The sequence below is a fragment of the Arthrobacter sp. 05T420 genome, assembly GCF_056396305.1.
On sequence record NZ_JBFTLG010000015.1, the window covers coordinates 114699 to 155702 of the forward strand.

Below are 41004 nucleotides of genomic sequence, written 5' to 3' on the forward strand. Positions count from 1 at the left end.
GCTTGCAACCTGCCTGTGTTGAACTGTTCCAGCCAGAATGAAGCTGTTTGCCACAACCGGCGCCGGCCAGCGGTTATTCGCGTTGCATCGTGGGGGCCGGTTTGTAGCAGGGGCCGCCTAAGGTAGGACAGGTCACGGTTGAAGCGCCATGGGAAAACGGAAGGGCCGGATTTCCAGTATTCCGCTGCTGTGGAGGCCCTGGAGCTCAATGTGAGGGCATTGAGAAGCGCCTCGATCTTGACCTTGTCCCATCCGACATCTGTCGTAAGTTTCTCTCGGATGTCTGCCCGGTTGACCGTGAAAACGTCTTTGAAGCCGTCATTGTCTCCAAGGGAGATGATTTGGCCGCAGGCTTCTGCCAGATCCGTGAAGGAGAAACCGAATTCAAGCTCAGCCAGGGCATCCGCATCCGGCAGGGAGTAGAGGTCCTCATCGTCTACATCTTTTAGGTGAGTGGCGAGGGCAGCCTCAAACGTCAGCTGTGCCCGGGTGTCGCCAAATTGGGTGAGTGCGCGGTGGTACTTGTCTTCGTCCCGTGAGATGCCCAGTCGTCCGGAGCCAAGTATCGACACCTCGGCGTCGGAAATGTTGTGCCGGATGGCGTCGGACAGCATGCCCTTGTTGATGATCTCGCTCCCGAGGGCGAGCATGTGGTCGTACGTCTCGTTGGTGAGCGGAAGGCTTCCTGTGGGCCCTACCGCTGTGACGTATTCAATGAGGAAACGGCTCGCCAACGATGAGGCGACGGCTTTAGTTTGTTGGTCTTGAAGCTTCAGAACCTGGTTGTCGCTTGCTCCGAAGCACGCCAAGCGCGCACGCAGTTGCGCAGGCTCCCGTGCGGTTTCGGAGCTAAGGGCCTCGTCCAGGGTGATCAGCTTTTCCAGGACCCCCTGCCTGCTCAGGGCGCTGACTGTTTCGTGGAGCTGATCCATCAGCCACCGGGTGACCTGGTCGTTGAGGAAGCTAGTCCGTTGATCTTTGCCGACCGGGCCCGGCAAGAGGCCTTGCTGCTCTGTAAGAAAGTCGCCCAGGGCGTCCAAAACTTTGGCGACAGGAGCAGGCTGGAGCCGGCGTGCCTCGGGGAGGTTGCCGGGATATTCGGCTACTAGGTTCCCGCCATCGTAGACATGAATCATCTGCTTGTGGCCGGGAGGAGCCACCCGATCCAGCAGGACGTTCATAACTGGACTTGCAGGCTCGTCCGAAGCCAAAGTATCAAGCAGTGTCGATACCAGATCACGGTCGAGGTAGTTGGGCGGATCGTCGACCGCAGGCGGGGGAGGAGCGCTGAAGCTCAGCGTTATACGCCCGGACTCGGTCATCTGCGCCGAAATCCACCGCCGTTCGTCTTCGCGGCCGGCGGGCGATCCCGTCCCGGATGGACGCGTGGTGAGGTCGACTTCGAGAATGCTGTTGTCATCATTGGGTGTCAGCAACAAAGGGTGCACTGTCATCAGTTGCCAAAACCAGTAGGCCACCGCCTGTCCGAGATCATACGAAGATGTCGCGGTTCCACCGGGGTCCTTCCCCAGACGTACCCATAGAGTGCTGTCGCCAGCTTCGACGATAGTTGATGCCTCCGAACGCCCAAGGACCAGGTAGATCGGTGCTGAATCGCGGCCATGAATGGCGTACGCCTCTGACAGGACCCTCGCTGTGGGGTCGACTACCCAATGGCGGTCGATTCTCCGGTAGTTGTCAACCCTCAGCTGTTGTCCGTAGCCCACTTCAAAACTGATCATGGTAGGCCGGGATTCGTCGCCCATGTAAAAGCTGTCGTGGTGATCCCGGTAGAAGGAAAATACGTCGACAGCAGAAAACGCCAAGACCCGCACGTCCCGTTCAAGGCGTTCTCGGGCAAGGGCGAAGTACCAGAGGGTCGTCGTATCGGTGCCCGGAGATTGGAGGATTGTTTCCAGATCATCGATTGAAAGGAACAGGGTAGGCGTAGAGCTTTCCGTGTTCGGGATCCCGAACGCCATGTCCCTGCCGACCCCTTGATGGGCAACGATCCGAAGCGTCTTTTCCGGCAGTGTGTCGGATGCTGAGAATATTTCGTGAATGCGTTCAGAAAGCTCAGGTGCCCGCCAGGGCTGAAAAATTGCCGAAGGGTTGTAGTCGGTCAGGTCATCCACCAGGCAAATGACGTCAAGTGTCTTGTCCTGGTCGAACGCCGTGATGCTGCGGAGGTACCCGTCTCCGGACTCGGTGAACTCCAGCGGTTCGTCCGGTATTGACTGAAGAAGCTTGCGGGCCTCGTGTGCGGTGACGTCACGCAGAGCGTCAGCCAGGGCAGCAGAGCATCCCCACTCGTAGCTTTCGCGGATGATGTGGTGACGGAGGCACGCCAGCAAGTGTCCGGGAGATGCCAGCGTGAGTACGGATCCGGACCTGATCAGCGGCTTGAGGATGATCCCGTCGTCGATGAAATCGCCCTGGCGCCAATCAGGAATTTCGGCTCCGTTTTGAACGAGTTTGTCTTCTAGGTACTCCCGCACGTAATCCGGCAGGCCAGCCCAGAGCCGCGTTGAATGGAACTGGACGTAAGCGGACAGATCAGCAAGTCGCTCGGCGCTTGGAACAGACACCGACTGGTCCCGATGCAGGTTCACGAAACCGCGCTCAAGCCCTGCGTTGCTGGTGACGCTGTCACTGAGGTCCAGCAGGCACGCCGCAAGCGCTTTGACGCGTACGACATATCCGGCAGGGAACGTATCCTCAGCGGAACCGATCACTCCTGCCAACAACGACGAGGCGGTGCGGGCGCCTCCTCCTTCCGAGATCCCTTCCAGAACGCGCCGTGCGCCGCCGGTGTAAGGCACCTCGGTAACGTAGATCCCTTCATAGGCATCTTCTTGCCGACGAACGTCGGCCCCGGAAACGAAGGGATCCGCCAACAGCTTCTTTACTGTCGAGGAGGAGAGGCGCCGGGCTTGGGGCCGGGCAGGAAGGCGTGCTGCTGCCGCTGCCAACCTCTGGAGTCGGGTTAGGAAATGCACGTTGGCCGCAATGAGCTGCAAAGAGCTGGCTGCTGCTAGTAGCGCAGGGCCGTCCACTTCGTCCCAGGTTCCGCCTTGCGGAGTGATGTTCGGAACCCGTGCTTGCACCAAGTGCTCAGCCCATTCCATGCCATCAGCATCGGCCATAGAGTCTTGCAAGTGATCCCCCTTATTTCGCAGTTTCAGCATTTCACAGTGCATCAACGGTCTCTGGGCGACACGAGGTGGGGAGTAAAACTGGTAGGGCGAGGCCCGGTCAGGCTCGTTGGAAGGTAACGAAGTACATAGGGCGCCGGGATCGCTGCTTGGATATGTAATGCGCTCGAGCTGCTCCACATCTCAACTACCGCCATCAAGAGCTCACTCGTTCACGACTAACCGGCAGAAGTAGGGCCGCTGCTCGCGAAGCCCTAGGGCGTCTCATTTTCGCGGTGACCCCGTACGTCCCGCTGCCTTACATCGTGGTCATGTTGCTGTTCTTGGTTTTTCGTCGAGGAGTACGCCGGCATCCACTGCTGGCTGGACGGGCCCGTGCGGTACGCGGTCGTCCATTCCCCGGGACGTCGCGGGACTGCTGAAGGTTTGATTGACACTTTGACCTGTGGGGATTTGATCCTTGCGGGTGAAAGGATGTTCACCATGCCTTCCCCGAAGGGCTCCGCCGCGATGCCGTCGCGGTTGCCCGCAAGGGCGAAGCGCTCATGACCCAGATCACCAAGTACTTCGACGCCTCACCGGTTGCCCTGCACAGGTGGATGAAGATCGCCGAAAAAGAAGACGGGGTGAAGTCCGGAGCGGTGTCCGATGACGCTGCGAAGCTGCGGGAGGCTAACAAGCGCATCCGGCTCCTGGAACAGGCGCGGTGCCTGGCGGCTGGTCCAATCCACGGTCAACCGGGGTAGGGGTATCGACACAGGTGCCGAATCGCAGATCCGCGCACGGTCCACCCACCCTTGTCGGAACCATGTGGTGGAATTGCGTACGTGACTGCGACGACGACCCCGCCCGATGACATTTTGGAGCGCATTTGCCGTGAGAACCTCGCTGTGTACCGTGAGTCACAGGGCCGGCTCCAGGAGGACGTCAGCCAAGAGGCGCAAGTCGCCCATGACTATCGCGGGCGTCTCGTGTACGAACTCCTTCAAAATGCGGATGACGCACTGGTGGGCGTTGCGAGGACCGAGGACAGGGCCTTGTTTCGACTCACCGATGAGGAGCTGTGGGTTGCCAACACGGGGCGCCCCTTCACCGAGGCCGATATTCGGGGACTGTGCGGCCTTGGAGCCAGTTCCAAGGCCCAGTCAGACGGTCCTAAGCGTGCCAGCATCGGTCATAAGGGGTTGGGCTTCAAGTCGGTCCTCGAAATCACTGACAGCCCCGAGGCCTACTCAGAGACGGTGAGTTTCCGACTGGGACGGGAGCAAGCGGAAGCGCAGGTGTCTCTGCTCTGGAAGGAGTATGACCGCGGCAAGGTCCGCGGGGTGCCGGCGATGCGGTTCCCGTGGGCGATCGCCGAGGTGCACAAAACTTGGGACGAGCTCCGTGCAGCCGGCTATCACAGCGCCTTTCGATTCCCGTTCCACGAACGCGTCAGCTCCGAACAGAAGGCAGCACTCGCGCATCAATTATTGAACCTTCCGATGACCAGCGTGCTCTTTCTCAAGCACCTTGAAGAAGTGGTCATTGAGGTTGCGACCTCCAGCGAGAAGTCAGACCGTCAGTGGCTCTTGGAGAGGCACCGAGTGACCTCCGCTGGCGTCGAGCAGTGCGCCGGCCTGACGGAGTCGGGCCTCTTTAGAGTCGACTTGGTCAACCGGGAAGGTGCGGGTGACCGCTACTGGGTCGCTCACGACGGCAACGTGCGAATCGGCGACCACCGCGATGGCTTGACCGGGCCCGCATGGGAAGGCGTGGACGTCACCGAGGTGTCAGTCGCAGTCCGGGATGCCGAGGACCCCCAGATCAAGACGGAAGACCGCCGGTTTCACGTCTTCCTGCCTACACAGGAGCCTTTATCCTGCTCGCTACTGGTCAACGGCGCCTTCACGACCGATCTTTCCCGCCAGCGCGTTAAAGTTACGCACACCGCGTCGAACTACAACGGGTATCTCGTACGCCGCGCAGCCGAGACATTCGTGCAGACGCTCATGCCTCACCTCCTTGCCGAGGGTGGCCCACGTTACGTCCTGCGAGTTCTGGATCGAGACGAAAGCGACGCCGGGTCGGCCGGCGGGCTCCTCGCCGAGGCCATTGCTAGCGCAATGACAGGTGCCCGCTTCCTGCCATCAGGACCGAATGAACTCGCCCTCAATGAGGCGGTTTTTCCATCGCCCGTTCTCGACGCGGCGGGGTCCGACTTCGCTGACCTGCTCAAGGCGGACTGCGTTGTGAACGGCAGACAATTCCCTGATCCCGAGTTCTGTGAAGGATCGCTTGCCAGGGTGTGTGCGGCCTACGGGTCAGTGGCACTCAGCCCGATTGACTCACTACGCGCCCTCGCGCACAACCTCGACACAGGGAAGGCAGCGTTAAGACCAGGCCCCGACTCTCGTTATCGGGTTGACCCTGTACTTGATCTCTGCGCGCTCCTCTGGGAACGATCTGGCGCGGCGGATCGACAGGCCTTGGAGAAAAGCGCCCGGCTGGAACCGGTCTTCCCTGTCGGCGAGAACGACGATGGCACCGTCAGGCGGATAACCCTGGAAAGTGAAAGTGCGTTTTACCCGCCGCGCTCTTCCGCAGAGAAACTTCCCCTTCGTAAGTTGCAGTTCCTCGCACATGCGGTCTGCTGGGGCACCCTCGGCAGGACCGAACAGAGGTCGGTGCTGGAGCGCCAGATGAAGGCCTGGGACGCGCTCTTCGACATCAAAGAGTTCCGCTTCGAGGAGGTCATGCGCGCCGCAGTCCTCCCAGGTCTCACGCGCACCGCCGCGGCCGATGCCGAGTTGCGGGAGTCAAACCGCACCATCGAAGCACTCGCCACGATCTGTCGGTTGGCCGGAAAAACCACCAAACCCGACCAGCCCCTCCCCATGGGCCGACTGGGTTCGGACCGAGCGTTCTTCAATCTCAGCCGCCTTGACGTTCCGTGTCGAGCCGATGCCACCGGCGAGCTGACCTGGGCACCGGCCCATCAGGTCTACTTCGGAAGCGACTGGGTTGGAGATGACTCGGTCGAGGCGATCGTTGAAGCGATGGCCGCTGCGGGCGAGGTCATGCAAGTCCGATTCCTTGCATCGCCCGACGTGTTCGCCGAGTTCTCGTCCACCATCGGGGTCAACGAGGAAGACGACGCGAGTCCAGCGGCAATCGATCCCGACGAGGGAGAAGTCGACCTCGATGACGACACCGACGAAGCACTTGAGACGACCGTCGATGATCGGTGGCGCAACTTTTTCGCTTGGCTCGGAGTCAGCCGCGGTTTGAGACTGATCCACTTTCACGACGTTGACGACACCGGGACCGGGTGGACAAACACGAAGGGTCTAGGTCTCCCTGGTGGTTGGGCATTCTCAGGCCTGGACAAGGTCTGGTCCGAATACCAAGCGGATCTCGTCGGGGCACTCTCGTCCGATCCACGGTGGGAGCAGACGGATCACTATCTCTACCAGGTTCACAATCTTGATCGGCTCGATGAGATCGCCAGGGTCGCCCTCCGCAGGGACAACGACGTGGCCGAGAAACTGCTCGACCACCTCGTTCGCAACTGGAACACCTACGCCCGCCACACCCAAGCCCAGTTGGCATTCGTCGGAGCCGGCAAATGGCCGTCGTCGCGCACGGCTCCACCGCGAGCAACGTCGGAAGAACTCGTCAATGCTGGCCCAGATCTATGGCTCTACCGACTTCGTCACCACGCGATTTGCCCCACGAGCCATGGCCCGCGGCGTCCAAACCAAAGTTGGCGTCGATCCGAGGAGCTCGTTCGTCGTCTGGGCCGCAGTGGGCGCGACGCCGACGACTACCTTCCTGTCCTCAAACAACCGACGGGGGTGCCGACGTCGACACTCCGCGCTTGCCTCGACGAACTACAAGTCCGCGGCGAGCTCACTCCGGCCGCGTTCACTGTCGAGGATGCACACGATCTCTGCGTACGCATCTCGCACATCTACCCGTCGGGTATCACCGACCAGGCACTGCGCTCGGAACTGCGGCCGATCTACCGCCAGATGTTCGAACTCCTGGTCGGCAGCACGGTGAACAAAGGGGTGCCACTCAGTGGCACCCCGCTCGCCGCGCGCACGGCGAGCGGGTGCGAGTTCCTCGCCGCCCGAGACGTCGTGTACGCGTCGGTGTCAGGCAGCCGAGAACGGAGCGGTGTGCAGGACAAGGTGCCGTTGTTCGTTCTTGAGGCCGAGCCGGGAGCACTTCGTCCGCTCCGCGAGCTCTTCGGAACCCCACTCCTTGAGAGCGCGTTGGAGTGGTCGGCGATGCCGGGCGAGACTGCTCTTGAAGCATCCGGCCTCGGCAGTTTCCACCAAGGACTCCGAGACCTGATCCCACCGCTACTCGCCCGCCTCAGTGCCGATCGAGCTGACCGGAGTAGGGCCGACCAACGGGCCTTGACTGAATTCGCTGAGAAGTTGGAACCCGTGGAGTCGCTCAGTCTGAGCTGTTCATTCCGCGGGCAGAACCTCGGTCAGATTCCGCAGCGGACGTACCATGTGCGGCGCTCCGAGGACTCGGGATTCCAAGGCTTCGCCGTGTGGGCCGGCCCTGCATGGCCGCCGATAGCGGAGGACGCTCATACCTTGGCTATGGCACTCGCAGAGACCTTGGAGGTCAACACTGTCGAGACCTTCTTGTCGTTCATCAACGCGAACCCCGCGCAGCGACAGCAACTTCTCGATCTGGCCGGCGCCGCGGAGAAGTTGGAGGAGGTGCAGCAAGACCTTGCCGATCTCGGAGGTGACGCTTATCAGGCCGAACAACTGGCAAACCGCACAGAAGGCAACGAGCTCGACACGACAGACGGCGAGTCAACAGAAGCGGCCACCGGGCACGCAGACCGGACCCCTCCCGCTGCGACCCGTGCCGCTCCGCGTATCCCGCTGCACCGCTATGAGGACCTCCTGATAGACGGAGAAGTCATCCGCATCGAGGGATCAGGTCCCCAACACGAGACCACAGGAAGCAACGGTCAACCTGGAGCCGCAGGTGACGGACATGGTGACCAAGCGGGTGATTCTTATGGCGCGCCAAGGGCAGCCGCCGGCACCGACCTGAATGAACTTGACCGACTTGGCATGCGTGTAACCTTCGCATTTGAGGAGCGACGATTCGTCGGGCAGAAGACCGTCGTACTCCCAGGAGAGACGCCCTCTGAGAATGCGGACGTGCTAATTGTCGACGTCAGCTCGCCGGAGATGATCGTAGCCGCTATCGAACAGTCCACCGTGGTCGAGCAAGTGTTTGACCAGCTCGCTGAGCTGGGCATCAGCGAGCTCTACCCCGGCTTCGACGTCCTGACCATTAAGGGTGGTTCAATCGATCGAATGATTGAACTGAAGTCGTCCGGAGTTGACGCGCAAGTTCAAGCCATGAGTTGGAATGAGTGGAAGACGGCCGGGGGCGAACTAAGAAGTCACTTCTGGCTCTACCTCGTCGGCAATCTTCGCGCGGATCTCGAAAACGCCCCACCCTTCGTGAGAGCCGTTCAAGACCCATTCGGGACACTTGCCTCCTCAAAGTCGGAAGACGTCATACGCAAGCGGACCGTTCAACTCCGAGTACGCGAGTTCGCCGCTGCCGATCAACTCACCCTGGAGCTGCGATACGAGGAAGAGGCGCCAGCCTAGGAAGACACCTGAGCAGGATGGCCAAGTCCACCGTTGCCTCGCTCCTCGACCCCTGCAAAGAATCTCATTGACCGAGGGGGCCGGGGTGGCTTCATCTGCTCCTCGTTAAAGGCGCCGAACCTGCCACTTACATGCACGGAGAGACAGCATCGGCAGCCAATGATGACGCTCTGTTTCACCGGCAGGTACTCGAAGCGTGGCGTCGGCTGTGCGGTTCACAACAGCGATATGATCGCGGAATATCAAAACGGCTTGCCCAGCCATGGCTGGTCGACGTTGGGGGTTCGTCGGAAGGGAAAAGCGTGGGTGGGTTCGTCGCCGAGCAAGGATGCCGTGTGCCATGGCGCACCTCGGGTCTCGTTGATTCGATAAATGCCATCGGCTGCAGTCTTGTGCCCGCCATGCCTAAGAAACTGCCAGCCGGATCCATCGCGGTCGCGGTCGGCGACAGGTAGGGGGACGCATGGGTTTTTGGCATACCGGATACATGGAGTTTCATGAGCCGACAGGAGAAGGAACTGGCCATCTCGTTAGTGTGTTGCCGGACCTGTTTCCCTGCCTGACATGTGGTGTGGAATTCTCCACCGAACCTGACCTGCGGGTGCATACCTTTGAGGGACATCGCATACAGCGGCCCGTTTTGGTGTTGAAGGGACGGGAATGTGGCAGGAGCCGCCTGACCATTACCGGCGAGACTGCGGCTGAAGATTGGGCGATTCGCAGCGCTGAAACGATCACCCTAAACGGCGCTCGTACATCCGTTGCCAGCGCTGCCAAGGTTTTGTCGTCGACGCGAAGTGGCGTTGTCGATGTGACGCTAGCGAACCGAGACGTGGTTCAGTCCTTCCAATTCGAGTTCACCCTCGCTGATGAGGACGATCTCAATGGCGTGGATGCTGCCTTGGCACGGTTGATCGACGGAGGTGAGTTGAGTGTTCGCGCCATCGACGACTTTATTATGCGCTCGAAACGATACCCGACGTCCGGCAGGTATCTTTCCGGCCTGGCGAATTATTTATACGGCGTCTTGGCCCGCGAAGGTGTCACCGCGTTAGGAGTCCGCGACGAATCGCATGATGGCGGTGGTTATCAGGGCAAATACGACCAGGCTGTGGGACTCCTGGGAAGTTTTGATCGTCCGCCAGCTGAGGCTATTTGCGGCATAGTTGCCTTCCACTACAACCAGTTTGAACGCGCCATGACCAAGACTAAGAGTCAACGCGTCGCCGAAGTTTCGCTCCGCTTTCAGGCGCTTGTAAAGGGGGAAATTTGGATGCCCGGCGATCTGTCACAGTCGTCGCATACAAGCTTGGACACGGCGCTCAGCGACTCAGTGATCGAACAAGTCCTGGGGTGGAGCGCTCTGCCGCTTGACGGCACCGCAGTAGGCGATATTGCTGACCTGACGGCCAACATAGGTGCACAGCGACCAAACGACGCTTTCAAGCTGCACATAATCGCTGCAGAGCATGCATATGCTGCAGGCGACATCGCCTCAGCCAAGCACTATGCAGAACACCTTCGCCACAGTCGTCTCACCGAGGGCTGGTACGCAGGCTTTCGAGAACGAGTTCAATTTCAAGGAGTTTCAAAATAGTGACTACAAACACCGCATCCGAAGGGGCTCTGCCCGAGGAGGCCCCTGACTCGACCGCGAACCAGGACTCCATGGCCACCGGGGCGCAGTCGCGTAGTCAGGGCGGTGGGGAGAAGACCGGGGCGCAGTCGCGTACCCAGGGCGGTGGGGAGAAGACCGGGGCGCAGTCGCGTACCCAGGGCGGTGGGGAGAAGACCGGGGCGCAGTCGCGTACCCAGGGCGGTGGGGAGAAGACCGGGGCGCAGACGCGTAACCAGGGCAGCAGCAAGAAAAAGGAGCGGCCCAAGACTGTCCTCGGTTTAATTGAGTTCGCGTACGGGGAAGAGGGCCGCAAACTGAACCTTGTGCGCCGGGACTTGCAGGAGCTTTCCCTGCAACCCAACGCCAAGCAAGCTGAGATTGACACTGTTCAGCGATTGGCCGCTGACGATCCGTTCCTTGCGGTGCCGCTCAGTTTACTAAGCGCCGTGGCGGAGCTTGGTGCGGAGCCGCGTGTCCGTCGTCACATCCTGGACCTGGTTTTGGTGGCTTTCGGGAGCCACAAGCTCTTTAGGAGGCGAATGGAACGGCTGGTTGAGCCGCAGGCCCAAGACTTTCTTACTGCCCATGAAGTGAACGAGGCGGTTAAGGCACTCACGTTCGATGCACTCGGATTTAAAATGCCGTCCGAATTCAGTGAAGCGACGCGGGAGCGGCTGCGATGGAACGCGGTCACGGCAGTTGAGCTTTTCCACGTTCTCCATGGACACAGAACGGCAGATCAGTTTATTGAGGATATGACCGCACTGTTCTGGAACGCGGAACCTGTGCAGAGCACCTCCAAAGCAGCTGCAATGCTCGTAGCTGCCAGAAATACCGACGCGTTTAGCCAGCTGTCGCGGCACTTTGAAGTTCGTCTACGTGAATCGAAGCGAGAGACAGACAACGCACTTGCTCGGATTCGGACGCAAGAACTCTGGGCCATAGAGGCCGAAGCTTTCAGTAAAAAGCAATCGGCTGAGCTGGAGGATGCGAGAAAACGCATGGCTGAATTGGTCGCAGACGTCAATCATCTGTCCCAACGACTCTCCGCAGAGCAAAGCAGCCGTGTAGTGGACAAGAGCCACCATGTCGATGACTACGAAGCACTCCGGACGCAGGTTATCCGGCGACTAACAACCCAGGTCGAGCTTCTCAGCGACGGACTTCACGCGCTACGCAATGGAAGCACAGGTGTGGCGGAGGAGTTCGTTGACCGGGCTTTGAGCGCAATTACCGGTGAGGTCACGCGCCTCAAAGATCTTGATGGAGGGGTGCAGTGACTGTAGGTTTTGACTTCGGAACCACCAACAGCTTGGTATCTGTGGTGGTCGGTGATCGCGTTATCGACGTCTTTGATGAGGAGGGCCGCCCCCATCCTTCCGTTGTCCGTTACGAGGGCGAGGACGTTATCGTTGGCAGAGAAGCGCGCCATGCGTTAGAGGAAGTCGGGCTTGGGGTCTACGGCAACACGGTGCGTTCGCCGAAGTTCCTCTTAGGGCAGGAGGCCGTCAGCGTCGGTGGTGTCGACCGCAGCCCTGTCGACATCGTTGCGGACGTGATTCGACATGTCCGGACTGAGTCGCGCCAAAGCCGCCAACGTCAAGTCTTGGGAGAGCTGGATCGCGCAGTAGTCACTATCCCTGTGAATATGAACGGCCCGAGACGCGCGGCCCTCCGTGAGGCGTTCGCCCGGGAAGGAATGTCCGTGGCTCAGTTCGTTCACGAACCGCTCGCCGCGCTGTACGGCCACCTGCGCGGCGCCTCGGACCCTGAAGGTGAGATCCGGGGACTCATGCGACGGAATGTACTTGTTGTTGACTGGGGTGGCGGAACACTCGACCTCACACTGTGCCGAATCGAACCCGGTCGCATCCTTCAACTCCGCAACGGTGGGACGGACAACGTGGGCGGCGACAAGTTTGATGAAGTCATCCGCGACGAGGTAGTCGCTAAGTTCTCCGTTCAGCAGGGTATCTCAGCATCGGACCAGCCGACCCGAGACGCACGACTACGCCTGCTGCAAGACGCCGAACGGAACAAGATCGAGCTCTCAGAGCGAGCCAGCGTCACGTTCTACAGGCCGAGCTACTTCCCCGTCTCCGGCACTACACTAGAATATTCACTGTCCCGGCAGGAACTGGATGGGATCACCCGACCACTTGTGACCTCAGGCATTCGAGAAATTGAGTCGCTGCTAGAAAGTGTCGGCATGGCTCCCGCCCAGGTGTCGCTTTGCCTGGTCGCGGGTGGTATGGCTGCGATGCCCAGCATCCGCAGCCGGTTGCACGAACTGTTCGGGCCGGAGCGGGTCCTCGTCCCGGGGAACAGTGCAACGCTTGTTTCCCAAGGAGCGGCGTGGATCGCCCATGACTCGCAGCGGCTGGTCCTGGCAAAGCAGATTGAGCTGGAAATGGCACGTGGGTCGAGGCTTCCACTCTTACGGGCCGGAACCGCGATGCCACTTGATGGCGAGGTGCGCCGGGAACGATTCCACCTGTACTGCACGGACCCGACTGACGGTGTAGCGAAGTTCTCCATCGTGGCGCCCTCCGAGCTTGCCGAACAACCTCAAGCAAGTGATCCTCGAACGTCGCTTGGCATCGTGACCATTAATGTGGACAAGACTGCACCACCCTTGGTCGAGCGACTCGAACTCGAAGTCGAGGTTGATGACGACCTTATTTTGTCTGTCAGTGCCATGTCCAAGCAGCACGGCGACCAGGCTGGCGCATCTTACTTCGACTTGGAGTTTGGCATCGGGCTCCCTGGAAGCAATGACCTCGGCTCCGTCGATGTTGCCGACATGGACGTCTGGGTGCCAAATGACGGTCTCGTAGCCCGTGCCAACGTTGCAGACCAGCAGGACACACGGCTGGTTCCCGGGGACGTGTTGTATCAGCACAACCCTTCGGCCTTTTCGAGGCATTCAGACCAAGCCACCGGAGAGCAACTTATCGAACATCTCTACTACACGCCATGTGCAGTCTGTAAGCGTCAGTGGGGCGACCCTGCTTGTAGGTGCGCCTCGGTGGCCTGAGGATGGCGTCACAGCAAGTCGTTGTACGCGTAGTGGATGGCGCGTCCGTTGTCGAGGAATCCATTCGACGGCCCGTTCGGCTGACCCCGGACGGGTACGCCGGCATCGTTTACGCCGGAGCAGTTTACCCGGTGTTCGCAGACAACGTGGTCAACATTTCTGGAGCCTCGTGGGAGGTCGAGGACTGTAACCGGTTCCTCTTCGCCGGCGTTGCTGTCCCGTATGCGCCGAAAATCGATGACGCGGCAGCGCAGCAGGAGTTTAGAGGGTTCCGCGGTGAGTGGGACATTGAGACTAATCGCTTTGGTCACTACCTGGTCTTCAACGCCTCGGAGCGACTTGCGGCCGCCGTCGTCGATGCACTGGAAGCGGGAGGCGTCTCCGTACAGCGATGGGATGTCAGCCACCGGCCGGCGAGTGACGGCAAGTTCTATGACTGGTTCGCCCGTCTCCGGGAGCAGGGAACCCATGACGATGTCATGTCCCGAGTCTCGACGGTATTCTCGCCCACGTCGGCCGCCCTGACTGTTGATATTGCACCAACCCCGGTAGTAACGCGTATTGAGGACCTCGCAGCTCAGGTCGAGCAACTGCTGGAACTCACGGTCGACCTCAGAGCCAGCCTCAACGCGTCAGAGAGCGAAGCTGCACTCCTCCGCCAGAGGCTGGAGGAGGCGACCGGCCGCGAGTCCAAACTGGCGGGAGATCTCGATCGGGCGCTGGAGCATCAAAAATCGCTGCACATTCGGATTGTTGAGTTGGGCCGCGCCCCGGAGCACACAGCCGACACAAAGGCCTTCATAGCGAAGCAGTCGGAGACCGAAGAATTTCTCGAGTTTGCTCTGGCCGAAAACTCCGATCTCCACAACAGTCTCGCAAACTTTCGGAATGAAGCAGAGCGAAGTGATTCAAGGATCCTGACCTTGGAGGCCACATTAGCCGGCCTTCAGGAGAGGCTCGAAGAACTCGGGGGACAGGAACGAGAGCGCCGTCGAGCTGCTGCCGCTCATGTCGCGCCTCGCCGCGGCGTTCCGGGGTTCCTGGACACGGCGTTTGCGCGGCTTTCCTTCGTTCTCGACAGTGTCGAAGTATTGGCCAATATCGACGCACCCGCGTCGGTGCTCCGGGCACTCGTGCAGATTGATATGGGGCAGATCGTGGGGAAGGATCTTGAAGGCATGCGCGGATGGCGAGAAGTCTCCAAGCTTGCTACCGGGATCGCTGGCAGCGAGGATATGGGCCGCGTTTACTACAAGCCAGACGGCAACTGTGTCCTGGTCAGTGTTCACGTCAAACAGGACGACAAAGAACAGCGCCGCCATATAGAGCGACTTAGGTCCCTTTGAGGTGGCGCTACCGAGCGGCGGCATCAGGCCTGCAAAAGGGCACGGGGTCATAAAGGACCACTTAGCTTGTCCATGAAGGGGACTTCCATGGGCTGCTGGTGCCCAGCACTACGCGGGGAGCAGAATGGGCCTTGGTACCAAGTTGCTTGTCCATCTACAGTCTGTCTGTTGTGACGTCGGAGGGGGGGCCTGCTTGTTCCGGAGCTCCCGTCCGCACATTGAGTTGGACAGTGTCGGTCCCGGACTCCGTACCCGCGTTCCGGAGCGGAATTCTTCCTCGCCCGGAGTGGTTCCAGCAGTATGGCCCTTCCCCTTCCTCGGATTTCCATTCTCGACCGTGCCAACGCCCGGGACGGGTTTCCTGCTGCGGACGCCCTGAACCGGGTGCTGGAACGGGCCCAGCGGGCCGAGGAATGGGGTTACCACCGCTTCTGGGTCGCAGAGCACCACGCGGTGCCAGGCATCGCCGGTTCCGTTCCGGCCGTGCTGATGGCCGCCGTTGCTGCCCGGACGCACTCCATCCGGGTCGGTTCAGGAGGCATCATGCTTCCCAACCACCAACCACTCGTGGTGGCCGAACAGGCGGCCACACTGGAGGCTCTGCATCCCGCGCGGATCGACTTGGGCGTTGGCCGGTCTGTCGGTTTCACCCCGGCAGTCCGGAATGCGCTGCGCGCCGGGAAACAGGACGCGGAGCGGTTTGAAGACCAGCTGGCCCAACTGCTTGCTTACCTGTCCGGGGCCGCGCCCATCACTGCCCGGCCGCGGAACGATTCGGCTACACCGGTATTCGTGCTGGCCACCGGTTCGGGAATCGATGTTGCAGCCCGTGCCGGCCTGGCTGTGGTGCTGGGCGGTCCAGCCGTGTTCCGGACGGATCAGAACGGCACACTCCCGGCGCTGGAAAGGTACCGCTCACAGTTCCGTCCATCACGCTGGTTCGAGCAGCCCTTCATCCTGGTTTCCGCGAACGTAGCAGTGGCCGCCACCCGCCAGGCGGCGAGGGAACTGCTTCTGCCCGAAGCCGTCGCGCTTGCCCGCTCCAGGACCACCGGCGAATTCGCTGCCTTGGCACCCGTGGGTCCGACCGAGTGGGCCGGGCTGACTCTCCGGGAAAAGGAAGCGGTCGAAAGGAGCCTGTCCACATCGCTCTACGGCACGGCCTCCGAGGTGCGGACCCAAGTCCAGCACCTGCTCGCGACCTCCGGAGCTAACGAGTTGCTGATCACAGGCGGAGCCTTCGACGTCGCGGCACAGGCGGAATCCGATCGGCTCCTGGCCGGGCTCTTCCCCCAGGACGACCGCCGCAGTATGGACGACCGCCGCGGATTCGAGGCATCCCATTGAAGCCCACCTAATTTGACGCCACCTAGCGCCTTCCCAGCGCGAGCAGCCATTCAGGCCTGCCCGGGTCGTATAAATGGCCTGCGGTGGAGGAGCTACTGCTCGGCGCCGCCGTGCAGGGGGTCGTCGCTGGCGTCGCTGTCTGGTGTTGCGCCGAGGTCCTCCGGGGGCAGGTCGATGTTCCCGATCGCCTCGGATATATTGGGCATTCCGGGGACGCTGTAAGTATCCGGAAAGATGCCGTGGGCTTGTTCCTCGATCAGGGCTTCCTCTTCGCTGAAGCGGATCTCGTTCGCTTCGTCGCCGATGTCGCCCGGGACGTCCTCGCTGAACTTTGACGGGTTCGGAACTATAAAGCCGTTGAAGCTGTCTTCGCTGCTGCCGGTCATTGGTTCATCCTTTCGTAAAGCCCCAATCACCTCAGCGTATGCCCGGCAGCTCAGGTATGACCCGGATGCAACCGGGGGACTTTCAGGAGCGCCGGAGAGGGATAGGGCTGATGCGCACCCCGGCAGTGTTGCATTGGGATGTCCGGATGAGGGTGCGCATGGAGCCGTTTGCCAAGATCCGCTGAGACGCCCGCGTTGAGGGTTGTCCATCCGTGGGCTGGCAAAGCGGTATCAGAGCGGCAGGGAAACCGTCCGGCAGGAATTGTCGGATCCTCTCCCGCCGGCGCGGAAGACTGCCGTGAGGTCGTCGCCCCGGCTTGAAGCGTTATGCGATCGATGCCATGTTGACGGAGGACACGACGGCGCCGAAGCAGCAGCGCATACCGCCCGCGGATCCTGTCCGCTGTCCACAACCGGGGACAATTTTTATTCCTCTTACTGGGTGTCCCTATTCGGGTTGTGAGTGCACTCATCTGCCGATGATCGAGCCTCTACTGAAGTCGCCACGCGACGAGGAGCCCCGCGGCTGAGGGCAGGTTCGCCTCCACGTGGCCGCCTTTACACGTGGTCGAGCAGATGATCGCGCGGTGGGGTCCGGCTCGTAGGAGTGCGCCTTTCGTGGGTGATGACAGTGGCGGCTAGGGCGATGGTGAGGCCAATGACGGTCTCGAGGGCGCGCTCAGTCAGGAGGTTTCCGATCGGGGCTGGCAGCATGAGATCGCCGAGCAGAAGGGCCATCGGGGTGAAGAAGACCAGGCCGAGGCTGTAGTTGCGCCCGGTCGTCAGCTCGGTGCACGCCTGGAGCACGGCGATCACGATGATCGCGGCATAGCTGCTGGGGTGGGCGGCCAGGACGAGGGCTGCGACGCCGAGGCCGGCGGCGGTGCCGATCACCCGCTGGGCAGCGCGCGTGAGGCGGGCGTGCAGGTCGGGTGCCGACATGGGGACGGATGCCGTGACGAAGGTCCAGTAGGGGTGGCCGATGCCGCTTGTCGCGACGGCGAGGCCGGCGGCGGCGATACCGAGCAGATATCGGGCGGCGTGGCGGCCCACCGGGTCGGACGGGCGTAGGGCGCGCCACGACAGCCGATACCGCACCGGGTCGCCGCCGTCGCGGGCGGTGCGACCCGGGAGGGCGAGCAGCAGCGCGAAGACGGCCGCGCCAACCGCAGCGAGGGCGGCTGCGGGCACCGTGCTCAGCGCGATCGGGACCGTGGCCGAGGCTGTGAGGGCGAAGACCGGGTTGAGAGCTCCGGCCGGATGCCATCGGCCCAGCTCGGCTAGCACTACCGCGACGCCGGCCCAGGCGGCCGCGACCGGGACGAGCAGCCAGAGCCGGAACGGGACGGTCGCCACTAGGGCGCCGACGACGACGCCGACCACCAGCACCAGGCCCGCCTGCGCCTGCATGGCTAGGCGTACCCGAGCCGGCTCGTGTCGGCCGTACAGGGCGGTGAAGGCACCAATCGCCGCATACAGCAGCAGGTCGCCGCGACCGGACGCCAAGCAAGCCACCAGCGGCACGAAGATCGCCAGGCTTGCGCGCAGGGCGGTCCAATGGGCGCCGGCATGCGGGCCCAGGTCGAAGACGGTCGCCCACCAGGACCGCGTGGGGGTGGCCTGCGTCATTTTAACCTTCCGAGATGGTACAGGAATGAAGTACTTCAAGGTTACTACACCTATGAACTACTATTGTGGTTGACCGAGGCGACGGCCACGGGGCGCGGAGGAGCCGGATGGATCAGGACGCAGAGGGCCTGCCCGCTCATGGCGACGTCGTGGACCGGATGCAGCGTGAGTGGGCACGGCTGCGCCCGGACCTGAGCTTCACCAGCCTCGGGGTGATCCACCGCGTGCTGCGCGCTTCCCGCCTCATCCTCGAAGCCAGCGACGCCTTCCTCGCCGACTACGGGCTCACCCGCGGCGAGCTGGACGTGCTTTCCGCGCTGCGCCGTACGGGCGAACCTCTGAGCCCAACGACGCTGGCCCAGACGCTGCTTGCCCCGCGCTCCGCGATCACCATGCGGCTGAACGCCCTCCAGGCTCGGGGACTGCTGAGCCGGACGGCCAACCCGGCCGACGGCCGCTCGTCCCTGCTCGTCCTCACCGACACCGGCGCCGCGCTCGTGGACGAGGTGATTCCCGCCCAGCTCGCCCTCGAAGATGCCCTACTCGCCGAAGCCCCGGCCTGGGCCATCGAGGGCTTGGCCGAACCACTGCGGGCACTGACCTCCGTGTGGGAGCAAGGACGCGGCCACCAAGCCGGGTCCAGGAAGGACCGGCGGTACGGCGCGATCGAGCCCTCCGGATGAGCCGCAGCAGCGCGCGCTTCGGGTGAGCATCAGCCGACGCGCTACCGGGTTCCGCGTGGTAGACCACCAACGGCGCTCTGCTCCACCCTGAGGACGAAGAACTACCGCGCGATGCACGGTGGTCATTAGCCCTGCCGACTCCCGACGCCGGCAGCTTGTTTAGAGGGACTATTTGCGCAACGCTGCCCAAGCTTGGAAACCGCCGATAAGGTCGGTCGCACGGGTCAGTCCCAGCCGTCGCAGGGTGTGTGCAGCGAGACTGGAGCTGTAGCCTTCATTGCAGACCACCACGATCCGCCGTGCGGGGTCGTCAGCGATCGGGAGCCGGTGGGGGCTGGAAGGGTCCAGCCGCCACTCGAGAACGTTTCGGTCAATAACGACCGCTCCCGGAAGATCACCGTCGCGGTCTCGCTGATCGACGGGCCGCGTGTCGACAACAAGGGCGCCCGCTGCCATCTCCCGCTCAAGATCCGAAGCGTGAACACGCTCGAGTCCCATGCGGCTCTCAAGTAGTAATTCGTTGATCGTAAGGGTCTCAGGGGAATCGCTCGGATCTAAGACCCGTTGGCAGATCGGAACGCCGTCATCGGAAATATCACACTGCTGCACGGTTTTCCTCGCTCTGCCTGCTGATCCGTCGGTCGTTCCACCCCCCCAAGCGGAACCATGAGCTATTTTGGTCATCAATCCAAGGGTATGGAGGGAATCATGTCAATACACGTCAGCCATGCAATCCGTGCCATGCCCGACCCTGTTGTCGGGCGGGCTCGCCCGTGCCGCGGGAGGAGGCGCGACGCTGAGGCCCCGCGGGAATAAGAACCCCCGCCAAGAGGTTGGTTGTGGTGTGAAAAACATCGGATTCCTGTCCTTCGGCCATTGGACCGACCACCCGGAGTCCGGCACGCGCAACGCGTCGGACGCGCTGTTGCAGGCGATCGACCTCGCGGTCGCGGCCGAGGAATTGGGGGCGGACGGCGCCTACTTCCGCGTCCACCACTTCGCGCAGCAATACGCCTCCCCGTTCCCGCTGCTCGCTGCGATCGGGGCACGGACAAGCCGCATCGAGATCGGTACCGGCGTGATCGACATGCGCTACGAGAACCCGCTCTACATGGCGGAGGACGCCGGCGCGGCCGACCTGATCTCGGGCGGCCGGCTGCAGCTGGGCATCAGTAGGGGTTCACCCGAGCAGGTCATCGACGGGTGGCGTCACTTCGGCTTCGCACCCGCCGATGGCGAGTCGGACGCCGACATGGGCCGCAGACACACCGAGCGTCTGCTCGAGGTGCTCACTGGCGAGGGCTTCGCGGCGCCGAGCCCCCGACCGATGTTTCCGAACCCTCCGGGCCTGCTGCGCGTGGAGCCGCACTCGGAGGGCCTGCGCGAGCGCATCTGGTGGGGTTCCGGCTCGAACGCCACGGCCATCTGGGCGGCGAAGCTTGGCATGAACCTGCAGAGCTCCACGCTCAAGGATGACGAGAGCGGCAAGCCGTTCCATGTCCAGCAGGCCGAGCAGATCGAGCTCTACCGGCAGGCCTGGAAGGAGGCGGGGCACGAGCGGGAGCCGCGCGTCTCGGTCAGCCGCAGCATCTTCGCACTGACGGACGAGCGCGACTGGCAATACTTCGGCCGCGACCGCCACAGCTCCGACCAGGTGGGCAACATCGACGAGAAAACGCGCGCGGTCTTTGGCCGGTCCTACGCGGGTGCCCCGGACGAACTGGCCGCGAAGCTGGCCGAGGACGAGGCGATCGCTACGGCAGACACCCTACTGCTCACGGTCCCGAACCAGCTCGGTGTCGACTACAACGCCCACGTCATCGAATCGGTCCTGAAGTATGTGGCGCCGCAGCTCGGCTGGCGCTGACCCCGCGCGGCAGATTCCCCCTTGGAGACTGCTGAATTAGTGGCCTGGTTGGCCAACGCCTGGGTGGCTGAGGCGTGTCGGGATGGGCTTAGCCTTCTTCCACCGGGGATCCGGAATCCGGTGCCAACGTGTCGTTGGCCAGGGCTTTACGCCGGCGGTAGATCTGGACGCCGATGGCTGCCGGTATCACGGCTAAGGCAGCCGCCCGCATCCAGGGCCGGTCCAGGACATGACCGGTGAGCGAGTCCAGGGAGAAGGGTCCGGGCCCTCCGATGGTGAACGATGCTGCCGCCAGGCCCAGCACCGCGGGGTACTCCAGGCCACCCTCGGTGGCGAAGAAGCCGTTCGGGGCGTGGACGCTGGCCGCGACGCCCATCGTGGTGGCAGCGGCGGCGCCGGCGGCCGGAGTGGCCAGTCCCAGAGCCAGGGCAAGGCCGGCTCCTGCTTCACCCACGCCTGCGAGGATGGCACTGGGTTTTGCTGGGCGAAAGCCCATGGCGTGCATGCCCTTGCTGGTGCCTTCGATTCCTCCTCCGCCGAACCAGCCGAAGAGTTTCTGGGATCCGTGAGCGATGAGCACGCCTCCGAGGGCGACCCGGAACAGGGTCTGTGCGGCGGCGGCAGCCTCAGGGCTGGTCTTTGCGTGGCTCATAGGGGTCCTCCTTGGACGGGCTGTGGCGCTGCGCCGGCCGGCGCTCCTTGTCCAGCACGATTCTACGTCGGCGGGACGAACCGGTCACGGGAACGTCATCTCTGGGGTCAACGGGTGAATGCACATACCTTCGTTCTGCAGCTGCGAAGGCATCCTCCGGAGCTGCGACGGCGGCGGGGAACCACGCATTGGGGGACTGGTATCCACTCGGCCAGGTCCAGCTACGAGTCGATGAAATCAAGGTACGACACGTTGGAGAACGGGATGGCGGCCCGGGAAGCCAAGGCCGCCTCCCGCAAAACAGAGGTCGGAAAGGCCGAGGCCTCTGTGAAGACCGCCGAAGCCGAGGTCAAGAAGCGCGAAGAAGCAGTAACCGGCGCCGAGAAGACGAAGGCGGCCAACACCATCGGCGATGGCATCTGGACCGTCGGTACGGACACCGAACCGGGAACCTACCGGGCCACAGCCGACGTCGGCTCCTCCTCTACGGGGGCATCTACGCCACCGGGAGCAACGGCAGCAACATCATCGAGAGGCTAAGCGCCCCGGTCACCGCACCACGGTGCGGTGACCGGCATCCAGGCGCCGGGTCCAGCCGCGTGAGTCCAGATATTCAAGCAACGGAACCGCGACCCGTCGAGTTGTGCCGAGGGCTTGGCGTGCCTGGCTCGTGGTGAAGGGCTGCTCCAAGCGGGCCAGTTCGCGCATCGCAACGGCCGGTGCCGTAGGCAGCAGCACCACCCCATCACGCAACCGCAACAGCCGCCCGGCGCGCTCGGCGGCAGCGAGCTCCCGGGCGCCCAGGCCCAGCGTGGCGAGCTCATCGGCTTCCGGGGCATGGAAGGCGTCTGCGGTCAGCCTGCGCTCCAGCTCGGCGACCGCCGGCCCGACGGCGCCAAGGTTGCCTTGGGTGCCTGGCAGCCGGACGTGGCCGCCCTCCTGTTCGAGGCCTGCTTCGCTGATGACCGGGTCAAGTAGCCGCTCATCGGGCAGGTTGAGGAGGTCCCGGGCCGCGCCCCGGGAAAGGCCCGGGGCGAGGGGATCGCGCTCATGCAGTTCCGCGAGTGCCGTACGCAGCCGACGCTGCCATGCCTCGAAGAGGGGAGCGTGCACCCACCAGTCGCCGAGTACCCGGACGCCGGGGGGCGCCGCCTCGTGCCCAGACAACAGCCCGAGCCGACGCAGGTGTTCTTCCTGCACGGCCCCGCGGCCTGCCACTTCCCCAAGCACGTCTCCGGCGGCGTCCATGCCTGCGAGCCGCTCGGCCCAGTGGACGCCGTCCCCGCGCCGCCGCAAGGCCGGCGGGTCGGCGTCGAGCACCTGCGCGCCACCCAGCACCGAGCGGGTCCCGGGGTCCCGCAGCACCAGACGGTCTCCGAGAACGAGCGGCAGGCGCCGGTCCAGGACAAGCCGGGCGTGGTCGGCACCGAAGGGGCGCAGCCGGGCCGGCACGGCAGCAGTGCCGGCATGCACCATGAGCTGCTCCGGTACGTCCGTATAGGCCACGCCGGTTGTGCGCTGGATGCCCAGGACGCCCGTGACGGGCCACGCGTCGGGGGTCAGCAGCGCGTCTCCCCGGCGGACGTCGGCCGCGGAAACATCGCGCAGGTTCAGCGCCACCCGGTTGACCGGCCCCAGCGAGGAGTACGACGTGTCGCGGCTTTGCAGGCCGCGGACCACCACGGACCGCGAACCATCGTGGCCAAGCAGCTGCAGCCGGTCACCTTGAGCGAGCGTCCCCGCTGCCAAAGTTCCGGTCACCACGGTTCCGGCACCCTTGATGGTAAACGAGCGGTCCACCCACAGCCGGAGCCGCCCTGAGGTGGCGGGGGCGGGCACCCCGGCCAGAACGCCGTCGAGCGTGGCACGCAGTTCGGCCAGGCCGGTGCCCTCGACCGCAGACACAGCTACTGCGGGCGCATCCGCCAGGCCTGTCCCGGCCAGCTCTCTGCGGGTCCGGGCGAGCACTTCACCAATCTGCCCGGGCGCCCGGTCGGTCCGGCTGATGACCACGACGCCGTACTCGATGCCCAGGGCCGCGACGGCGTCCCGGTGGTCGCTTGACTGCGCCTGCCAGCCTTCATCGGCAGCGACGACGAAGCAGACGACGGGAGCGGGCCCGATTCCGGCGAGCATGTTCCCGAGGAATCGTTCGTGGCCCGGTACGTCCACGAAGGCAACATCCTGCCCGGAAGGCAGCGTGGTCCAGGCGTAGCCCAGGTCGATGGTCAGCCCGCGGCGCCGCTCTTCCTCCCAGCGGTCCGGTTCCATGCCGGTAAGCGCGCGCACCAGCGTGCTTTTGCCGCAATCGACGTGTCCGGCGGTGGCAACGACATGCACGGTTCAGCCCGCCCTGCCTGCATCCGAACCCGTGAGCGTCGCCAGCGCCTGTCGCACCGCGTCGAGTATCCGGTCATCGTCCTCTTCAGGAACGCAGCGCAGATCGAGCAGGCAGGAGCCGTCGTGGACGCGCGGGAGCACGGCCGGGTTACCGGTACGCAAGGGGCCGGCGAGCGCTTCGGGGAGCCGGAGCGCCCACCCCTGCAGGGCGACACCGGGTGCTCCGCCGCCGCCGACCCGGCCGTCGTGCGCGACGACCGGTACCCCGAGGGCCGCGGCGAGCCGGTCGGTACGGTTCCGCAACCACTCCGGGTCCGCGTGCAGGGCCCGGACAACCGGCGGTGCTTCGCCCGCGACCGTCGCCTCCAGCGCCGCGAGGGCAAGTTTGTCGGCCCGCACCGCACGGGCGAGCGGGTGGCGTGCCAGCCGGGAGATGATCTCCGTCCGGCCGAGCAGCAAACCGGCCTGGGGTCCGCCCAGCAGTTTGTCCCCGCTGGCGATGACGACGTCGGCCCCGCTGGCCAGCGCGGTGGCAGCGTCCGGTTCTTCGGGAAGGTGCGGATCGGGCGCCAGCAGTCCACTCCCAAGATCGGCCACGAGGGCAACCCCGTGCGCGGCGGCCAGCGGGCTCAGTTCGTCCAACGGAACAGCGGAGGTGAATCCGTCCACCCGGAAGTTGCTCGGGTGGACCTTGAGTACGCAGCCGGTCGCCGGTCCGAGGGCGTCGGCGTAGTCCCGCAGGTGCGTCCGGTTGGTCGTGCCCACCTCGCGCAGCGTCGCGCCCGTTGATTCGATCAGGTCGGGCAGCCGGAAGCCGGCACCGATCTCAACCAGTTCGCCGCGGCTCACCACCACCTCCCGGCCGGCGGCGAGGGCCGTGGTGGCCAGCACCAGCGCCGCAGCCCCGTTGTTGACCACCAGCGCGTCCTCGGCAACGGGACAGGCGGCGAGCAATGCAGCCCGGGCACCGGCGCCGCGGCGGGCGCGGCTGCCGGTTGCCAGATCGAGCTCCACGTCGACGTAGCCGCTGGCGGCGACAAGTGCTTCAACCGCGGCCGCAGACAGCGGGGCGCGGCCGAGGTTGGTGTGGATGACTACACCGGTTGCGTTGAGTACCGGGCACAGGGTGGTCGCTGTGCGGGCAGCGACGGCGGCCAGCAGGGCCGGTTCCACCTGGCCGGGATCGAGTTCACCGCGCCGCGCCTGCTCCTGGGTTTGCCGGACGAGTTCGCGGATGAGCCGTGCACTCAGTCGTTTCCGGGCCGCGCGGACGGCCGGCAGGGCCAGCAGATCGTCGGTGCGCGGAATCAGGCGGCGGGGATCGACCTGGTCCACAGTCCCTCTTCCTTCCGCGGCATTGAGTGCCGGTGGTTGGCGGAGGCGGACGGGAATCGAACCCGCCAGGCCGAGATACTCAGCCTCACCGGTTTTGAAGACCGGGGGGCCCACCAGGACCCGGACGCCTCCGGGATCAATCTAGCAGATCACCCACGGGGGTAACCTAGGGGAGTGAAAGAGACCCAGACGTCTATTCCGCAGCTTAACGACGACGGCGTCGGCGCAGTCCGGCTCACCGGCTATGCCCACGGTGGTGGCTGCGCGTGCAAGATTCCGCCCGGCGAGCTCGAAGAAGCGGTGCGCGGCCTTGCCGGCCAGCCAGGCGCGGACGTGCTGGTCGGTCTTGACAGCGGCGACGACGCAGCAGCCGTCCTGGTGCGCGGCGACCTGGCGGTGCTGTCCACCGCCGACTTCTTCACTCCCGTGGTCGACGATGCCTTTGACTGGGGCCGGATCGCTGCCGCCAACGCACTCTCGGACATTTACGCGATGGGCGGCCGCCCGATCATGGCGATCAACCTCGTCGGCTGGCCCCGCGGCGTGCTGCCGCTGGAGTTGATGACTGAAGTACTCCGCGGCGGCCTGAGCGTCGCCTCCGAGGCGGCGTGCCCGGTGATTGGCGGGCATTCGATTGACGATCCGGAGCCGAAGTACGGCATGGCGGTCACCGGCGTCGCTCATCCCGACCGGTTGCTGCGCAACGACGCCGCCCAGCCCGGCCTGCCGCTCACGCTCACCAAGCCGATCGGCGTCGGACTGCTTAATAACCGGCACAAGCAGACCGGCGAAGTGTTCGCGGAAGCGGTAGTGACGATGACGCGCCTGAACCGCGATGCAGCCGAGTCCGCGGTGGCGGCGGGCGTGCGTGCGGCCACGGACGTGACGGGCTTCGGCCTGCTTGGACATTTGTACAAGATGTGCCGCGCCTCCGGAGTGGGGGCAGTGATCGACCGGACGGCGGTGCCACTCGTCGAGGGCGCCCGGGAGGCGTTGCGGGACGGCTTTGTCTCCGGCGGGACGCGGCGCAACCTCGATTGGGTTCGACCGCACCTACGGCCCGCCGCGGGCGTCACCGAAGACGACCTGCTGCTGCTGGCCGATGCACAGACCTCCGGCGGCCTGCTCGTCGTCGGCGAGGTGCCCGGCTATCCAGTGATCGGGCATACCGTCGTCGGCCAGGGCATCGAGATCCGCTGACCCCAGGATCCCCTAAACCACGGCAGAGCCGTCAGCCGGCAGTAGTGATCGAATCGCCGGTGATGCCGGCGGCGCGGCGGGCGGCGAGACGGTTCTTCTGCGGTTCGATCGTGTAACGCGGGTCCCTGGCCGAGGACAGGCCGGCCTCGAACACGCCGAACCGGGTCAGCGCCGAGGCGGCCAGCAGTGCCAGTCCCGAAGCCGCGGCCACCGCCCGGTTGCGTCCGCCCAGCAGTGTCCCCAGCCCGCCCGCAGCCGCCAACCGCTCGCTCCATTTCAGCATGACACCTGCCTTGCCCTGGTGCAGGGGCTCGGCCACCACCGGGTCCATCCGGTGCTCCATCACCCGCATGGCAACCACGTCACCCATCACGCCCAGCACAGCAAGTTTTCGGGCCGGACCGGCCTCTTGGACCGGAGTCGTTATCATCGCGAGCCCGGCAGAAGCGAGGGCCGCGGAACTCACGAAAACGAATGGCAATTCCTCGTGCGCGGCGTTCCAGGTGGGTGTGGCCGTGTCACCGAGCAGGACCGCCGTGTACGCCGCCAGCGGTCCGGCGAAAAGCGCGGCCTCGAAGCCCGCCGGTCCCTCGACCGCTTGCAGCAAGTTCCGCAACGGACCCAGCGGCAACCGCGCCCCGGTCATCCGATCGACTTCCGCTGCCGCCGAGACAGCCGTGCCGACGCTGAACGCGCTCAGAATCCACGAGCCCACACTCATCGGTGAGGTCAGCTTGATGGTCCGCAGCATGTTCAGGAAGCGCTCCGGCCTGCCCAGATCCTTCACCAGGGCAACAGCACCCAAGCTCACCGCCGTCAAGGCACTCAGCCGGGCATTCCGGCGCAGCGTCGGCCGCCCGGTCAGCTGGCCGCCGAGACCAAGCAGTGCGGAACCGGCTGCGACACCGCCAAGGAACAGGTAGGCGGCCACATCCTCGGTCCAGGGTGCCGGCTTCACCACCGGACGGCCGTAGTACGAGGTGAATTCGGGCTCCGGGACCATAGGCATTTCACGGGAACCGTCACCGACGTCGCGGCGTCCGGTGCCGCGCTTGCCGCCAGCCCGGCGACGGCGGGCAGGCTCGGGCGGCCGAAAGCTGTCGAACTCAGAGTGGGTCACGCGCGCCCTCCCAGGAAAGCCAGCGCCGCAGCGGCGACCATGCCGGCGACGGCCATACCGGCCCGCCGGTACATCTGCGGCAGATCGGCTGTGGGCACTCTCGGATCGGGCGGAAGTCCATACACTTCCGGTTCGTCGAGCAGGAGGAAGACCGCTCCGGTTCCGCCGACGCCGTCGAGTTCGTTCGCACCATAGAGCCTGGCTTCCGTGAGTCCCTGCTCGTGCAGGGAGACCACCCGTTCCCGGGCCGTCTCCACCATGTCGTCGTGGTTGCCGAATTTGATGGATGTCGTCGGACAAGCTTTCGCGCAAGCGGGCGTCTCATCGTTGACCAGGCGGTCGTAGCACAGCGTGCACTTCTGGGCGACGCCGACGTTGGGGACGGCCGGATGCTTGGCGTGCTGCTCCTCCCGCTGGGCGGCCACCGCCACCATGCCGTCGCTGCGGCGCTCAATCACGCCGAACGGACACCCGGCGACGCAGGTTCCGCAGCCGTTGCACACGTCGTCCTGGACCACCACAGTGCCGAACTCCGTGCGGAAAAGCGCTCCGGTCGGGCAGACATCCAGGCACCCGGCGTGCGTGCAGTGCTTGCAGACATCGGAGGACATCAACCATCGGAAGTCTGCCGTGTCCGGCGGCCTCGTATCCACGTTCGCCAGGTCCGGCCCGGCGGACGCTGCCGTCGGCGGTGGGCCGATGCGGGGCATGCCGAGGTTGACCAGCGCGCGCCCGGACTCCCGCGCCTCGGTAATACGTTCCTGGCCCTGTTCAACGAAGGCGACATGCCGCCAGGTGCTGGCACCGAGCCCTCCGGTGTTGTCATAGGAAGATTCCAGCAGCTCCAGGTTCCCGTCTTGGGGGTTGTGGTTCCACTCCTTGCAGGCCACTTCGCACGCCTTGCAGCCGATGCAGATGGAGGTGTCTGTGAAGAACCCCTTGCGGGGCTGCTGATCCTCCCACCGGGCATCAGCGGCGGGGTCGGTCGGTCCGGACAGCTGGCCCATCTAATCCTCCAACGTCGAGTCGGTATCCGGAACGCTGCCAGAGCGCACCGGCTGTGCAGGCGGAGCAGGCGGAGCAGGCGGTGGATGGTGTGGCCCCGCCGGACCGGCAGTGAAGATGCCCATCATCCTGGTCGGCCGTCGGTGCGGCCGTCCGCTCGGCGGCCCGGGTCAAGGCTTTCCGCGCCCGGATCGGTAACGAGTCGGTTCCCGGTCTCGGTCGTCGCTCCGGCCCGGGCCTGGTACTCAGCAACCAGGGCAAGCAGCTCCGCCCCGCGCGGCCGGCGGCCCGGGCGGATGTCACAGGAGGCGGCCTTGGATTCCTGGATCTGGACGTTGGGGTCCAGCGTCACGCCCAACAGGTCGTTGGCCGCGTCACCGCTGACGACAGCATCCGCTCCGACGCCCCAATGGTAGGGCAACCCGATCTGATGGACGGTGTGGCCGCCAACGGCCAGGGGTTTCATCCGTTGGGTGACGAGCACCTTCGCCTCGATGGCGGAGCGGGCCGAAATGATCGTGGCCCACCCGTAGGGCTCGAGTCCGCGCTCAGCGGCCAGCTCGGGAGAGACCTCGCAGAACATTTCCGGTTGCAGCTCCGAGAGGTACGGCAACCAGCGGCTCATTCCGCCGGCAGTGTGGTGTTCAGTGAGCCGGTACGTGGTGAAGACGTAGGGATAGACGTCCGCGCCACTGGTACCGGCGCTTGGTGCGCTGAGGTTGTCGGCGCGGGGGTACACCAGCCGGGCCGGATTTTGCTGCTGCGGGTAAAGCCCGTTGGCCACCGGCGATTCCTGCGGTTCGTAGTGGGTGGGAAGAGGACCGTCGACGACGCCCGAAGGCGCGAACAACCAGCCCTTGCCGTCTGCCTGCATGATGAAGGGGTCATCTCCGGTCAAGGCGGCCGGACCACCGAGATCGGGGTCGGGCTGGCTGCCCGGAGCACGGTCAACCGGGAAGTCGGGCACGTCGTCTCCGACCCACCGTCCCTGTTCCTGGTCCCACCAGATGTATTTCTTCCGCTCGCTCCACGGTTTACCGGCCGGGTCAGCCGACGCCCGGTTGTAGAGGATCCGGCGGTTGGCCGGCCACGCCCAGCCCCATTCCGAGGCGGCAGGTCCTTGCTCCTGGCCCGGTTTCCGGTTGGCGGCATGGTTGATGCCGTCGGCGTAGACGCCGGTGTAGATCCAGCAGCCCGCCGACGTGGAACCGTCGGCGCGCAGCTCCGTATACGCGGAGAGCGGTTTGCCCGCGTCCGGGCCACTGAGGTGGCGGCCGTTGATCTCGGCCAGCACCGCCTCGCCGTCGGGCTCGCCGTGCTCGTCGGTGGGGTAATCCCAGGTGAGGTCGAGCAGCGGACGGTCGCGTTCGTCCTCCGAACCCGCCAGTCTTTCGCGGATCCGCTGGCCCAGCTCGAAGAAGAACTGCAATTCACTTTGGCACTCACCAGGCGGTGCCACCGCCTGGTGCCGCCACTGCAGCAGCCGTTGGGTCTGCGTGAACGAGCCGGCCTTTTCCACGTGGCTTGCTGCAGGCAGGAAGAACACTTCGGTCTCGATGTCTTCGGTGCGCAGTTCCCCCGATTCGATCTCCGGGCCGTCCTTCCACCAGGTCGCCGACTCGATCAGATTCAAGTCGCGCACCACCAGCCACTTCAAATGCGACATGCCCAGACGTTGCATGCGGCCGTTGGACGAGCCCACGGCGGGGTTCTGTCCGAGCAGGAAGTAACCCTCCACCTTGTCCGCGAGCATGTCCATCACCGTCTGGTACGTGCCGTGCGCTCCGGTCAGCCTGGGAAGGTAATCGTAGGCCCAGTCGTTCTCCGCGGTCGCGGCCTCGCCCCACCAGGCCTTCAGCAGGCTGATGGTGTAGGAGTCGGCGTCCGCCCAGAAGCCCTTCTGCTTCTTCGACGCGACCGCATCCAGGTATTCGCTGAAGGTGTCATGGCGCCCGACGCTGGGCATTGGCAGGTACCCGGGCAGCAGGTTGAACAAGGTCGGAATGTCCGTGGAACCTTGGATGCTTGCATGGCCGCGCAGGGCCATGATTCCGCTGCCCGGGCGGCCCACATTGCCGAGCAGAAGTTGCAGGATGGCGGCGGCCCGGATGAACTGCGCTCCGAGCGAGTGCTGGGTCCAGCCGACAGCGTAGGCAAAGCACGTTGTCCGATCGCGCCCGGAATTTTCCGTGATGGCGTGGGCCAGATACTCAAAGTCCGCGACGTCGATGCCACACATGTCCTGGACCATCTCCGGGGTGTAACGGGCGTAGTGCCGCTTCAAGATCTGGAAAACGGTCCGGGGGTCCTGCAGGGTATCGTCACGCTGCACCTGGGCGTGTTCCAGGGCTGGACCGCCGCTGCCGAACTGGTCTCCCGCGGCACGATCCGACGCATGGGAGCCGTGCTCGGTGCCAGCCCCAGCGTCGTCGATAGTGCCTCCGCCCTGTTCCGCGTACGACCATGACGCCCTATCGTAAGCTCCCGTCTCCGGATCATAGCCGGAGAACAGTCCGCCCAGATCCTCGGCGTCGCGGTAATCGGCATGAACCAGCGTTGCCGCGTTGGTGTACGCGCTCACGTACTCCTTGAACCACAGGTCGTGCGTGATGACGTAGTTAATCAGCGCGCCCAAGAGGACGACGTCAGAGCCGGCCCGGATGGGAATGTGCTTGTCCGCGACGGCCGAGGTGCGCGTGAACCTGGGATCGATGTGGATGACCTTCGCTCCGCGGGCCTTGGCCTCTGCAACCCACTGATATCCCACAGGATGGCATTCGGCCATGTTGGAACCCTGAATGATGATGCAGTCCGCGTTGGCCATGTCTTGCAGTGATTGCGTTGCACCACCGCGTCCAAACGAGGCTCCCAAACTGGGAACCGTGGAAGAGTGTCAAATACGTGCCTGGTTCTCGATCTGCACTGCTCCGGCAGCCGTGAAGAGTTTCTTGATCAGGTAGTTCTCTTCGTTGTCCAGGGTTGCCCCGCCCAGTGAGGCTATGCCCATCGTGCGGCGAAGCAGCCGGCCGTCTTCGTCTTCCTGCTGCCACGTCCTGCGGCGGGAATCGACGAAGCGGTCCGCCACCATGTCGAGGGCAGTTTCGAGATCCAAATGCTGCCACTGGGTGGAGCGTGGCGCGCGGTAGAGTACTTCGGTCTGCCGGCCTGGCGAGTTGACCAATTGCTCGCTCGCAGAGCCCTTGGGGCACAACCGGCCACGGGAAATAGGCGAATCGGGATCGCCTTCGATCTGAACGACCTTTTCGTCCTTGACGTAGACCCGCTGTCCACAGCCTACGGCACAATACGGGCACACGCTCTGCACGACTCGGTCTGCGGTGGCCGTCCGCGGCATGATCTCCCTCGTCCGCGGGGAGGTTACCGCCGGGCCGCGGCCCAGCAGGTCGCCCGTACTGAACTGCCGGACGACCGGCCACTGAAGAAAGCTGCGCCGAGCCATGGCAGGAGCCTACACAATCCGGGGCGCCGACGACAGAGTGGCGATGAAACTCGCCATGCTGCCCGTCGCCTGCGACGTTGCCGCGGGGCCATTGACGGAGACTGGTTCCGGTCCGCTCCGGCAGGGCTGATAAAGCCAAGCTGGATTCGTGTCGATGCCGCTATGAATGCAATGCCCCGCGACATGTGTGCGGCCCACGCACTGGAGGGCGATGGCGAGGTAAAGTCGACCCTGCGCGCCACCAGCTGCTGTGTGGACCCTCCCTGAGCTGCAACACCGCCGACTGCAGCTCCCGGAGTGCCGGAGGCACCGGCGCTATGACAGGCCGTGCCTCGGCCGGACAATTCATTCCAAGAAAATTCCTCATTCCAAGAAAATTCCGTCAAAGGAGATCACCATGACAACCGTTGCAGTAATTGGTGCAGGTGCGCTCGGAGCGGCCATGGCTACCCGCTTAGCCGAAAGTGGTTTTGACGTTTGTTTGTGGAACCGCACCGCGGCCCGGGCTGAAGAGGTCGCTGCGGAGTCGGCCAGAGTGCTGGCGGCCCGAACCGTCGCGGTGGCCGTCGCAGACGCGGATATCGTGCTGACCGTGCTCCGCGACGGACCGGCCGTGGCCGCCGTGGCCGAAGAGATGCTGCCGGCCATGAGCTCCAACGCCGTCTGGGTTCAGGTCAGCACCGTCGGGCCGGCCGACGCACATAAGCTGCGCGACATTGCGGCCAGCCACGGCATCACCTTCCTCGATGCGCCGGTCTCGGGAAGCACCCCCCAGGCCCGGCAGGGGGCGCTGCTCTGGCTGGTTTCCGGCCAGGACGCCGCCGTGGACGTTGCCCGCCCGGTCCTGAAGGTCCTCGGCAAGGAAATTAATGTTGTCGGGGCCGGGCTGGAGGCCAGCGCCCTCAAACTGGCCGTGAACACATGGCTGGCAGCATCAACTGTCGCGACCGCCGACGTACTAAAAGTGTGCGAAGCCCTGGAAGTCCCCCACGAGACCCTGGTGAGAACCCTTCAAGCCACCCCGTTGGCGATGCCCTATGCGTTCGCCAAGATCGACCTCATGGAGAAGCAGCAGTATCCGGCAGGCTTCGCCGTCGACCTTGCCCTCAAGGACCTCGAGCTGACCTTGCAGAACGCGAAACTCAGGCTGCCTTTCCTGGAAGCAGTGCGCGAACGCCTCAAGGCAACTGTCAGGGCCGGTCGCGGTCGGGAAGACGTCGCAGCCGTGTATGAGGTGGAACAGTAAAGTATGGTCAGGCCAAAAGCGGTGCCACGGGCAAAGACAGGGGCAAGCCAGAACCAGAACCCTGCGCCCGGCATGGTCACTGCGCCCGGCAAATGGGTGGACGACGTCGTGATCACTGTCACATAACCCTGTTGCGCTTTCACTTTTGGACGCCAAGCCGCCGGCAACGCCGCCGAATCTGATAGCGCAATGGGTGCCGGGATGGCGGAACGTGGGACAGAATGGGTCTATGACCCGAATCGCAATCATCGGCGGCCACGGAAAAGTGGCTAGGGAACTCTCCAAGGCCCTGGCGGCGGACGGGCAGGAGGTCACCTCCATCTTCCGCAATCCGGACCACGCGTCCGACGTCGCGGCAACCGGCGCCACCCCCGTCGTCCTGGACGTGGAGAACGCGACGACGGCGGAAATCGCCGAGGCGCTCGCGGGTCACGACGCCGTCGTATGGTCAGCCGGTGCCGGCGGCGGAAACCCCGGGAGGACCTACGCCGTGGACCGTGACGCCGCGATCCGCACCATGGACGCTGCTGTCCAGTCCGGCGTCGGCCGCTACGTCATGGTGTCCTATCTTGGAGCCGGACCGGACCACGGAGTGCCCCGGGATAACCCTTTCTTCCACTACGCGGAGGCCAAGGCCGCCGCTGACTCCTACTTGCGAGGCACCAGCCTGGACTGGACCATCCTCGGCCCCGGCGCGCTCACGGACAAGCCGGGCAGCGGCCTGATTGACGTCCACGTCAACGAGACCTGGCAGGCTGCCGAAACCGCCCGCGCCAACGTCGCCCTCGTCGCTGCGGCCGCCCTGGAGCTGCCTGCCGCAATCGGCCGGACTATTGGGTTCCGTGACGGCAGCCAGCCCATCGCTGCAGCCCTGGCGGCGGCGGCCTAGCCCATTCGGGGAAAGCGGGCGCATGCAGCGGCTGGCAATCGGTACGCTCGGTATTTTCCGAGCCCACGGTCGCCTCGTCGTCGGCCCGGTCCAGGACTTCCACCGTGACCGCAGAAGCCGCGCGGCGCCGATCCCGGATTTAGGCCACCTATCGTGTCCTGCTCCGGCGGAGTAGATTGAAAAAACACGCTGCCGCCGGACAGGGTCACCGTCCGTGGAGCCAGCAGCACGGCCCGACCATCCGGCAGGGCCGGTGGACCTGTGGTAGAAGTGAGCCGTGGCCGGGCGGCCGGCACAATGTTTCGTCTGTCCGGAACAGCCGGGGGCGCGGTCCGCTGTGGTCCACTGCGGAAAGCGGGGCGCTGTGCTTCCCGCGGGAACGGGCATCTTCTGACGGGAGATACGATGCGCGAGATAGTTCTTCCGTCCGGTGAAGCTGTCCCGGTGCTCGGAATCGGAACGTGGGGAATGGGTGAGCGCCCCGGCGACGCCGCGCGCGAGACGGCGGCGATCCAGATGGCCCTGGACCTGGGGATGCCCGTGGTCGATACCGCCGAATGGCAACGGCGCCGCCGAGGAACTCGTCGGAAGGGCCTTGGGCGCACGCCGCAACGAAGCGTTCCTGGTCACCAAGGTCCTGCCGCAGAACGCCACGCTGCGCGGAACCGTCGCGGCTTGCGAGGGCAGCCTGCGTCGCCTTGGAACGGACAGGATCGACCTATATCTGTTGCATTGGCGGGGCGTTGCTCCCTTGGCCGAAACGCTCGAAGCCTTCGAATACCTGCAGCGCGCCGGAAAGATCCGGCACTGGGGCGTTAGCAACCTCGACGTGGCGGACCTGGAAGACCTTATGCGCCTGCCCGGCGGCCAGAAGGTCGCGACCGACCAGGTGCTGTACAACCTGACCCGCCGGGGCATCGAGTTCGATCTGTTGCCCCGCTGCGTCGGGAGGGGCATCCCGCTGATGGCGTACTCGCCCCTGGAACAGGGTCGAATGCTGGACGATCCCGTGCTGGTCCGCATCGCAGCCGAACACGGCGCCAGCCCGGCGCAGATCGCCCTCGCCTGGGTGCTCAGGCGGCCGCTCGTCCTGGCGATTCCAAAGGCCTCAAGCCCGCACCATGTCCAGGAATGCCACCGAGCCCTCGACGTTCGGCTCACGCCCCGCGACCTGGCTGACCTGGATCGCGCCCATCCCCCGCCCACCCACAAACGCGTGCTCGAGGTGATCTAGGTGACCCCTTCGGAACCAACCAAATAAGAGGGGTTTCCTATCCGGCCTGCGTCCGTAACTTCGCCATCACGGTGCGGGCTGCTCGGCCGATCCCGAGGACACCTCGGGCGCCGGGGTCTGTTCGGTCGCGGGGGCAGGCGCCGGGCTCGATTCGGTTCCGGGGGCGGGATCCGCCGGTGGGGTGTTGCTTGATTGGTCGGCTCCCGGCTCTGCAGTTCCGGCCGAGCCGCTGTCCCCGCGACTGGCGCTACCGTCCGTGGTCAGGCCACCTTTTTCGTTAGCGCCTTGCTTGACTTGGCCAGGCACTTCCTTCAGGTCCTTAGCCGATTCGTCTGTCTTGTCCGGGACAGTCGCATTGCCGCTCAATGCTTTGCCCAGGGTCGTCGTCTGCCCCGTCGCGACGCCGTCGATGTTCGACGTCGACGAGACAAGGCTGGAGATGGGCTTGTGGGTTCCGAATTCGATCGCCGTGACACCGACCATCGCGATAACGAATGCGGCAGCACTGACCGCCCCGACCTTGATCCAGGTCTTGGGGGTGAGCTGCCTCCTCACACGTTCGGCTCGAGGTTCGTGGCTCTCGGCCGGCGCGCAGGCGACCAGCAGGTCCCCGTCGTCAGCGGGCAGTCCGCCTCTGCGGCGCTGGGGGATTTTTTTCATTGCCACTGTGGCGGCCGAACTGAGTGTTCGGGCGTAGAGAGCGGCGCCCACCGTTGCGACGATAGAGCCGAGCGCGGCTCCGATAAGCGTCCCGGCAACGCCTAGAAAGGACCCCACCAAGGCAGAGGTCACCGCGGCCAAGGCCGAGCCAATAGTGTGGGTGCCACTTAGTCCGAGGAGCTGTTTCGGCTTGTCGTCATTAGCGGACTCTTCAGGCATATTCACACACATTTCAGTCAGGAGATGTTACGAATAGATAACTTTACCTGTCTGTGGCCGGTTCCCGGCTGCGGCCGTATTTATTTGAGACGCTTCTCACAGGCAAGGGGAGGATCGCGGATTCATGCCATCGCCGCCTCCGGTGGAGGTCGAGAAGTATCGATCCGAAGAGCCGCGCCGTGCCTGAACTGGTACCCGGAAGTTGGACTGAGAAGTCGGCTGTCGGAGGTCCGCGCGACCTTTGCACCAGACTTGCTTGCCTAGAACTGGGTAGTTCCGCGCAGCCGGTGGGGGCGGCCGTCCGGGTCCACGATCAGGCGGCTCATCGGATCTGCCCAGAGACGTTGGCGGGCCGACACTGGCTCTGGGGTGTGGTGGCGCACGTGTCCGGCGGGTCGCGGGGAGGGGCGGCCAGCTTCATGCCAGCGGTCCAGAGCGTCCGCCGTCGTGTTCCAAAGCTCGAGCCCGGCCGCCGGGTCATGAAGCTGGGGATCGTTCTGGTCCAGGCCCAGGTGTTCGGCCCACAGTTGGAGCCGGAGGCGAAGGGCCAACGGCCGGGAAGTGTCGTGGCCGTTGTCTGTGGCGGCCGCGTCCCGGTTGTCGGCAGTCGTGTCGAACACGGCGCAGGTGAGCTCGCTGTCGGTGGTCCAGGATCGGCGGTTGAAATTGTCTGAGCCGCAGGTAAACCAGGTGTCGTCGATGATGCAGATTTTGGCGTGGATGTAGATCGGAGTTCCCAAGCGGTTCTCCAGGTCAAACACGCCGACCCTGTCAGGGGCGACGCGGTGCAGCATTCCGATGGCACGCAGTTGCCCGATCCGGCTAGGCGGCCCCGCAAGAGGCCCATCGGAGTCGGGGTAGCGGGGCACAACGGCAATCACCTTCAATTTTGGATTCCGTTCGAGGGCCTCCGCGATTCCGGCCGCCACCTCTGTCGACCACAGGTACTGATCCTCGACGTAGATCAGCGAGCGGGCGCGGGCGAAGGCCTTCGCGTAGGCGCGGGCAATGCTGCGCTCCCCTTGAGGCGCGAACGGGAACGGGGGACGTTTCACGCCGTAGGTGCGCAGCAGCTGCACGGCGTGCGGGCCCGCCGGTGGTGGCGGCGGCGCAGTGGCCGGGAGCGGCTCGGGGTGCCGGGGCATGCGGGCCAGACGTTGCAGCAGCATCCGGTAGGGGGTGCGTCGGTCCAGGGGATGGGGGTCGTTCCACCGTTCGGCGAACACTGCCAGCAGATCTGCCACCACGGGTCCACGCAGTTCCAGGGCGGCGTCGTGCCAGGGTGGTCGTTTCCCGTACCGGGAATCCATGGTGACCGCCTGCGGGTCTCCCGCGTGGTCGGCAGCGTCTCGACGGCTGTGGGAAAGGTCGATTCCGCCAACGAAGGCGACGTCCCGCGACGGATTGTCTCGACATCGGATGATGAACATTTTTTGGTGATGGGAACCGAACAGGCGTACACGCTGATCCAGCAGGACCTCTCCGCCGGCCTCGTTTATTTCACGACCCAGGAGCTCGTTGGATCGGCCGCTGATCGGGGCCGATACGCGCTCTCCGTGGGATCTCCAGACCAGGCCGCGCACTTCCACTCCCGCACGGGCCAACTCCGCGAGCACGTCGCCGATCGACGGTCCGTCCGCCAGCAGCCGTTCGTCGGCGTCGCCACGCCAGTCGGTGAACCACACGCGGTCTCCCGCCTGCAGGGCCGTCAACTCCTCATGCAGCCGGGCGAAGTAGGTTGCTCCATGAATCAGGGGACGCACGAGATTGCCTTCTGACCAGGTCAGGGAGCCGGCGCCGCCCGCATGCACTTCTGTGCCCAGATTCCCCCGCTCAGCGCGACTCAGGAACCACGAACCAGCATCACTGTCCACTCAGTCCTCCTTCGGGGCCCGGGGCCAGGCCACTAGTGTCCGGTCTCCAAAGTAACCTACGACTGTGCTGACAGCGCCCGGGTCGTACGCAGCACCTGCCATGAGCGGATGGAGTCGACCTGCTGAATATCGTCTAGTCCTTGGCGCGCATCTGGGCGTCGCGCACTTCGGCGTGCATATCCCAGGGCGCCTGCGGCAGGACCTTGCCGGTCTCGAGCAGCGATTTGAGGTTGGAGCCGACAGCAGCCCAGCCCAGGGCAGCGGCCTCCGCATCTTCGGCGGTGGGAATGTTTTCGTGCACGATTGAAAGCTTCACGATGTCCTTGTATTCCTCCACGGTGAAGGTGACCAGCGAGGCGGGCGCAGTTCCCCCGGCCGCATAAGTGTTCCTTAATGCGACTTTCATCTGGACCTCATTGTCTTCGTCCATGCTGGTCACACAATCTGTAGTGGCACTTCCACCGCTGGAGCTGATCCCATGAAGTGGTACCTGCCCGGTCTGCAATACGCCGACGAAGCTACGGGCACGACTTGGCGCGTCAGCCGGGCCTGGTTCGACAAAAGTCCAGGGGACTACCTGCTGGAGGTCGTCAGCCAGGGCCGGACCCGCGGCCTCCGTGGAGCCTATCTGCGTCACGGGCGCTTTGAACTCGCACCGCTGGACGATCCCGAGTTGCCCGCCTTGCGGGCGGAAGTGCAGCAAGGCGACCTCATTACGTATCGACCCCATCGGCGTGCGGTGGTCCGCGCGGGGGACCGTTACAGCAAGGTCTTCCGGCCAGGGCAGGCCATCGCGTCCGCCGAGCGCTGCGCACACGTGGAAATTCTCCTGGGCGCCGCCGGCACCTTCATGACCCCAAGGATCCTTCGCAGCTCCGAGGATGTCATCGTCTTCGGCGCCGTCCCGGGACCGACCCTGAACGAGCTGAGTGAGGATGACTCCACCAGCGATGAAACGTTTGTGGCGGCATGGGAGAAATGGGCGCGCTCATGGGTTGCTCAGCTGAGCGCACAGCACGGCAGCGCCGCACGCAGCGTTCTGAGCAGCCTGCCGCTCCGCTCAGCAGAGGTGGAAGCAGCGGATCTGTGGCGATGCGTGAACCGCTGGTTGCGTCACTTCGAAAACGTGCCGGAAATGTCGCCCCAAGGCGCCGCCTTACGGGCCGCGGCAGAGCATGTGACGAGTAATTTGTTTCGGACGGCCCCGGATCCGCTGGGGTGGTCCCACGGAGACCTGCACGCCAAACAGATCATCGCAGCAGACGACCGGTCCCCGCTCGGATTGCTGGATTTTGACGAGGGAGCCCAAGCAGAGGCGGCCCTCGATCTGGCCAATATGGACGTGCGCTTGGAGCTGCACCGGCGACGGAACCAGCTGTCCTCGGCACGTTACTCTGCGGCTCACAATCACGTGGTGGCCGTAGCCGAGGAACTGCACGTCAAGCCGGACCGGTTCCATGCCTACACGGACACCTTCTGGCTCCGGGAGGCATTGGTTCCGCTCCCCGGGCGCCTAGTCACGGCCATGGCCGTTCTCGACGAACGGGCAAGGCTTTATCAAAGTGCCGGGGCATAGTTTCCGTCGGCTCAAGCGTTCGGCTGCGAACGCAGAATCAGCGCATTCGCCGGTTAGGACCTATGTGTCGCCGCGCCGCGAGTACGAGGAGCCGGAGGGCGTTCGTTCCAATAGTCCGAAGTCGATCATGTAGCGGCGGAGCATCACGACATCATCGGTATAACTGAGGAGCCGTTCGTTTACCTGCCTTTCCGTTAGGTGTTCGCCCGGCTCGATGACTTCAGTGACAATCCAGGCCAGGAGCTCCCGCCGCTCGGTCATGTTGGCTGGATACCTGTCGATCCTGCCCAGCCGCATGAAGCGAGCCAACCCGGTCTGCGCCTGTCGCCGGGGTTGCTGCGTGAGCAGGTCGCGAAAGATCGCCTCAGGTGCCTCCAGCTCGTCGGCAGCATTCCGTTCAACGAGCCCTGACTCCAGCAGGGCAGTGATGGCCCGGTTGCGTCGTTGGTCATTCAGCTGAGCAACGACGTCGGGGAGCTTGGCGCCCAGGACGATCTGCGCGTAGGCGGTCCGCGCGTCGTTGTTGGCGAGAGCTGCCACCACTCGCCGCCAGTGCGGTCCGCTTAGCCTCGTCCCTCCGGTCACAGTGCTTTCCTCATTCTTCTTCTGCCCCTGCCTGTGCTGGTCTCCGTGTGCTAGGTCAACGGGCAAAATCGTAGTCCTGCACGGGTGCGACGGACAGGGGCAGTGGACGGCCGGTGGCTGTTGGACGGAAGGCGGCCACGGATCCAAGACCGCGCGGGGGCCTATGGCAGTTCTGAGGTTAGGACGAACCTCAAATGAGCGAATTCGGAGGTGGCGGGCCTGTTCCTTCGCATGAAGGACCGGACTCTTTCTTTAGTCGGTGATCTCTCGTCCTCCGCGTCCGAGCCACCAAACGGCAGGAAGCATGCCGCCAACTTGATTGGATTATCACGCTAAGAGGGCACGCTACCAGCCGATCAGGCAGATTGGAGCAGGAGGCATTCCGGGTAGGGGTCGTCGAGGGGTTCTGGCCAGCCGGGATCCTCAGTTTCTGCGGCGGGCAGTGGATGCTCACCCGTGAATTGGTACCAGTCCGGGAAGGGGTCCGGGGGCAGTTCCCGTTCGGGATCCGGGCCGGGTTCCCGGACACATGCCTGATCTGGATCCTCCAAGGTTTCCAGACCGGGATCCTGGCTGGCGCGCGCCGGGTCCGATTGAAGGCCTGGGCCCAGTTCAAGGCCCTGGTCCGGATGGCGGCCTCGATCCGAGGGCAGGCCGTGGTCCGGTCCGGTGTCTGTTTCTGTGTCCGTGCTGAGGATTTGGTCGGGCCATTCGGGTGGTTCCCAGTCTTGGTGTTCGCTGGGGTAGTGCCGTCCGGACGGTGAGGTCCAGCCCGGCGGGTGGTCCTTGCTGGCCCCGGCCGGTGTCCAGGCGGAGCCGTGTTTGAGGCGGTGGTGTTTGGGGCAGGGCTGGCCGAGGTTGGAGATGCCGGTGGTGCCGCCGTCGGCCCAGGCCAGCAG

Annotated in this window: 28 protein-coding genes, 1 tRNA gene and 2 pseudogenes (1 of these 31 cut by a window edge); 15 read left to right on the forward strand and 16 right to left on the reverse strand. The window is 64.4% G+C overall.

The window, feature by feature from the left end:
- Positions 1–3146, reverse strand: partial view of a hypothetical protein gene (locus AC1DEM_RS15485; RefSeq protein WP_476885188.1) — the 5' portion only. Its footprint begins 541 nt before the window's first position; only the first 3146 of its 3687 coding nucleotides appear in the window; its start codon is at positions 3144–3146; the stop codon falls past the left edge of the window.
- A gap of 497 nt (positions 3147–3643) precedes the next feature.
- Between AC1DEM_RS15485 and AC1DEM_RS15490 the strand changes: the two are divergent.
- The 7 genes and pseudogenes from AC1DEM_RS15490 to AC1DEM_RS15520 form a co-directional block, all read left to right on the forward strand.
- Positions 3644–3856: pseudogene (locus tag AC1DEM_RS15490) on the forward strand (transposase); the annotation flags it as partial.
- A 126-nt stretch (positions 3857–3982) separates the two neighbouring features.
- Positions 3983–8797 (forward strand): sacsin N-terminal ATP-binding-like domain-containing protein, encoded by a 4815-nt coding sequence (locus tag AC1DEM_RS15495; RefSeq protein WP_476885189.1) that lies wholly within the window; start codon positions 3983–3985, stop codon positions 8795–8797.
- Positions 8798–9260: 463 nt separating this feature from the next.
- Positions 9261–10394, forward strand: coding sequence for a hypothetical protein (locus AC1DEM_RS15500; protein ID WP_476885190.1), 1134 nt, complete (start codon positions 9261–9263; stop codon positions 10392–10394).
- On the forward strand, positions 10394–11695 hold the full coding sequence (locus AC1DEM_RS15505) for a hypothetical protein (protein WP_476885191.1): 1302 nt from the start codon (positions 10394–10396) through the stop codon (positions 11693–11695). The genes AC1DEM_RS15500 and AC1DEM_RS15505 overlap by 1 nt, the downstream gene beginning before the upstream one ends.
- Positions 11692–13452, forward strand: a complete 1761-nt coding sequence (locus AC1DEM_RS15510; RefSeq protein ID WP_476885192.1) for an Hsp70 family protein — start codon at positions 11692–11694, stop codon at positions 13450–13452. Before AC1DEM_RS15505 ends, AC1DEM_RS15510 begins: the two co-directional genes overlap by 4 nt.
- Positions 13453–13454: 2 nt before the next feature.
- Positions 13455–14798 carry a hypothetical protein gene (locus tag AC1DEM_RS15515; protein WP_476885193.1) on the forward strand — a complete coding sequence of 448 codons (1344 nt, stop codon included), beginning with the start codon at positions 13455–13457 and terminating at the stop codon, positions 14796–14798.
- Between the two features lie 300 nt (positions 14799–15098).
- Positions 15099–16145: an MsnO8 family LLM class oxidoreductase gene (locus tag AC1DEM_RS15520; protein WP_476885194.1), complete on the forward strand. Its 1047-nt coding sequence runs from the start codon at positions 15099–15101 to the stop codon at positions 16143–16145.
- A gap of 92 nt (positions 16146–16237) precedes the next feature.
- On the opposite strand, the gene AC1DEM_RS15525 is transcribed toward AC1DEM_RS15520, so the two are convergent.
- Together AC1DEM_RS15525 and AC1DEM_RS15530 are read right to left on the reverse strand one after the other, a co-directional pair.
- A complete protein-coding gene (locus AC1DEM_RS15525; protein ID WP_476885195.1) occupies positions 16238–16531 on the reverse strand; it encodes a hypothetical protein in 294 nt (97 codons plus the stop codon).
- A gap of 558 nt (positions 16532–17089) precedes the next feature.
- A complete protein-coding gene (locus AC1DEM_RS15530) occupies positions 17090–18160 on the reverse strand; it encodes an FUSC family protein (RefSeq protein ID WP_476885196.1) in 1071 nt (356 codons plus the stop codon).
- Between the two features lie 107 nt (positions 18161–18267).
- Here AC1DEM_RS15530 and AC1DEM_RS15535 point away from each other — a divergent pair, with 107 nt between their 5' ends.
- Positions 18268–18843, forward strand: a complete 576-nt coding sequence (locus tag AC1DEM_RS15535; RefSeq protein WP_476885197.1) for a MarR family winged helix-turn-helix transcriptional regulator — start codon at positions 18268–18270, stop codon at positions 18841–18843.
- A 168-nt stretch (positions 18844–19011) separates the two neighbouring features.
- Here AC1DEM_RS15535 and AC1DEM_RS15540 read toward each other — a convergent pair whose 3' ends face one another.
- Positions 19012–19527, reverse strand: coding sequence for a rhodanese-like domain-containing protein (locus tag AC1DEM_RS15540; RefSeq protein WP_476885198.1), 516 nt, complete (start codon positions 19525–19527; stop codon positions 19012–19014).
- A gap of 160 nt (positions 19528–19687) precedes the next feature.
- Here AC1DEM_RS15540 and AC1DEM_RS15545 point away from each other — a divergent pair, with 160 nt between their 5' ends.
- Positions 19688–20710 (forward strand): LLM class flavin-dependent oxidoreductase, encoded by a 1023-nt coding sequence (locus tag AC1DEM_RS15545; protein WP_476885199.1) that lies wholly within the window; start codon positions 19688–19690, stop codon positions 20708–20710.
- Between the two features lie 88 nt (positions 20711–20798).
- Here AC1DEM_RS15545 and AC1DEM_RS15550 read toward each other — a convergent pair whose 3' ends face one another.
- Positions 20799–21362 carry a DoxX family protein gene (locus tag AC1DEM_RS15550; protein ID WP_476885200.1) on the reverse strand — a complete coding sequence of 188 codons (564 nt, stop codon included), beginning with the start codon at positions 21360–21362 and terminating at the stop codon, positions 20799–20801.
- A gap of 264 nt (positions 21363–21626) precedes the next feature.
- Between AC1DEM_RS15550 and AC1DEM_RS15555 the strand changes: the two genes are divergently transcribed.
- The gene (locus tag AC1DEM_RS15555) at positions 21627–21902 is read left to right on the forward strand and encodes a hypothetical protein (RefSeq protein WP_476885201.1); all 276 of its coding nucleotides are present in this window, start codon (positions 21627–21629) and stop codon (positions 21900–21902) included.
- A gap of 9 nt (positions 21903–21911) precedes the next feature.
- On the opposite strand, the gene selB is transcribed toward AC1DEM_RS15555, so the two are convergent.
- From selB to AC1DEM_RS15570, 3 genes are all read right to left on the reverse strand, one after another.
- On the reverse strand, positions 21912–23702 hold the full coding sequence (selB, locus tag AC1DEM_RS15560) for a selenocysteine-specific translation elongation factor (RefSeq protein WP_476885202.1): 1791 nt from the start codon (positions 23700–23702) through the stop codon (positions 21912–21914).
- 3 nt (positions 23703–23705) lie between these two features.
- Positions 23706–25037 (reverse strand): L-seryl-tRNA(Sec) selenium transferase, encoded by a 1332-nt coding sequence (gene selA / locus AC1DEM_RS15565; RefSeq protein WP_476885203.1) that lies wholly within the window; start codon positions 25035–25037, stop codon positions 23706–23708.
- Positions 25038–25074: 37 nt separating this feature from the next.
- Positions 25075–25169, reverse strand: a tRNA-Sec gene (locus AC1DEM_RS15570).
- A gap of 42 nt (positions 25170–25211) precedes the next feature.
- On the opposite strand from AC1DEM_RS15570, the gene selD reads away from it, so the two are divergent.
- On the forward strand, positions 25212–26237 hold the full coding sequence (gene selD, locus AC1DEM_RS15575; RefSeq protein WP_476885204.1) for a selenide, water dikinase SelD: 1026 nt from the start codon (positions 25212–25214) through the stop codon (positions 26235–26237).
- Between the two features lie 31 nt (positions 26238–26268).
- Here selD and nrfD read toward each other — a convergent pair whose 3' ends face one another.
- The 3 genes from nrfD to fdh all read right to left on the reverse strand — a co-directional run bounded on the left by nrfD (position 26269) and on the right by fdh (position 31822).
- Positions 26269–27357, reverse strand: a complete 1089-nt coding sequence (gene nrfD / locus AC1DEM_RS15580) for an NrfD/PsrC family molybdoenzyme membrane anchor subunit (protein ID WP_476885205.1) — start codon at positions 27355–27357, stop codon at positions 26269–26271.
- A complete protein-coding gene (locus AC1DEM_RS15585) occupies positions 27354–28364 on the reverse strand; it encodes a 4Fe-4S dicluster domain-containing protein (RefSeq protein WP_476885206.1) in 1011 nt (336 codons plus the stop codon). The genes nrfD and AC1DEM_RS15585 overlap by 4 nt, the downstream gene beginning before the upstream one ends.
- Positions 28365–28486: 122 nt before the next feature.
- Complete coding sequence (gene fdh, locus AC1DEM_RS15590; protein ID WP_476885207.1) at positions 28487–31822, reverse strand: formate dehydrogenase; 3336 nt, start codon at positions 31820–31822, stop codon at positions 28487–28489.
- A gap of 250 nt (positions 31823–32072) precedes the next feature.
- On the opposite strand from fdh, the gene AC1DEM_RS15595 reads away from it, so the two are divergent.
- From AC1DEM_RS15595 to AC1DEM_RS15605, 3 genes are all read left to right on the forward strand, one after another.
- Entirely contained in the window at positions 32073–33068 is a 996-nt protein-coding gene (locus tag AC1DEM_RS15595; RefSeq protein ID WP_476885208.1) for an NAD(P)-dependent oxidoreductase, read from the forward strand.
- 229 nt (positions 33069–33297) lie between these two features.
- Complete coding sequence (locus AC1DEM_RS15600; protein ID WP_476885209.1) at positions 33298–33957, forward strand: SDR family oxidoreductase; 660 nt, start codon at positions 33298–33300, stop codon at positions 33955–33957.
- A gap of 595 nt (positions 33958–34552) precedes the next feature.
- Positions 34553–35191, forward strand: coding sequence for an aldo/keto reductase (locus AC1DEM_RS15605; RefSeq protein ID WP_476885210.1), 639 nt, complete (start codon positions 34553–34555; stop codon positions 35189–35191).
- A 66-nt stretch (positions 35192–35257) separates the two neighbouring features.
- On the opposite strand, the gene AC1DEM_RS15610 is transcribed toward AC1DEM_RS15605, so the two are convergent.
- The 3 genes from AC1DEM_RS15610 to AC1DEM_RS15620 all read right to left on the reverse strand — a co-directional run bounded on the left by AC1DEM_RS15610 (position 35258) and on the right by AC1DEM_RS15620 (position 38374).
- Complete coding sequence (locus AC1DEM_RS15610) at positions 35258–36070, reverse strand: hypothetical protein (RefSeq protein ID WP_476885211.1); 813 nt, start codon at positions 36068–36070, stop codon at positions 35258–35260.
- A 260-nt stretch (positions 36071–36330) separates the two neighbouring features.
- Entirely contained in the window at positions 36331–37833 is a 1503-nt protein-coding gene (locus AC1DEM_RS15615) for a phospholipase D family protein (RefSeq protein WP_476885212.1), read from the reverse strand.
- A 244-nt stretch (positions 37834–38077) separates the two neighbouring features.
- Positions 38078–38374: an SRPBCC domain-containing protein gene (locus AC1DEM_RS15620; RefSeq protein ID WP_476885213.1), complete on the reverse strand. Its 297-nt coding sequence runs from the start codon at positions 38372–38374 to the stop codon at positions 38078–38080.
- A gap of 48 nt (positions 38375–38422) precedes the next feature.
- Between AC1DEM_RS15620 and AC1DEM_RS15625 the strand changes: the two genes are divergently transcribed.
- Positions 38423–39520 (forward strand): phosphotransferase, encoded by a 1098-nt coding sequence (locus AC1DEM_RS15625; protein ID WP_476885214.1) that lies wholly within the window; start codon positions 38423–38425, stop codon positions 39518–39520.
- Positions 39521–39580: 60 nt separating this feature from the next.
- On the opposite strand, the gene AC1DEM_RS15630 is transcribed toward AC1DEM_RS15625, so the two are convergent.
- Positions 39581–40105, reverse strand: a complete 525-nt coding sequence (locus tag AC1DEM_RS15630) for a DUF2087 domain-containing protein (RefSeq protein ID WP_476885215.1) — start codon at positions 40103–40105, stop codon at positions 39581–39583.
- A gap of 356 nt (positions 40106–40461) precedes the next feature.
- Positions 40462–41004 (reverse strand): annotated as a pseudogene (locus AC1DEM_RS15635) (hypothetical protein); the annotation flags it as partial.

Excerpts from the sequence above, each read along its gene's own strand:
- AC1DEM_RS15555 (WP_476885201.1), top strand. The coding sequence starts at position 21,627 with ATGGCGGCCCGGGAAGCCAAGGCCGCCTCCCGCAAAACAGAGGTCGGA.
- AC1DEM_RS15540 (WP_476885198.1), bottom strand. The coding sequence starts at position 19,527 with ATGACCAAAATAGCTCATGGTTCCGCTTGGGGGGGTGGAACGACCGAC.
- AC1DEM_RS15500 (WP_476885190.1), top strand. The coding sequence starts at position 9,261 with ATGGGTTTTTGGCATACCGGATACATGGAGTTTCATGAGCCGACAGGA.
- AC1DEM_RS15525 (WP_476885195.1), bottom strand. The coding sequence starts at position 16,531 with ATGACCGGCAGCAGCGAAGACAGCTTCAACGGCTTTATAGTTCCGAAC.
- AC1DEM_RS15625 (WP_476885214.1), top strand. The coding sequence starts at position 38,423 with ATGAAGTGGTACCTGCCCGGTCTGCAATACGCCGACGAAGCTACGGGC.
- AC1DEM_RS15600 (WP_476885209.1), top strand. The coding sequence starts at position 33,298 with ATGACCCGAATCGCAATCATCGGCGGCCACGGAAAAGTGGCTAGGGAA.
- AC1DEM_RS15535 (WP_476885197.1), top strand. The coding sequence starts at position 18,268 with ATGGATCAGGACGCAGAGGGCCTGCCCGCTCATGGCGACGTCGTGGAC.
- AC1DEM_RS15620 (WP_476885213.1), bottom strand. The coding sequence starts at position 38,374 with ATGGACGAAGACAATGAGGTCCAGATGAAAGTCGCATTAAGGAACACT.
- AC1DEM_RS15515 (WP_476885193.1), top strand. The coding sequence starts at position 13,455 with ATGGCGTCACAGCAAGTCGTTGTACGCGTAGTGGATGGCGCGTCCGTT.
- AC1DEM_RS15610 (WP_476885211.1), bottom strand. The coding sequence starts at position 36,070 with ATGCCTGAAGAGTCCGCTAATGACGACAAGCCGAAACAGCTCCTCGGA.
- AC1DEM_RS15520 (WP_476885194.1), top strand. The coding sequence starts at position 15,099 with ATGGCCCTTCCCCTTCCTCGGATTTCCATTCTCGACCGTGCCAACGCC.
- AC1DEM_RS15550 (WP_476885200.1), bottom strand. The coding sequence starts at position 21,362 with ATGAGCCACGCAAAGACCAGCCCTGAGGCTGCCGCCGCCGCACAGACC.
- AC1DEM_RS15585 (WP_476885206.1), bottom strand. The coding sequence starts at position 28,364 with ATGGGCCAGCTGTCCGGACCGACCGACCCCGCCGCTGATGCCCGGTGG.
- AC1DEM_RS15530 (WP_476885196.1), bottom strand. The coding sequence starts at position 18,160 with ATGACGCAGGCCACCCCCACGCGGTCCTGGTGGGCGACCGTCTTCGAC.